Here is a 57671-nt window from a genome sequence, read left to right as displayed (position 1 = left end):
ACAAATTCTCTTGTGACTTCGCTAGTTAATAACTGGAGCAATGCGAACGGCATTTTCCTGAAAAGAATTGCTGCGGATCGTTTTATAGCTATATTGAATGAGTCCATTTTGCAAGAACTAGAGAAAAAACGTTTTTCAATCCTTGATGATATACGAGAAATTACAGCTCAGCAAAATTTATCGTTAACGTTAAGTATTGGAGTAGGGGCAAGCTCGACATCACTTATAGAATTAGGAGAGTTAGCGCAGTCCAGTTTAGACCTAGTTTTAGGTCGTGGTGGCGACCAGGTAGCAATTAAAGAAGCGAATGGTAAAGTAAGATTCTATGGCGGTAAGACGAATCCCGTTGAAAAACGCACGAGAGTCCGTGCAAGGGTTATTTCACATGCTTTGCGTGATTTAATCCAAGGCAGTGACCAAATTTTCGTTATGGGTCACAAGATGCCTGATATGGATGCGATTGGCGCGGCTATCGGTGTGAGAAAGATGGCTGATATGAACGGGGTTAAAGGATATGTTGTCGTTGATTTTGACAATATAGACAATAGCATTAATCGTCTTATGCAGTTGGTAAAAGAGAAATCAGACTTATATAACCGTTTTATTACACCAGAGCTTGCGATTGATAAAATGACAGAGAAGTCTCTGCTTATTATAGTGGATACACATAAGCCAAGCATGACGATAGAGGCAAAGCTATTAAATAAAACAGATAAAGTCGTTGTGATTGACCATCACCGTCGGGGCGAAGAATTTGTTAAAAGCCCGATGCTAGTCTACATGGAGCCATATGCATCTTCTACTGCAGAGCTAGTGACCGAATTACTAGAATATCAGCCGAAAGATGATAAAATATCTATGTTGGAGGCGACAGCCTTATTAGCTGGCATTATAGTCGATACCAAGAGCTTTACATTGCGTACAGGTGCTAGAACTTTTGAGGCAGCTTCGTACTTGCGTACAAATGGGGCAGATACGGTACTCGTCCAACGATTATTAAAAGAAGATATTACAACCTATATTGAACGCTCCAAAATCGTGCAGACAGCAGAGTTTTACCATGAAGGATTGGCGATAGCTCGTGGTGATGATGATCAAATCTATAACTCTGTATTAATTGCGCAGACAGCGGATATTTTGTTGACGATGAAAGATATTTCAGCCTCATTCGTTATTGCACATCGTAGTGATGGCAGAATTGGCATTAGCGCCCGCTCGTTAGGTGAAATGAATGTTCAGCTAGTAATGGAAGAACTCGGTGGAGGCGGACATCTGACAAACGCAGCATGCCAATTAGAAGCAGATACGATTGATGAAGCAATTGAACGACTAAAAGTAGCTATAGATAAAGTAATAGAAGGGGGAAAAGAATCATGAAAGTGATCTTTTTAAAAGATGTAAAAGGGCAAGGAAAAAAAGGTGAAACAAAAGAAGTGTCAGATGGTTATGCACGTAACGTACTTTTGAAGCAAAAAAGTGCTGTTGAAGCAACTCCAGCTGCACTAGCTCAATTGAATGCACAAAATAAACGTGCTGCCCTTGATGCAGCCCAAGAATTAGAAGACGCAAAAGCATTAAAGGAAAAATTAGAGGGCTTAACAGTTGAATTAACAGCTAAACCAGGAAAAGATGGCCGATTATTTGGTTCTATTACGTCTAAACAAATTGTAGAACAGCTACAAAAAGACTTTGGCATCAAAATTGATAAAAGAAAAATGGAAATGAAAGATGCGATTCGTACATTAGGCGTAACGAAAGTTCCTGTTAAGCTTCATCATGAAGTATCTGCTGCATTGAAAGTACATGTTGCAGAACAAGAATAAGGGAGAGACAGTATGAACGATCCACAATTGGACCGTATTCCACCGCACAATCAAGAAGCTGAACAATCCGTAATTGGCGCTATTTTTCTTGAGCCGCAAGCTTTGATTACCGCTTCAGAAGTACTGTTACCAGAAGATTTTTATCGTACGGCACACCAAATGATTTTCCAAACAATGTTGCGCTTAAGCGACCAAGGAAAAGCGATTGATGTTATTACGGTAACGGAAGAGTTATCTTCGCATAATGAGCTTGAGGATATTGGCGGTATTTCTTATATTACGGAAATTGCGAATGCTGTCCCAACAGCAGCTAATGTCAGCTACTACGCTCATATCGTTTCAGAAAAGGCGTTGCTTCGCCGTTTAATACGTGTGGCAACAAAAATAGTCGAAGATGGCTATACGCGTGAAGATGAAGTAGACGCACTTCTTGCTGAAGCAGAGAGCAAAGTAATGGAAGTAGCCAATCGAAAGAATGCCGGTGACTTCAAACATGTCAAAGACGTGCTTGTTGAGACATATGCCAATGTGGAGAAACTTCAAAATCGCCAAGGTGATATCACGGGAATCCCAACAGGTTTCCGTGATTTAGACCGTCTAACAGCAGGATTCCAGCGAGGAGATTTAATCATCGTTGCTGCGCGTCCTTCAGTAGGGAAAACCGCCTTTGCGCTGAATGTGGCACAAGCTGTTGGTACCTTAACAGAGGAGAATGTTGCTATTTTCTCTTTGGAAATGGGTGCTGAACAGCTTGTCATGCGTATGCTGTGTGCTGAGGGTAATATCGACGCACAAGTCTTACGGACAGGCGCTCTCAATTCAGAAGACTGGCGAAAGCTTACGATGGCGACAGGTACATTATCCAGAGCAGGCATCTATATCGATGATGCAGCTGGTGTACGTGTAAGTGAAATACGTGCCAAATGTCGTCGTCTTAAACAAGAACAAGGACTTGGCATGATTTTGATCGACTACTTACAATTGATTCAAGGCAGCGGTGGAGCAGGTCAAAATAGACAGCAAGAAGTATCAGAAATATCTCGTTCACTAAAAGCATTGGCACGTGAGTTAGAAGTGCCTGTTATTGCGCTATCCCAATTATCTCGTGGTGTTGAACAGCGACAAGATAAACGTCCGATGATGAGTGATTTGCGGGAGTCTGGAAGTATTGAGCAGGATGCTGATATCGTAGCATTCCTATACCGTGAAGATTATTATGATAAAGAGACAGAAGACGCCAATACAATTGAAATTATTGTTGCCAAACAGCGTAATGGCCCGACAGATACGGTGAAGTTGGCATTTAAAAAAGAATACAATAAATTTGTTAGCGTAGATTGGACAGCAGACGTACCTGCTGGCTTTTAGTTGTGAGAGCATTACATTTAATGCTCTTTTTTTTATTGCCAGAATGGGTAGTTAATCTTGGAGCAAGAAAAGGAAGGAATTCTATGCAAAACGGAACTAACACTCTATTGAGGTAATATTACCCAAAGTCTATAACTTTACTATTAAAAAAACGAACATTGTAGTCTGACTTCTATTACATGTTCGTATATTTTAGCCATCTTGTATTGACTTGGCCTATTTTCGTTGTTACAATAAGTCTGTTTGAATCAGGGTGCAATGAATGTGCCTGACGGAGGTGCTGATTATGACATCAGTTGTAGTAGTAGGAACACAATGGGGAGACGAAGGAAAAGGGAAAATTACCGACTTCTTATCGAAAGAAGCTGAAGCCATCGCCCGCTATTCTGGTGGTGATAATGCAGGCCATACAATCCAATTTGAAGGGGAAACGTATAAATTGCATTTAATCCCTTCAGGCATTTTTTATAAAGAAAAAATGTCCATTATGGGGAATGGTATGGTAATCAACCCCAAATCACTTGTTGAAGAATTAAAAGGACTACAAGAAAGAGGCGTAAGCACAGAGAATTTACGCATCTCAAATCGAGCTCACGTTATTCTGCCGTATCATATTTACCAAGATAAAGTAGATGAGGAAGCCCGCGGTGACCAAAAAATTGGAACAACCTGCAAAGGAATTGGCCCATGTTATATTGATAAGGTACAGCGAATTGGTATCCGTATCGCAGATCTACTAGATAAAAAAGTATTCGAAGAAAAGCTACGTACAAACTTAGAAATGAAAAACCGTCTTTTTGAAAAATACTATGGTGTAGAACCTTTGAAATTTGAAGATATTTTTGAAGCATTTTACCAATATGGTCAAGAAATTGCTCAGTATGTAACAGATACATCTAAGATTCTTAGCGATGTGCTAGAAGAGGGCAATAAGGTACTATTTGAGGGTGCACAAGGCGTTATGCTGGATGTAGACCATGGCACATATCCATATGTCACTTCATCCAATCCAGTTGCTGGTGGCGTTGCAACAGGTGCTGGCGTAGGCCCATCACAAGTAAACCGTGTGATCGGTGTAAGTAAAGCTTATACTTCACGCGTAGGAGATGGACCGTTCCCAACTGAATTATTTGATGAAATTGGCCAACAAATTCGTGAAGTTGGACGAGAATATGGTACAACAACAGGCCGTCCACGCCGAGTAGGCTGGTTTGACTCCGTAGTTGTCCGCCATTCTCGCCGCGTATCAGGTATTACAGATTTAGCATTAAACTCAATCGATGTGTTAACTGGTCTTGAAACTGTAAAGATCTGTACAGCGTATGAATATAATGGTGAAATTATTACAGAATACCCTGCAACTCTTCACGCAATTGAAGGCTGCAAACCAATCTACGAAGAGCTTCCTGGATGGACAGAGGATGTCACAGGATGCAAAACGCTAGATGAGTTGCCTGAGAACGCAAGAAACTATGTAAAACGTGTAAGTGAGCTAACTGGTATCCGCATTGCAACATTCTCAGTGGGACCAGATCGTGATCAAACTAATGTACTGCTTAATGTGTGGGACGCGTAATTCTAACCCCATCATATAAAAGTCAAAAGGCAATCCCCTCTTTTCGAGGGATTGCCTTTTATTAATGGATATCCTTCTTCTTAAAACGTCCTCCACGCACTTCAGCAATATTGCCAATGGCAAGAAAGGCATGTTCGTCAAGTTCGCTAACAATCGTTGTGAGCTTTGATTCTTCTAAACGCGTGATCACTGTGAAGATCACTTTCTTCGTGTCTCCCGTATAAGCACCCTCACCATTTAGATAGGTAACGCCACGGCCCAAACGGTCAATAATTGCTTGCCCGATTTCATCGTATTCATCACTGATAATATAAACCGCCTTCGATTCGTCGAGACCCTGAATGGTAATATCAATCATTTTGTAAGCAATAAAGTAAGCTAGCCCTGAATACATTGCTTGTTCCCATGTGAATACAAATCCAGCTACTGTGAAGATAATGAGGTTAAAAAACATGATGATTTCGCCTACGGAGAATGGGAGTTTTTTATTAAAAAGTATAGCTAATACCTCTGTACCATCAAGTGAACCGCCTGATCGAATGACAAGGCCAACTCCGATACCAAGGATGATTCCTCCGAAAACAGTGGATAACAGCAAATCTTGGGTAACGGGTTTTACATGTTCCAAGAGAAGTGTTGCGACAGATAAAGTAGTAATACCGAGTGCAGTTGATAATGCGAATGTTTTCCCAATTTGCTTATAACCGAGGAAAATAAAAGGGATATTAAGGAGGAAAATAAATACGCCTAGTGGCAGATGAGTTAAATGGGAAATAATTATAGAAACGCCGACAATGCCTCCGTCTAAAATGTTGTTGGGAACGAGGAACAGGCTAAGGGCAATAGCAGTTATGCATGCACCAACGATGACCATAATAGTTCTTTGTGCCAGCCTCTTTTTAGACTGTGTTTTCTTCAGTTTATTTACTTCTATGCCCTTTGGCAAAACCGGCTGCTGTTTCTGTCGGTTTGCATCACTCATAAAATCTCTCCAATCTTTTTGTAGAATAATAGTTTAACCAGACTTACAAATAGAAAGATCCTTGGCGAAGAATTAGCTAATCACAATTTTAAGCCATAGACCTATTCATCCGTAAAGCCCAATTAGTTCCACTAATAACCAAATTAGATGAATTATCATCCTTTTAGCAAAGTGTCACCCTATATCTCTATAATATCGGAAAATTCGGTTTTTAAGAAGTAAAAAGCATGGCTTTGTTAAAACTTTTAAAAAGAAATGCATATTATAGGAGAAATGTAGGGGATAAAATAAGCCCTTATGACCGTTCTAAATCTCAATGAAAATAGCTGAAGTATGGTAAAATTAAATAGGACATATAGTCGATGTGTCGATTCATAGCGAAATTATTCCCCAGGAAATGTCGAAGGGGGTTTTTAAAGATGCAACGCAAACTTAAGAATGGTAGAGTATTGATAGAATAGAAAAAGACCGGAGTAAGGAAGGGGAATATATATTGGATAAGACGATTTTAGTAGTGGACGATGAAAAGCCAATCGCAGATATACTGCAATTTAATTTAATTAAGGAAGGCTATAAAGTTGTCTGTGCATATGATGGAGATGAAGCATTAAAAAAGGTAGAGGAAATTAAACCTGATTTAATGCTTTTAGATATTATGTTGCCCAAAAGAGATGGTATGGAAGTATGCCGTGAAGTACGAAAAAAATATGACTTGCCTATCATTATGCTGACAGCGAAAGATTCAGAGATTGATAAGGTGCTAGGTTTAGAGCTTGGCGCTGATGATTATGTGACTAAACCTTTTAGCACACGAGAATTGATTGCAAGGGTGAAAGCAAATATGCGTAGACACCAAACTGTGGCAGTAGCTGAAGAAGCAGTTGAAGAGAACAATGATATCGTAGTAGGATCGCTTGTCATTCAGCCAGATGCATACCTTGTATTAAAAAGAGATGAAGCAATTGAATTAACACACCGTGAGTTTGAATTACTTCATTACTTGGCTAAGCATATCGGACAAGTTATGACGCGCGAGCACTTACTACAAACTGTTTGGGGCTATGATTACTTTGGAGACGTCCGCACAGTAGATGTGACCATTCGTCGACTTCGTGAAAAAATTGAAGATAACCCGAGTCATCCAGCATGGATTGTCACTCGCCGAGGCGTTGGCTATTATTTAAGAAATCCTGAACAGGAGTAAAAGAACATGCAAAAGGTCCGTTTTTTTAAATCAGTCCAAGTGAAACTAGTACTGATTTATGTATTACTCATCCTTATTGCAATGCAAATTATAGGGCTTTATTTTGCAAAGGAATTGGAACAAAACCTAAAGAAGAGCTTTGAAACTTCAGTTACTGATCGTTTGACGCTTGTTAACTTTAGCGTTAAAGAAGAATTGTTAAAAGAACGAACGGATAGTGATCCAACGCTTGAACAAAGCTTAAAAAGTATTGTAGATTTATCCTCCGATGATATTAAAGAAATTAGAGTCATAGATCCGCGTTACCGAATCCTTGCTTCTTCTGATAAGAGCAATCAGTCTATTGTCGGGCAACGAGAAATGGATTCACTTGTAAGGCAATCTATTACAACACAAACGCGCTATGCCAAAATTGCATTAGATGAAAAGACACGCAAAAGAATTTGGGTAGTGGCCACTCCCATCATGTCAAATGGAAAGGCTAATGGCAAAGAAATTGGAACCGTTTATGTAAAGGCAAACATTGAACGGATTTTTGAGCAAATGAATGATATTAATCAAATCCTTGCAGCCGGTACAGCATTAGCATTAGCCATAACAATTGTGCTTGGCATTTTTATTGCCAGAACTATTACAAAACCAATTTCCGATATGCGAAGACAAGCGCAAGCAATGGCCAGAGGGAATTTCTCAAGGAAGGTTAAAGTTTATGGCAACGATGAAATAGGTCAATTAGCTATTGCCTTCAACCATCTGACCAATCGTCTTCAAGAAGCGCAGTCAACTACTGAAGGTGAGAGAAGAAAGCTTGCCTCCATCCTTACAAATATGACGGATGGCGTTATTGCGACTGATCGGAAGGGGAAAATTATATTAATCAATTCACCAGCTGAAAAACTGTTAAATAGCGGCCATAATGAGCTAATGGGAAGACCATTGGTTTCTGTATTAGGTTTGGAGAAACAACATACATTTGAGGATTTAATCCACATGAAGGATGCAATCAACCTTGATTTTAGTTCCTCAGAGCGTCCTTATATTTGGCGTGCTAATTTCTCTGTAATACAGAAGGAAACTGGCTTTGTGAACGGTTTGATTACAGTTCTGCATGATATTACAGAACAAGAAAAGATTGATATGGAACGGCGCGAGTTTGTGTCTAATGTATCTCATGAATTGCGTACGCCACTTACAACGATGCGCAGTTACTTAGAAGCATTGACAGAAGGGGCTTGGCAAAACAAAGAGATTGCCCCGCACTTTTTACATGTCACACAAACTGAGACGGAGCGAATGATTCGTCTGGTAACAGACTTATTACAGCTTTCCCATATGGATAGCAGAGAATATGAAATCAATGCTGATATTGTGGACTTTAATCGATTCTTCAACAGCATTATTGACCGTTTTGAAATGGCAAAATCGAAGAACGTTGAATTTATACGATTATTGCCTTCTGTTTCATACTATGTAGAAATCGATACAGATAAGATTACTCAAGTTATTGATAATATTATCTCCAATGCATTGAAATATTCGCCGGATGGCGGCAATATCCGCTTTGGCATGAAAGCAAATGACGGTATTTTAACCGTCATGATTTCAGATGATGGAATGGGTATTCCGAAAGATAATGTTGACCGTATTTTTGACCGTTTTTATCGTGTAGATCGGGCACGGGCACGATCTATGGGTGGAACAGGGCTTGGTCTTGCTATTTCTCGGGAAATGATTGTAGCGCATGGCGGGAAAATATGGGCAGAGAGTGAAGAGGGAGTAGGTACAACCATTTTCTTCACATTGCCATATGAAGAGGATGAGGCAGGTGAGTGGGATTGAAATATATCGAGCAGATTAAATCACTTTTACTCTTCGTCTTAGTCTTTTTAAGCATTACATTGACGTTTTCCATTTGGACATACAAACCAGACTATGACCCACTTGAAAAACAAAAACCGCCGCTGAATGTTTCTTTTGAAAAGAAACAACAGCTGGCTGATGTCGTTAAACCATATCGTATGGTCTTCCACGAGAAGGATACGTGGCGCGGCACAGATCGGTATGAAGAAATGAAAAACATGCTGAATCGAATGCATCGTTGGCGTATCTCTAATATGACTTTAGTAAGCAAAAATGCGAATGCCTATAAGGTGAATCAATTAATGAGAGATGCAGATAACTTCACGCTATTTTTCCCTGCTGAGGTGCCCTATGCCATCTTCCAAAATATTTTGCCGTCCGTCGATGAGCAGCCTAAAAATCTTTCATTTAATAAAATGATTTTAGATTGGGAGCGCATAGACGACTCAGATGAACTTATTGTTTTCTTCGCCAATACTGCTAATGGTCAGCTTTACAAAGCAAAGGTACATGTAGATAGCCAAGATGACTTTTATAAACATATTATAGACAAATCTCATTCTCTTGAACGTTATATTGCGTACGCAAGGGAAAGAGGAAATACACTGTATTTACCTGCACAAGAGGAGAAGGTTATGCAGTATACGTATTTAAGCTCTTCTTCATCTATTGATAAGTTTAAAAATGCATTATTTACAATGCCTAAAAGAGTTAAAAGCAGTATTGATGATACAAACTTTAAAGAGAATTATACGGATGGCGTTTCCATGATGACGGTTAATACAAGTAAAAAAACATTGGATTATGTTGATGCCAATGCTGTAGACAACTTAGAAAAGACAAATAAATCTAGCCTTATCTTGAATACATTCAATTTTATTAATGAACATGGTGGATGGACAGGCGATTTTCGCTATGAAGATGTTGATACTTCAAACAACAAAATTATGTATCAGCTATATGTGAAAGACTATATGGTATATACTGACGCATCTGTCACCTCTACAGCGATCGAGACTGTATGGGGAGAAACCCGGATTGCTCGTTATATACGTCCTTATTACAAGCTTGTCTCTGTCCCTGAAAACGAAACCGTTATGATAGAGAGTGGCGAAAGAGCCATTGAGGAAATAAGCAAACAAGATGGTGTCGATATAAATGATGTGGAAGAAATAAGGCCGGGTTATTATTTATCTACGAATGAACGTCCGAATGTCTTTATACTGAAGCCTACTTGGTTTTACTTTATCAATGGCAAGTGGAAGTCTCTACCTCTAGTACCGAGTGCAGGAGGTGAGCAAGTTGGATTGGAATAAAGCCAAAACCATCTTTATCATTGTATTTTCTATTTTAAATATATTTTTGTATTATATGTACGTAAATCGTTATAATGAAGCGCAAAGTGTTCCTGTTATTGGCGATACAGATTTTTCTACACGTTTAAAAGATGAAAACATAACGATTAAAAATAAGCCTGCTGCAACGATTAACGTCTCCTATATTTCAGGCAAAATTAAAAAATTTAATATGTTGGAGCTTGCCCAATTGAAAAATCAAAAGCTCCATATCGGTAATAATGACACAGAAATTGTATCAAAGATTACCAAGCCGATGCCTTTGACAAGTTTATCAGCTAATAATATAACGCAATTTGTTGAGAAGAATGTTTATAAAGGAAGATCGTATAGGCTTTGGAAGATAGACAAGTTAAACAAAGTAGCAACATTCTTCCAAGTTTCAGATAATCGAACGATTTATTACAATCAGAATGCAGCTGTAAAAGTACATTGGAATGACGCAAATGAAATCACAAACTATGAACAGAGGATGTTTGATTCACTGAAAAGTTTTGGCGAAAAAGGAACGTTGATTGAACCAGAAAAAGCTATTAAGGCTATTCTAAACAAAGGCTATTTAATGCCGAACTCTACTATTACAAAAATAGAGCTTGGCTATTCAACACTTGTACCTTTAACGCAAATCCAAGTACTGGCACCAACATGGTATATACATGTAGAGTTGCCAAAGGATAAAAAAGGGATTAAGAATGAAGTGGATTACTTTGTAAACGCAGATGGGACAATCGTAGATATTGAACATAACGCCAAAGAAAGGGAATTACAGCAACAGTAAGGAGTTTTAGCCATGCAGTTTAGTGTGTTAGCTAGTGGCAGTACTGGCAACTCCATCTTTGTAGAGAGCGGCGAACATTCATTAATCGTCGATGCTGGGTTGACTGGCAAAAAGATGGAACAGCTTTTTGAAAAAGTAGGCCGTGATATAAAAAGTTTAAACGGGATATTGGTTACACATGAGCATTCTGACCATATTAAAGGTGTGGGAGTGCTGGCGAGAAAATATCAAATACCTGTATTTGCAAATGAAAAAACATGGAAGGCAATGGATGGGCTAGTCGGAACAATTCCAACAGACCTTCGTTTTCAATTTGATATGGAAACGGTCAAAACCTTTGGCTCATTAAATGTTGAGTCCTTCGCTGTTTCACATGATGCAAGTGATCCTATGTTTTATTGCTTCCATGATGGTCAAAGAAAGCTAGTGGTCATCACAGATACAGGCTATGTTAGCGATCGGATGAAAGGCATTATAAGAAGTGCTGATTCATTTGTTTTTGAAAGCAACCATGATGTTGGCATGCTGCAGATGGGACGTTATCCTTGGTCAGTCAAACGCCGAATTTTGAGCGACTTAGGGCACGTTAGCAATGAGGATGCAGCTGTTGCAATGAGTGAAGTGATAGATCAGAAGCCAACGCGCATCTATTTATCACACTTAAGTAAAGACAATAATATGAAAGATTTAGCACGCATGAGCGTTTCTCAAACATTGCAATCATGTGGCATTATGCCTGGTGAATTCGTCCAATTGTATGATACGGATGCGAATGAACCAACAGAACTGGTCACAGTCTAAATATATAGAAATCCCCCTTTAAGAAATGGCTCTGACCGTTATATTGATAACGAACGAGATTAGAGTCAGTTTAATAAAAGGGGATTTTTTTATGCCGAAATGGGGAAGTTAAGATAAGGAAAACTTTGAGGTGATTTTAAACTTGTTTTCATCTTATTTTAATGTTGGTCAGATATTGTATTACTAACGAAGCAGATAATTGAAGAAAGGATGAAACATATGGGATATTACGATCAAGATGAAACAAAAACACGAAGGAAAGATGGAAGCAAGGCAGGCTATTTTTTGAGCGGAATTATCGGTGTCATTGTAGGAGCACTTCTTGTATGGCTCTTATTGCCGTCCATGGTGGATTACCTGCCGAATAATAATAGTGCAAGAGTATCGAGCAGCGGCAGTTCCACAGCCAATAAAACATCAACTCCACAGGTATCTACAGAGGTCTCAACGAATGTAACAGATGCTGTTGCAAAGACAAAGGATGCAGTGGTGGGCATTACAAATATTCAACAAACGCAAACTGACTTATGGGGCGACTTACCATTCCAAGATGGTGGCGGCATCACTGGAGGTAATGGTAAAAACGATCAGGATTCCAGTGAGCCAGTTGGCAGTGGTTCTGGTGTCATTTATAAAAAAGTAGGGAACAAAGCATATATCGTCACCAATAACCATGTTGTTGAAGGAGCTAAAACGTTAGAAGTTACATTTTCAGACGGCTCTAAAGAACAAGCTAAGCTAGTCGGCACAGATATATGGACAGATTTAGCGGTTATTTCTATCTCAAGTAAAAAGGTAAAAACGGTGGCTACTTTTGGCGACTCTGATAAATTAAAACAAGGTGAAACTGCGATTGCTATTGGTAACCCTCTAGGATTAGACTTCTATGGTTCTGTTACAACTGGCGTTATCTCAGGAACTGATCGTACTGTGCCGGTGGATTTAAATGAAGACGGTACGGAGGATTGGCAAGAAGAAGTATTGCAAACAGATGCAGCAATCAACCCAGGGAATAGTGGAGGTGCATTAATCAATTTGGCAGGCCAAGTCATTGGCATTAACTCAATGAAGATTTCTGAATCTGCTGTAGAAGGATTAGGTTTTGCCATACCAATTAATTCAGCTATTCCTGTAATAGACGAATTGCAACAAACGGGGAAAGTAGTAAGACCTTCAATGGGCGTATCACTAATCGATTTAACAGATGTACCAGCTTACCACCAAAGCCAAACTTTAAAATTGCCTCCTGAAGTAACAGCTGGTATTGTTGTAAGCCAAGTTGTGAAAAATTCTTCAGCTGAAAAAGCAGGTATTCAGAAATATGATGTCATTGTTGAAATGGATGGAGAAAAAGTAGATAATTCAATCGACCTCCGTAAGATTCTTTACAACAAGAAACATGTTGGAGATCACATCAAATTAAAAGTGTATCGTGATGGCAAGTTGGTTCAAAAAACATTAACATTAGAAGACAGCTCAAAACTAAAACAATAATTTAGTTTGTGGATAACTAATGGAAAAGCATTAAATTATAAACAAGCGAGCAAGGAAAGAAAATCCCCTTCTTTCCAGCTCGCTTTTTGTTTGATACAATGAGTTGTGGATAAAAAAAGGTAAATTGTGCATAACTCTGTGGAAATCTAAAAGCAAGAAAGGAATAAATATTTTGACAATATATAGCTGCGAAACCCATATAGGACATGCTTTAGACATGTTTGTTGCAACTGAAAAAAAGATACCGTTAATGGAAAATATAAGTGAGGAAGAAAAGTTATCCACAAAGTGCGAGTACTGTGAAGAGCATGCAACATATATTGTGGCGAACAAATGAACGCACACAATATATTGAAATGAATTGTGGATATGTGTATAACTTTTGGGGATAAGTTGTTTGTAAATAAAAAAGGTAGGTGGATAACTTGTGGGTATAACAATTATTAGTGTCGGTAAATTGAAGGAAAAGTATTTAAAAATGGGCATTGAGGAGTATGTCAAACGCTTAAATGGTTATACAAAAATGGAAATTATCGAAGTTCCTGATGAAAAAGCGCCTGAACAATTGAGTGATGCTGAAATGGAAATCGTTAAAAAGAAGGAAGGAGAAAGGATTCTCGCTAAACTAACCCCTGATCATTATGTCATCGCCCTTGCTATCAATGGTAAGATGCGCAGCTCCGAGGAACTCTCAAAAGATATTGAAAGTCTCATGACATATGGCCAAAGCAAAATTGCTTTCGTCATTGGTGGTTCGCTCGGCCTTCATAATGATGTGTTAAGTAGAGCTAACGATAAACTCTCCTTTGGAAAAATGACCTTGCCACATCAGCTAATGAAGCTAGTATTAGTGGAGCAAGTGTATCGAAGTTTTCGGATTATGAAGGGTGAACCCTATCACAAGTAAGTGCGGTTTTTGAATTACATAGAACAGGCTACGAATTAAAGTAGGCTGTTCTTTATTTATTGACATGGAGTTAACTCCATCTTTTAAAGTGTATATATTAAAAGAATGGAGTGATGTAAATGGCTAGCGTGACGTATATATTGAGTGGATTATATGCTTTTTTAATGGCAGTAGCAGGCTTCCAACAATGGAAAGAAGAAGGATATCATGTAAGAGCCTTATTATTCATTATTGTATCAACAGGAATTATTTTAATCTTATTTATACCAAGTAAAGACTTGCTGTTTCTATTACTAATTCTCTCATTTGTTTTTCTACACATATTGACGATTATACAAGGGATAGTAACAAATGGCCGCATTAAGTACAGCCATCATATCAGTCGTTTTATTTTCCATAGTATAATTATTCTAATGGTTTATAAATTTATAAAATAGTAGGTGGTAGTGGTGAAAATTGGAGAATTTGCAGAGCGTACCGGTATTAGTAAAGATACTATTCGATACTATGAAAAAATAGGTTTATTACAGCCAGAAATTATAAACAAATATCGTGAATATAACAATAATGACGTCATTCTAATTGAAACCATTATTAAACTAAAACAAACGGGATTTTCACTATTGGAAGTTAAGATGCTTTTTGATTGGTCGAAAAATACGGATCATAATAAAAAATTAACACAAGAAGAAATTCAAAATGTCCTTCAAATAAAAGAGATATTTCAAAATAAATATACACAAATGGTACAAAAGGAAAATAACATTAAACAAATAAAACGTGTATTACTAAACGCAGATTATAAAATTGAACAACTATTAGAAAGAAATAAGTGTTAGAGTTTTTAACTTTTATATAGATGTCCTTTAAGCATATCATCCATAGTGCTTCTTTCTTTGAAAGAGGCACTATGGATTTAATTCTAATGAGATTGTCCCTTTAGTGTGGCTTAATTCAATGATAACTCTACTTTAATTTAATATTCCGTACCTTTTACCATTCTTTTGGTTCATAGTTTAATTCTCTAAATAATTGAGTTCGCTCTTTCTTAGATAAATCTCTCCATTGTCCAGGTGGGAGGTTACCTAAATGAATATTCATGATTCGGGTTCTTTGTAATCGGTAGACGTCGTATCCTAATTCAGCACACATGCGGCGAATTTGACGATTTAGTCCCTGTGTCAAAATGATTTGAAAATCAAATTTTGATAATTGTACTACTTCACAAGGAAGTGTTTTGGTGCCTAATATTTTGACTCCCTCTGACATCTTCTTTAAGAATTCAGCAGTAATTGGCTTGTCTACAGAAACGATATACTCTTTTTCATGCTTATTTTCAGAACGCAGAATTTCGTTAACAATGTCGCCGTCGTTCGTAAGAAGAATTAAGCCCTCCGAATCTTTATCCAGGCGTCCAATATTAAATATTCTTAATGGGTGGTTGACCAAATCAACAATATTCCCTTTTACACCTTTTTCGGTTGTACTCGTAATGCCTACAGGTTTATTTAAGGCAATATAGACATTATTCCTTGCTACAAAGATTGGATTTCCATCTACTTGGACGTCATCCCCAGCTTCAACTTGGCTACCTATAGTTGCACGTTTACCATTGATTGTAACTCTTCCATCAGTAATTAATTTATCTGCACCTCGTCTAGATGCTTTTCCAGCTTCACTTATATATTTATTAATACGCATGTTGGCACATCCTTAATCAGGGATTGTTTTATTAAATACTAACTATACTTTATTTTAAGGCTGAATCACATACTATTATTCAGATATAAGGGATAAAAGTTCATGGCAATTGAAATATATATCGCCATCATAGGAGTATTTTCTTTTGTATTTATAAGGAAAGTAGAGAAAGGTACTCTTTGTAGGGCTTAGAGGGTCCATCTATAAAAAAAGTGGGGGTCAGGCCCCCACTTTTAGCATAACTAGCATATAAACAGAAGATAGGATAGTTATGAGTGCAATCATTATTTTTAAACGGTTGATAGGGACCTTATTAGCAAGACGAGTACCTGTAATAATCCCTATAATGGTTCCAATTAAACTAGCGATAATTAACATTGGGATGGTTTTCATATTGGCATGGGCAAAGTAGCCGAATATGGAGGGAATAGCGATAAACACAGAATTTAAAAGACTTACCCCTACTGCCACCCGAATATTGATTCCGAGGCTAACTAGTAACGGTACTAATAAAATGGGACCACCTGCCCCTGTTAATGCGCAAATGGTTGCTGTTAGAAAACCAAGAAGGATAATGATTGATGAATGATTCAATAGTATTGATCGATTTACTTTAGTATCATCCTTGTTTTTCTTAAGCATAGATAGCCCAGCTAGCAGGATAAAGATATAGAGAAGAAGCTTTGCTAGGAAATCAGAAATGAGTACATTGATTTGAACTCCCAAAAACGCACCTGGAAGACTGCCGAGGCTTAAAAACAGCGCTAGTTTTAAATCCATGTTTTTTGATTTCCAATAAGAATAGGCACCAATTATACCCGAAACAGCAAAGGATAAGAAACTTAGTGCAAGAGAATCATGCACAGGTATATCTAAAAAGCCTACGTATATTAGAGGAAGAAGAAATCCTGCAATTCCGGACATCCCTAATAAAATGCCAATAATTAAATTGGAACATGCGACAATACTAAAAAGAAATAAATTTGTAAACATTTATCAGACCTCAATTATTCCTAACCCATGAATTAGAGTAGGGTTATATGTTTGCTCGAATAGAAAGTTCCTTCATTGCAAGCTTACTTTCATATTTTATTTTTTCCTCATCCAATGTAAGTACTTCCTTGTTTTTCATTAATATTTTGCCATCGACAATACAATCGGTTATATCATTACTGTTAACAGATTCGATTAGGGTATTTAGCAAGTTATGTGTCGGAGAAATATGCGGCTGGTCAATGTTAATTAAAATCATGTCCGCTTTTTTACCAACCTCTAATGTCCCTAGCTGATGCTCTCGTAACATGGCTTTAGCGCCACCTAATGTCGCCATTTCTAAGATGTTCTTTGAAGGCATGACAACTGGATCAAAAATAGGAACTCCCAAAAAGGCTCGCATTAATGATTTAAACACTTTCATCTGGTCAAATAAACTCAATCCAGAGTGACCAGCTCCATCTGTTCCAAAACCAACACTTATACCCTTTTGCAGTAGGCTAGGCGTCTTAGGAATTCCCTTGCCTGAATTACTAATGGGACAATGAACGACCTTACTATTATAAGTTTTAATAATATCCATTTCATTTTCAGAAAGTAGAATACTATGTGCACCTAGGAAATTTTGATCCAAGACACCTATAGACTCAAGATATTCAAACGGACGCATTTTAAAGTTTTCCAAGCAATAACTAATTTCATTTGGATATTCATTCATATGAGATTGTACACCTGTGGAACATTCCTTTGCGGCTGCAAAAACTTCCTGAATTAAATCAGGTGTACAAGTAATAATAGATCTCAGTGAAAACCATACATCTAATCTTCCGTCACCTGTTCCATGAAATTGGTTATATAATTGCCGGTTTTCACTAATATTTTTCTCTATACTAGATTTCATTATATCAGGAATATCCTTGCCGGTATCCATAGTGGAACATGTAATAGCCCCTCGTAGACCAGATTCCAAAATAGATTCTGCTACCTTATGCATATGTCTTCCACCTGCATCAATAAAGGCTGTTGTTCCCGACTTGATCATTTCAAGGCAGCTTAACTGAGAGCTTATGTATACATCTTTTTCTTGCAGGTTACTTTCAAATGGAACCATTATGCGTGTCCAGATCATAGGGTATTCATCTGCAATTCTTCCACGTAGAAGCTGCTGACATGAATGGGTGTGTGCATCAATTAAGCCGGGCATCAGTAATTTTCCATTTCCACATAGCACTTCTTTTGATTTGTAGGATTTTGATAAGAGGATATTATCACCAATATCTATGATGGTATTGTTTTTTATAACAAGACATTGGTTATTTAGTACGTTTAAATCTGGGGTTAATATAGAACAGTTTGTAATCATTAAATCAGCATTATACTCTCTATTTTCCATAACAATTCTCCTTAGATGGCTTTAGGAAACAGGATGGCAGTCGCCTTCCTACCTCATTTGTATTTAGAATGAATCTAACGTATCAGTTAAGTTTAAGAACACTTGAGCAAAAATGGCTTGTATAAGAAATGTACCGGTAAAAACTAAGATCGCTACGATGACCATTTTCCAACTTTGGCTGATAAAGGATTTGAAATTAAGACCAATTCCAGCAAGGGTCCCAACAATTGTGATTGGAGCCATAAAGGATATTTTGGCTGTGTAATCAATGATTGGCTGGGAGATGGGGGAAATAGGACTTGCAACAAGTAATCCTGTAAGAATTACATAAACAATGGCTGGTATTCTTAAAGGAATTAATTTTCCTAAAAATATCCCAATGAAAGCTATAGCTGATAAAATCATTACACCTGGAATGGATTCTGCAATGGACATATGATTTCCAATTAGGTTAGCCACAAGGGTTGTAATAACAGAAGTGAATAAAAGAGAAATAGTCCAATCGCGCATATTCATTGTCATATTAACTACCAACCTTCATATTTTTTGTTTCTCGTGTATGTTTTGGGCTGATTCTTGGTTCAAGCCAGTAATACATTTTCCTTGTAAGAGGAAGTGAAATGAATAAAGTGAAGTAAATTCCAACAATTGCAGCCAACATATCACTTGCGCCTGCTAGCATTACAATCTGATCAGCATATTCCGGATAGATGGTTGCCAGTGTGCTAGATGCAGCCGCCATCATTACACCACTCCCGACACCACTGGCCATAGCTAGTGCTAAGGGATGGAAAATGTTCATGGATGCTACCAAACTTGCCAAAAAACCGATATAAATTGTGCCGATTAAAAAACCGATGATGTAAATAGACAGGGCGCCCCTTGCTTCTGGTGAATTAGCCCCGTATAGATGACAAATCAGTCCATAATCCTTATCACGGCATGTAGAGCTTGTAGCACCGATGGCTTCTTTCTTAATCCCTAATAATAATGCGACTGGTAAGGCTAGAAAAATCGTTCCAACATGTCCAAGCTCTTGGAAAGCTAATCCGGGACCTACATCAACTAGTTTTGGAAGATTCGCACCGGCTAGTACACCTACTTTTGCCATAAAAGGAGTAATGGCCACGAGAACAAGTGATGAGGCATTCTTTGATTCCTTTTCTTTAAAAAATCGAAAAATATCAGGTCCAAGTAAGACACTTATCACAATCGCAAAAAGCATTGGATATATGATAATTAAAGCAGACCCTATTTGAAGCTTTTTTAACCCAATTAATTCAGCAACGAGAACGATGACTAGAGCAGCCAGGTATAAACGATAATTCTCCTTGATTATTTTTCCTATTGATTGATATTGTTCTTTGTTTTTCATTCTCTTTTTCCTCTCCAGTTGATTTTCTCTTTTTAGAATAGTTTCGTATAAATATGAGTGGAAAAAGAAAAACTCTAGTTAAAATAACTAGAGTTTGACATACAGAAAAAACAAAAAACGAGAAATAGCCTGAATAATGAATGGTTTGGTCAGTGCTGATAACGTGCCGTTTTCTGTCATTCCTCATAGTCAAACTATTTACGGTAGTTTGGTAGAGACTTTTGGACCTTATTTCCAAGTTTATACGAAGAATCAAAAAGACGAATATTGAATTGTATATAGTTAATATTTGTTCGTGTATTTAACAATTTATATCATTTTTTTTAGAATGTCAAATTTTTTTAGGGAGTTTTTCGACATAAGAAGACATTTTTTTTGATTGAAATGTACATAGTCATAACAACAATAAGTATATGTATATCTGTTATTATGCTAAATTAAAATAAAAACATTTTTAAAGAGGTACATAACCGTGAATTCGGATTTGACAGCTAATATAACTCTAGTTTGTACATCAAGCGTGCTAAATTTGTATTTATGCATATACGTTTTCGTTAAGCGATTTAATTATACGAAAATCGCCAATCTATTTATTCTTTATACTGCGTTTACATCTGTTTATTGTATTGCTTCCGCATTTGGGTTATTGTCTACAAATCTTGAACAAGTACAATTTTGGACTATCGTTCAATATATAGGAATGCCATTTTCACCGCCTTTAGGGTTACTATTTATCATGCAGTATTTAGGGATGAAGATAACTAAAAAAGGTTGTGTAGCGCTTCTTCTTATACCTTTTATTAGCTTGATCCTGGTTGCTACGAATAACTTCCATCACCTGTATTATAGAGTGTTTGAAATTGATCCAGCTTTGGGCGCTCCTTATGTACATTTGGAATTAGGTATATGGTATATGATCCAAGGCGTTTTCACATTTGCCAGCATGTTTGTGGCCTTTCTTCTAGTACTCTCTCGTTGGAAAGAAACAGCTAGGGCTTACCGTTTGCAATTAATCGCATTAATGTGCGGTCAATTAGTGCCTATAATCACAGCTTTTATATATTTAATAGGGGTGACTCCTCCAGGAATTGACCCTGTACCAATGGTTTTATGGCTTTCCTCACTCTTATATTTATGGTCTATTAGCTCATCACGTATGTTTACGATTATGCCTGTTGCTAAAGATGTGATATTTAATAGTATTAATGATGGTGTTATCGTATTAGATGAATCTAACCGATTAATCGAGTTTAACCAAGCATGTCAGAGCATGTTTCCAAAATTGCATAAGTCAATGTTTGGAATGGACTTTGCTAAAGTTTGGGTTGAATTGTCAGGAAGTGCATTCCCTTTTGATTTGAAGAAGACTGCATTTAACCAAGAACTACAGCTTAGAGCAGCAAATCATTCAGAGAATACTTATCAAGTTCGTATGTCACCACTACAGTATGCTAATACTAATAAAGGTCTGTTAATTATATTTACTGATATTACAGATCTAAAAAGATTGCAGGTCCAACTGGAATATCAAGCTTTTTATGATGAACTTACACAAATTTATAACCGACGTGCATTTTTTCAGAAGTGTAATCAAGAGTTTTCAGAGTTAAAGAATACTTCATTGGCCTTCTCGGTGATTTTGATGGATATTGATTATTTTAAAAGAGTTAATGATACGTACGGGCATTTTGTTGGTGATCAGTTGCTTCAGCATGTAGTAAATATTTGTCGAGCTCAGTTGAACAAAGGGGAACTCTTTGCCCGATATGGCGGCGAGGAGTTTGTTCTTGCATTGAAGGGATATACGGTGTTAGAAGCCGAAGTATTAGCTAATCAGATACGCAGCCATGTAGAAACAAACCCACTCATCACAAATGATGGAATTATTTCTGTTACTCTAAGTCTTGGAGTAGCTGAAGCGACGAAAGAGAAAGAGGAGACACTATATCAGCTTCTGAATAAAGCGGATAAAGCATTATATTCGGCCAAACAAGAAGGACGTAACCAAGTGTACGTTTATACAGAGGAAAGAAATGTATAATATACTTTGTATAAAAGACTAGAACAATACTAGCTACAAGAGGATCATCGCTACACATGCTTACCATGAATTTCGTTATTTCAAAATAATAATAATATGAGTTATAAAAAAGGACGGATGTAATGAAGTATAATAAAACAACTATGTTAAAGCTTATCAATGAACATCGAGTGTTACATGATGAATTAAAAAGGCTAAAATCAGAAATGGGATTAGAGAAAAATTTTGCAGTAAAGGCATTGTACCATTCATATGTAGCAGAGGATGGTCCTTATATCAAAGAGTATCAGGATTTAGAGCGTTTATAAAAAATATATGGGTGTTCCTAATTAAAACACTAAAAGATGAACCGTATATAATTATATACGGTTCTAGTTTTATAATCTTTTGCTTCTGACAGGGCTTAGAGAAATCATTCATATTATAATATACGACTTCTCTGTCAGTTCATTAAGCATTCATAAAGCTGAAAGTAGAACATCAGGACCGAGGTACCTATTTTATTAGTAAGTAGCTTATTATAGAGATAGAGAGGTGTTTGGGATGATTGTTTTGAAAGATATTGGGAGGTTTAAAGAACTGCCGGAAATCGCCATGTTCATTTATCAAGGAGATATTCCTGCTTTACAAGCATTAATAACAGAAGGCTGGGATATTGAGCAGGGCATCGTACTTAATAAGCGTATTACATTAAGCCCATTGGATCTGGCGCTTGTATCACAGAAATTTGAGGTGGTAAAGCTGCTGGTAGAGCATGGGGCCAATCTAAATGCAAAGCATAATCCTGCATTTTTAAAAGCCGTCCGCTATTGTAAGGAAGACATCGTTAGGTATATTGCTGGACAAGGAGCCAAGTTAGATATGCTTAATCAAATAGGATCTGACGCTTATTCACAGGCCTACTATGGCAATAAAAGTAATATTCCGCTTATACATGAACTGGGATTAAATATAAAGCTTTATGGCGGTGCTGTATTGAGAGAAGCCGTTTCAGACCATGACATGAAGACACTCAATTATTTGCTCAATCAAGGGGTGGACATCAATTATAATAAACCGGATAAAGTCTATCCTTATCAAGCGACTCCGTTAACGGTTGCTGTACGTATGGGGAATACGACTATGGTTAAATTTTTGATTGAACACGGGGCGGACGTGACTTTAGCAGAAAAGAACGGTGAGAGGCCTTACACGATTGCCGTTAGTAATAAGCATAGTGACTTAGCTGGTTATTTAAAGTCACTAGAGCCGACTGAAATGCATAATTTAGAAAATAAAAAGCATGAACTGAAAAAATATAAATTACCAGATGAACTGGTAATCTTTCTTACAGGAGACAAGCCCCGTCTTGAATTGGCGCAAAATGAATTTGACATTGGCTATATCGATTTTTTCGCATTGACCGATACGTTTGAAATGAAACTTGGCAAACAAGAGATGTTGCGCCTATCAGCTGAAATAGATAATTATTCTGATTTGCAGCTAGTTTGGAATCCAAATAACAGAGGTCAGATAGGCTGTTATGACGAAGAGCATCAGAACTATGCGGACCTATGCAGTTTTACAGATTTCCTTGCACAGCCTGAAATATACCTCATTAAGTTTCTTGAGGGAGAGGTGTAATGAAGAACTATACGAATATTTTAGTGGAGAGAACAGACTGTATTCTTTATTATGCAGTACCATGTTCTTCGAATGAACATGGTACTGGTTGGATAGGCGGGAATGCACCTGATTTCTTTGATGAGCAAGCAAACCTTATCCATCAAACTAATCAAAGCTATTATTTTTATTTAAGCATTATTCATCCATTCCAATCTGAGAGCATGATTTCAATCTTCATTCCAGAGGACTATGAGGTATATTTGGACAACAACATTTATCCGAGTTGTTCAATAAAGGTGCTTGAGCATCCAATTTCAAAGGAAAGCGTCAAAGATCTCTTTACTAATCCAGGTCTTATAAAACATGTAATTTCAGATGGAGAAATCACCGATGACAAAAAGTCTAAGGAGTCACCCTTTTTAATTAAACTAGGTGGGAACCCAAGACTTATTCAAGAGGAAGACTATTACTTTACCAAACTAAAGGAAGAATCACTTTCTTTTTTCTTTCAAGTAGATGAAGAAGGTTACCCTGAAACGTTGCTTCATCCAGAGGACAATTACCCATTTGGTTTTGGTTCCCTATATATTTTCGCCAACATAGGGCTCACTGAGATTCAACATCCAGTAGCAGGCTTTTGGCAATTCTCTTAATACAACGAAGGGTTGATGATGAAAGTAAGTTTAATATTCTGTAGCTAATCACAAGAAAATGAGTTGTGGTATACTCAGGAATATAATGGATGTAGTTTATTTTATATCGAAGGAGAAGTCTAGATGCTATCGGAAAAAGTAATCAATTATTGCAAAAGCAAGAACTGGTGGTTTGAAGATATTACAGACGAGTATGAATGTGCATTAGTTAAGCTAGGCATCGATTTAGAGTCAGATTTTGCATCGTTTTATCTGCATGCAGAGGATGGACCAACTTTCTTCAATAGACGCCGTGAAATCTATCAGATTTGTTGGTTTATGATTAATTCTTCTGATTATATGTTAGGTATGGGGAGAACTCATAGCGTTTTAAACCTGCCTGAAGAATACATTCCTTTGGATAACTTTGAAGGGGAGTTCGGCTTTTTTTATAATAAGAGCACAGATGAAGTATTAGGCTTGGGATTGGGACAGCAGATGGAGGATTTTTTTGCTGGTAATTTGAAACCGCAATGGAAAAGCTTTAACTGCTTCCTAGAATGGTATTTTGAACTAACAGATTCCTCTGTGACTATATAGAAAAAGCCCCGTCAATTATTGTGAAGTTATAAATAAAACTAATGTTAAATGCTTAGATGAAATATTAATATTTGTTATATTCAGTTTTTTCGCTATTATTAAATTAGAGTGATATAAAAGGGGGAAAGCACATGTCGAAATCTGAAATGATGGATAAGTATCTTGATGCCTACGAGGGTAAAATTAGTGGTACTGTGATTTGTGAGGCTGTTGATTCAGCATTTGGAATAAATTTAGATAAGGCACCAATACTAAAAGATAATGCTATAGAAGGATCTACATCTGCTCCTGGCAAATTGTCTTCTAGAGAAGTGATCGATTTGTATCTACAGCAGTCTGATGAGAAACAAACAGGACCGGTTATTCGCCAGCTAATCAATAAAATTTTTGGAGTTAATTTAGAAGGAATCTCAGCCTTAGAAGGCGCAAAGATATCCTTATACTCTAAAGATCAATGGATTGTTCACCATGAAAAAGACTTATTTGTCGTCCATACTGGGATAGGTGATATTGATGTGAAAATTTATCCTACCACTTACTTTATAGAACAGACAGGATCAGCGGCACTTCCTGAAGACCTACAGCAATTATTATTACAACTAGGTTATACATATAATGAGGAAATCAGTAGTTATTATTATAGTAATCCTACAGGTGAAGCGGTTCCTGATAGTTTTAAAGGGAAAACCATGCAAGCCATTGGTAAGGTAGTAACAGAGTCCTTCGCAACTTTATAAGATATTTTAGTTTAATAATTCAAAAAGCCATATAAAAGGGAAACTTCCCATATTATATGGCTTTTTGATTTTTCTTGAAAACTATTCTAGAATATTATTTTCCGAAAGAAGATAAAAACTTCACTCGATCGCCCACTGGAGGAGTATTATTATCGACTAAAGCTATTTCTAAAACAGCAGGTCCCTTTAAATTCTTGAAGTTATTCAGTAAGTCTTCGTTAAGATCCTGCATGTCATCTACTCTATAAGCTGGGATATTCATGGCTGTAGCAAGAGCGCTAATATTGATTGCTTCTTGCTCAAATGATGGGTGTGTACGTTTAAATTGCATTGAATGTCCATGATATACCATGCCTAGACGAGCATTATTCATTACAACAAATAGGATTGGTAAATTGTATTCTTTGGCAGTCAAAATTTCCATACCATGCATGAAGAAGCAACCATCTCCTGTAATGCATACAGTAGGGCGATCTGGATTTGCTAATTGTGAACCAATCGCAGTACCAATACCGCTTCCCATAGCACCAAAATGTACATTAATATCAAATGTTGAATAATCCAGAACCTTCATATGGTGGATGACATAAGACATAAACTCACCAATATCAATTGTATATCTAGTGGAAGCTGGTAAATATTTTTGTAGGCTTAGAAGTACATTGATTGTATTATATTCCTCTGTCATTTCCTCAAAGCCTACTTTATTTGGAACAACCAAATCAGCAGTGTTTCTTGTAAGACCAGCAGCTCTTAATTCCTCAATTAAATATGATAGGCTTAAGTTGATATCACCTAGAACAGGTAAGTTAATCGGATATTTTCGATTAAATACAGATTGGTCAAAGTCCATTTGGATAGTAAAACGGTTCTTCGTAAGATTCACATTATAATTATTTGTAGCTGTTTCACCTAAGCTTGATCCAACAATTAATAATACCTCTCCATTTCCTTCATTGATTAAAGAGGAAGGCTCTTCATGACCAGCAAAGCCGAAAATACCTTTTAGAAGAGGGTGGTTTTCTGGGATGAATCCTTTTGCCACCGGAGTTGTTAGAATTGGCCAATTAAGCATTTCTGCTAACTCAATGATTTGATCTGTAGAGTAACGGGAGCCTTGTCCGATGAAAATATAGCCCGTTTTTCTAGTTAATAATTCCTGAGCTACATTTTTGATTACGCTGAGATCTGGAACCATAGCTTTTCTCTTGGCAGGAGTCGGTATATGAGTGTTAACCGCCTCTTCATGCTGTAGATCAAGTGGAATCGCTACATGAACGGGTCCCGGAACATCACTTAACGCAATTTCGCATGCTTTCACAATTTCTTTTAAAATATCTTTTGAGTCTTTAACTAATACACTGTATTTTGTAACTGGTGCAAAGATAGGCGCAGCATCCAGCTCTTGAGAAGAATTTAATCCCATTGTATTTAATGGAACAGATCCAGTAATAAATAAAACCGGTAAGTGTTCACGCATTGCATTTGCAGCACCTGTCACGAGATTTGTTGCACCAGGGCCACTGCAACCGATACTTACAGCTAACTCATTCGTATATTTTGCATATGCTGCAGCCATATATGAAGCTGCACCCTCATGTTTTGTTACAATTGGCGTAATCTCTGGTACATCATTAAGTTCGTCAAAAAAAGCATTAACTGAACCTGCTGGAATGCCAAAAATATACTTTACTCCGGTCTCTTTTAAATATTCAAGTACAAGTCGAGCTGTTTTCATATTCATTCTCCTTATAGACTAAATAGATTTATATGGAAAGTATTTTTTCAATAGATGATCAGCTGTTAATGGCTTACTGAAAAAATAACCTTGCATCAAATAACAATTTTGAGAAGATAAAAATTCTACTTGTTCTAATGTCTCGACACCTTCAGCAATGACTTCAAGATTTAAATTGTGAGCTAGTGTGATGATTGTATTGGTAATCGCAGCCTCGTCTTCTGTCATTTCTTGCACGAAGGTTTTATCGATTTTTAATGTAGAAATCGGCAATTTTTTTAAGTAACCTAAAGAAGAGTAACCAGTGCCAAAGTCATCAATGGCTAAGTTAATACCTAATCCATTTAATTGTTTCATTGTTTTTAAAGTTAACTCTGTATTTTTAACAATAAGATTCTCTGTGAGCTCTAGATGCAAATACTCAGGTGATAGCTTAACTTTTTCTAATACATTTTTGACAATAGAGAATAAATTATTTTGCTCGAACTGAAGAACAGATAGATTGACAGACACACTTTTTAATTGGAAACCTTGATTATGCCATGCCTTGATCTGCTTACAAGCTTCAGTAAGAACCCATTCACCGATGGGCACAATCAGACCTGTTTCTTCAGCAATAGGAATAAATTTTTCTGGCGGAATCATACCGTGTTCTGGATGATTCCATCTTACTAAGGCTTCTACTCCCTCTAACTGATTCGTTTTATAGTTGATTTGAGGTTGATAGAGGAGAACAAGCTCATCTTTTTCTAAAGCTTTGTATAAAGCATTTTCTAACTTAATGTTTTCAAAGGTTCTTACATCCATGCTTTCACTAAAGAAATGATAACCACTGCCTGTTGTCTCTTTTGATTTGTACATGGCCGTATCTGCATTTTTAATTAATGTTTCTGTTGTATCCCCGTTATCAGGAAATAAACTAATACCGATGCTCGCTTTAATAAATATTTCATTGTCTAGCAAATTAAAAGGCTTTGTAAAAGTCGAGATAATATCATCAACCACTTTTAAGACATCATCTTTACTGTGGATATGGGGTAAACAAATGGCAAATTCGTCTCCACCTTGACGAGATAATGTTGCTGTGTGCGGAACACAATGGCGTAAACGATTGGCAACATCTCGAAGTAAACGATCTCCAAAGCTATGGCCAAGTGAGTCATTCACATATTTAAAACGATCCAAATCTAAGTACAATACGGCTAATTTTTCTCCATTCTCTTTTGAATGGATGATGCCTTGCGTTAATCTATCATTTAAGAGAACTCTGTTGGGCAAATCTGTTAAGCTATCATAATATGCATGGTAGGTAATCTCTTCTTCTAATTGTTTTCGTTCTGTAATATCTTTAAACGTGACAACTTCCCCAACAATTTTACCCCGCTCTTCTATTTGAGAGATGACATACTCAACGGGAAGACTCGAATGATCTTTTCTATAAAATTCGCCTTCTTTTAATCCGTATTTCGGGTTTTCTTCTAAATTAGATGCCACACTATTTAATCGGCTTATTTCTGTATTGTTAAAGATAACATTTACTGTTTTTCCAATTAATTCGTCCTCTGTTTTATAACCTAACATGTGTGCACCTGCTGGATTACAAAAGGTAATATTTCGGTCAAGGTCTAATCCAAAGATCCCCTCGCCTGCAGAGTTGAGAATCAACTCCTTTTCCCGACTAAGTTGCTGTAATTCTGCTATAACTCTTTCAAGTTCTTGATTTTTATCTGTTACTTCAGATGTTCTTTCTTCAATAATGACCTCTTGCTTTTCCATATATAAAAGATTTGATAATGTGGCGGCTGTCGCATCTATAATAGATTGGGCTAATTGTATTTTATTTTCTGAATAAGAGACTTTCTCTTCGCCAAGATTTACAATTGAGATTTGTCCTAAAATCTCGCCCATTGAAATTAAAGGAAACATGAGTAGACCTTTAATGCCAAAATTACGACAAACTTCGTGATTTGGTCGATTATCTTTAAAGACATCGGGAATGAATATAGCTTTTCTTGTTTCAAAAACTTCTTGCATTACCAGGTCATTACTTTGATCCATTTGAAATTTATTATGTGTTTTGAGCCATTCTGATTCAGTCCAGTCACTCCTATTGCTTAACTTGGCGGGTTTAATCTTTTTCTCAGCTATCGGATCTAATAAGTGAACCCCTGTATTATACGTATCTAAAACTTGGGCTAAATAGAAAAAGCATTTATCAAGACTTTCTTGCATAGAAGAACACATCGATAAATCTCGTGTCGCATCAAGCAAAAGCTGCTTTTCTTTAATGAGTCGTTCTTTATACGTTAGATTATTCGCATTTTGTATGGCAACAGCAGCCATATTGACATATGCCTCGACTGTTTGTATTTCTTCATCTGTTAGATTCATCGGTATGCCATAATCGAATAAAAAGACCAGTCCAAATAGCTCATCTTCAAAAGAAATGGGCAGACCTAATAAAGACTTGATTTGAAATCCTGCAACAGCCCGTGGGTCAGGACGATTATCTTTTGATGTATCAGGAATGTATATGGCTTTCTTGGTTTCAATGACTTCTTTTGCGAGTAAATCGTAATCCGTATCAATGACATGCATATCTAAGGTCCATCCATTTAGATATTCCGGCTTTCCTACAAAGCCTCTAAACGATCCATCTTCTTGAGGTAAGTATATGCCGACAGAATTACATCGGACTATTTCCTCTGATATTGCAATGGTTACTTGTTCCAATACTTCGCGTAATTCGAGCTTCATATTGATAACTTTAGTTATATTAGCAAGACGTGAGTATCTTGTTTGTTCTTTACTCATGTATTATCCATTCCTTTTTAGAAAGATATAGTACTTAAGATTATACCTTATAGTAATTTAAGAAAATAAAACTTTGAACCACTTTTAGTAAAAAGAAGCTGTAAATATTTAGATAAACGAATTGCATAAAACTAAATATATAAACTGAAGTCAAAATAACTTAGAATGTTTGAGCTATTGGTTGAGGTCTTTTTTCTTTCGCAACTTATTTACAAATCTATAAAAATAGATATAATGGTGGTATGGAACCTTTACTAATTTATAAAGCATTATCAAATGAGACAAGACAACAAATTTTATTGTGGTTAAAAGACCCAGAAATTTATTTTGATGAAGAGCCTTATTTAAAACAGGGGATTAGTTTTCAAGTTGGCGTATGTGTAGGAGAGATTCAATTAAAAACTGGGATGGCCCAATCAGTTATTTCTAGTTATTTATTCACAATGAAAAAGGCAGGATTATTAGAATCCGAACGAATTGGGAAGTGGACGTATTATCGTCGGAATGAAAAAACAATCAAAGAATTTGCCGATTATGTTCAAACTAAATTATAAAAAGAGGGGAGGGTTTCTTTTTTTAAGCTAATACATCTATTTTTTTAGATATATAGATGAATAAATTTATAATTAAGAATGGAGTTTGATATTCATGAAGAAAATAAGCCCTCTGCTTATCATTACATTGGCATTAGGTGTATTTGGAATCATTACAACAGAAATGAGTATTGTCGGGGTGTTACCACAAATAGCGAAAAAATTTGCAATTTCCACTTCACAGGCGGGCTTATTAGTAAGTATATTTGCGCTAGTTGTTGCAATCTCTGGGCCATTTCTTATAGTAATAGTCTCTGGAATTAACCGTAAGTTACTTTTACTGACAGCCATATTTATGTTCGTTATTTCTAATGTTATTTATGCTTTTACAACCCAGTTTGAAATTATGCTCATTTTTCGTATTCTACCTGCAGCGCTTCACCCCCTCTTCTTTTCGATAGCACTTGTTACTGCTGCTTCTCTTGTCCCACCTGAAAAAAGTGGACAAGCCATCACAAAGGTTTTCATGGGAATTACCGTTGGTTTTGCTTTTGGTGTACCATTAACATCTTATCTTGCAGAACAGTTTTCATTAGAAGTTGCTTTTTTGTTTGGAGCAATTGTAAACGCTCTTGCTTTTATAGGAATAGCTACTTTGCTTCCTTCTATGCCAGTTACAGAAAAAATGTCCTTTGGAAAACAGATAGGTATATTACGTAAGCCTGGATTGTGGTTAAACATAATAGCAGTTGTATTTATTTTTGCAGCCATGTTTTCAGTTTATAGTTACTTTGCTGAATACCTTGCAAGAGTATCAAACATGAATGGTTCTCTAATCAGTATCATGTTACTCATATTTGGGCTAATTATGGTTGTTGGCAATCATTTATTTGGAGTATTTTTACAAAGAAGTATTGTGAATACCATCGTATCATTCCTAGGTGCATATTTAATTATTTATATATTGCTATATTATTTAGGCTCTTATTTAGTTCCCATGATTTTTATGATATTTATTTGGGGGATCATTCATTCTGGTGGATTAATTGTAAGCCAAGCTTGGTTAATGAATGAAGCAAAGGAATCACCGGAATTTGGAAACAGTTTATTCGTCTCGTTTTCAAACCTTGGAATTACTTTAGGAACGACTATTGGAGGCTGGTTTATTTCTAAATTAGGAATTCGCCAGCTGATTTGGAGTGGCTTCCTATTCACGCTTCTTTCTTTATTATTGATAACAATAAAAATAAAGTACTTCAGAATTAATTTGCCAGCAGAATAAGAAGCTAAGAGCCAGGCTATGTACAAATCATTTACTCATAAATTGAACATTTATCTATTACTAAATAGAGTGTAAATCCTTAAAAATGAAAGATAAGAACAACTTGCTTTGCAGGACTTCTAACAAATAATCTTGAAGTCTTACATAAGATAGACTGATCTTGTTTTGCAGGCTAAGGCTAATCTAGGGGAGGGCAAAATGAGGAAGTTCAAACATTGGGGAATTGTAGCGTTAATATTACTGCTTGTTGGGCTAGCACTTTGGTGGTTTGCTTTAGAGATTAAGGAGCGACAGGTATTACTTAATCAATTTGATGCGTTTGTATACGATGATAACGATGTCCTTTCTTGGTTTGAACTGACTAGTCGAAATGGAAAAGTGAAAGGTGAATATCATCAACAGAAAATCAAAGAAAAAGAAACATTCTCAGTCACCGGAAAGGAAACCGAAGAAGGGTTTGAATTGAAGGTGAATAAATATGGGAATGTTCTGGTGTTTGATATAAAGCCTTCTAAACTTAATCTGCTGGTACAAAAAAGAGGCGAAAAGAGTAGCCATTTATACAGGGGTGTTAGCCAAGAGGAGCTTGCTACATCTGTAGAGGCAAATAGGGAATATAATACGGAATATGTGGAAAAGACGCGTTGGAAACAATTTACGGTTGCACTGAAACGAAATTATGGCTATCTTTATGCTGAGGAACATGGAACATATCAGCTCTTTCTAAAAGTTGATGAGGTACTATCTGGAGGAGAATTGTCTGGGTCACTTCTTGTTATGAATGCTAATGGTGACTCTAATAAACCCTATAAGGAAACCCGTTATGTGATGAATGGGATAACAGACGGAAAAATGGTTGAGTTCTTTCCTACCGTAAACGGAAGATCTACAAAACTGGGTGGGCATTTTCTTAAGGATGCAACTGGCTTAGACCTTTTATTTTGGATAACCGGTGAACAACTGCGATTTCATGCTGTAACTGAAAAAGAATTTAAACAAAGTTATGAGAAGTTTAAATTGCTTAAAGAATAAATAACAACCATTAAATAGCATCTAACTAAATCGAGATCTTTAAGCGGATTTGAGAAGGAAAATAAGCATTGGATTATCTCCATTGCTTATTTTTTCTTATGAATTATTTATTTCCAGTTTTCGATATAAAAGCGCGAGTATCATAGCAGGGATAGTACAAACAATCATGCCGAGAAAGGCATATCTTGGCTCAATTTCGTATAAATAACCGCCAAATACAGTAAATACAGCAGTACTCCAACTAAGGGCTAAAGCTGAATAAATGCCTTGAGCTTTCGAAATCATTGTAGGTGAAATGTTTTTTATTTGGTATTTCATAAACGCATAATGCGCCATAGCAAATGAAAAAGCATGCAGAGCCTGTGCAATACTAAAAACGATTACATTTGGAAAGACAAATACGAATACCCAACGAATGGTAGAACCCACCGCTGCTATAGCTAATAACGAACCCACTGAGAATGTATGAAACTTTCGATCAGCTATGGAAAAAAAGATGACTTCTGCTATAACGGAGATATTAATAATAGTACCTATTAAAAACTTGGGTGCATGTATTTCTTGTAAAAAGAGATAACCATAACTGTAATAGGATGCATGTGCTGCTTGCAGTAAGATGACGATAATTAGTACTAAACTAAAGTACTTAATACGGAATAATTTTAGCATTCCACCCTTTTGCATTAGATCTACCGTTGGCTTTACAGATAGAATTGCGGGAGCACGTGTGAAACCAAGACATATCAATACCACAGCACCAAGTAAGAATCCCCATAAAATAACTTTATCTCCAAGTGACCCTGTAAAGACAGATAAAAGCATGCCAGCCAAGATAAAGGCAATAGATCCCCACTGACGGCTCTTTCCATAATCTTTTAACTGATTACTTTGTATAAGCACGCCAGCAGCGCTATCCAAGGTAGGCATCAAAGCTGGATAAAAGAAGTGAAATATTAATGTAACTATAAGTAAGCTTGTAAAGGAGCTGGATGGAATATAAAACAGTATGGCAATCAGTGTTCCAATCCCTGCTCCATTTAATAAGGTTTTAATACTATATTTCTCTGACAAATAAGGAAATGCAAATAGTGTAGAAAGGCCTCTGGCAACTAGACCCACACTCATAATCAAACTAGCTTGAGGGATGGTCATTCCTTTGGCATGAATCAACCATCCCGTCCAATAGGGCAGAAAAATCCCCCATGTCATGAAAAAACTAAAATATTGCATGCTCATCCAGCGATGTGTGTGATGTGTGTTCATTTTATTTCCCTCCATTGTTTGCATGGTATCATGGAGTGAAGAGAGAATAATATGAGATATCTCATATTTTTGAGGTGCAAGATGGAAACTTACAAGGATGAGAAAAAACAACAATATATGAGGAAGTACTCAATTGCGCATTTGTTTTCCTTTCCAGTGGAGGAGTTTATTGAGGTACACCAGTATGAGCGAGATGAATGGATAATACAAGAAGGAACGAGATCCAATTTTCTGTTTTATGTTATTGAAGGAAAGGGCAAAATTTATGTAACACATCAAAATGGGAAAGTATCCTTAATTAATTTTATCAACACTCATGATTATATTGGAGAAATGGAATTATTAAACGAGGTGTACTATACAAAAGGGATTCAGGCCTTAACTAAGACCATTTGTTTTGCTATTCCCATTCATCATTGTGGTACCCAATTGTTAGAAGACGCAAAGTTTCTACGTGAATTAACCAAGTTTTTAAGTATTAAGGCAACTATTATGGCAACGAGGTATTCACAGAGCCTGGCTTTTCCGCTTGAAAATAGACTAGCAGATTTCATTTTACAAACAGCTGATGAAGGGATATATAAAGAGAGGCACATAACAGTTTGTGATTATTTAGGTGTATCCTATCGTCACTTATTGCATGTATTAACACAATTCTGTGATAAAGGCTATTTACAAAAGCGTGGAAGAAACTACCAAATTACCAGGCCTCAATCTTTATATAATCTTGCAGGTATGTTAAAAAATATGTAATAAACATTTCATACAGTCCCAGTAAATTGCTTGGACTGTATTTTTATTAATTGAATTATCCAGTACAATGGTTAAATAGAGGTTAAATGGGAAATTTCACTAGATATTTAAAGTGTACTCGTTAAAATGAAAATAGGAAAAGTAGAAAGGAAGCGCTTGTTATGCATAATGTGATGAATCGAAATAATGTGAAGGTTATAGGGCAGGGAGAGCAAACGATTATTCTTGCACACGGATTTGGTTGTGACCAGAGCATGTGGCAATATGTAACTCCAAACCTGGCTGATCGTTATCGAATTGTTTTATTTGATTATGTAGGATCAGGAAACTCGGATATCACTGCTTATAAATCAGAAAAATATAGCACGCTCCATGGATATAAACGGGATGTTCTAGACATCATTGAAGAAATGAATCTTCAACATGTATTATTTATTGGACATTCAATTAGTTCAATGATTGGCATGCTGGCTGCAATTGAGCGACCAGATTACTTCGATAAACTGATTATGATTGCGCCTTCTCCTTGTTATTTAAATGATTCAGACGGATATATTGGTGGATTTGAACGAAGTGATATTAATGAAATACTTGCGATGATGGAAATGAATTTTGCTGGCTGGGCAAGCTATATGGCTCCTTTAGCTATGGATCAGTCGAATGATTCAGAGCTAACTAAAGAACTGGAAAGTAGCTTTGTTTCAACGAATTCACGTGTAGCGAGGGAGTTTGCAGAGGTTACATTCTATTCAGATTACCGTTCTAGCTTAGACTTATTAGATGTACCTACATTAATTATTCAATGCTCTGAGGATAGCATTGTACCAAAAGAAGTAGGCGAATATTTAAATCAACATTTGCAAAATAGTACGCTTAAAATCATAGATGCAAGAGGTCATTACCCACATATTAGTCAACCGTTAGAAACAACTAAGATGATTATGGAGTATCTAGAGAATTAATTTATCAGAGGGGATTAATTATGAATGAAAGATTAAGAGAAGCACCTTGTGGGTTTATATCGATTGACCGTAATGGTTATATAACAGAGGTTAATAATACCTTTCTTGAATGGATGGGGTTCAAGCAAGAGAATTTAATAGGGGAGCACTTTGAATCGCTCTTATCGACGGGGAATAAGTTAATCTTTCATTCTTATTTTTACCCAAATATTAATTTACATGGATATGTAGAAGAATTATTCGTCAATCTTAGAAATCAAAACGGCGAAGCTATTCCTTATTTAATGAATGCACGACATGTAAAGCAAGACAGTATTGAAATGATCGACTGTATATTTGTTCAAATGAAAAAGCGGATAGATTATGAACTAGAATTACGTAAGACTAAAAAGCAAATGGAAGAGGCTTATATAGAAAAGAATATAGCTTTTGCAAAACTAGAACAAATCTATCTTGAAATAGAAAAGAAACAAATTGAATTGATGGAGATTAATTCAGGATTAGTTGAAATATCAAATACAGATAAGCTTACAGGCATTCCTAACAGAAGATTCTTTCAGCAAAAACTGGAGGAGCAGATTGACTGTTACCACAAAGAACAAAAAGTATTCTCCCTACTTATTATTGATATTGATCATTTTAAAAAGGTGAATGATACGTATGGACACCATATAGGTGACATGGTACTTATAAAACTAGCAAATATCCTAAAAAGCCAGGTGAGAACTGCAGATATTCCTGCTCGTTTTGGCGGTGAAGAATTTACAATCATTCTGCCAAATACGGATGTAGTAGAAGCGATAAGTATTTCTCGGAATATGAATCAAAAGGTTGAACAAGCGGAGTGGAAAGAGGTTGGGAGTTTAACAATCAGTATTGGAGCAGCCACCTTTACTAATAAGGATACAGAAGAATCGATCATAGAAAATGCAGACCAAGCTCTCTATTCTTCTAAGAAGATGGGGCGAAACCGAGCGACTCATTATAGGGATTTATCTTAATGTGGTAAAAACATTAGGTGAGACATAACACCAATTATTAAAGGTATATGGAATTTTTCATATACCTTTTTATTATTCTAAAAAACTTACCTATATAAAGCATTGTGTGTTTTTTACGAATTTATATTTTGTTTATATTTGCGATATATACAGTTTAGAACTAATGTCCATACTGAGTATAAGAAAACGATAAGGGAGAGAATACTTTATGAATAACAAATTCAAATTCACTACACTTGCTATTCTTAGCTCAGTTACATTATTAGCAGCATGCAATGATACAACTAAAAATGAGACCAACAAATCAGCGGTACAAAATGAGCAGGCGGAAGCCAAAAACGCTGAACAGCCACTTTCAAGGGGGCAAGAAATGGCGAGCATATTAAGTAGTACAAATTGGCAAGGTACTCGTGTTTATGATAAAGATAAAAATGACTTAACTAAGGAGAATTCGGGTTTTATTGGTTTAGCAAAATACGATGCAGAGAAAGGACGTTACGAGTTTTTTGATGCGAAAACAGGCAAAACACGAGGCGACGAGGGTACATTCTTTGTCACAAATGATGGCCAGAAACGCATTTTAATTTCAGATACGATGAAATATCAAGCCGTTGTTGAAATAACTGAATTAGATCAGAAGATTTTCACGTACAAACGTATGGGCAAAGATACGAAAGGTAATGATATAGAAGTATTTGTAGAGCATATACCATATGATAAAAATGATTTAGCTTTCTCTAAAGCAGATCAAAAGCTAACTACTTCTACTGGAGATATTAATACTCGTATAGATGGGGATAAAATTCTTGGTGAAACGTTATGGCAAGGAACTAAGGTGCTTGATGAGGATGGAAATGATGTCTCAAAGTATAATACGAACTTTTTAAGTGTGGCAAAGTTTGAAGAGGACACGAACAAATATGAATTCTTTAATAAAGAAACAGGAGAAAGTCGTGGAGACTACGGTTACTTTGATGTCATTAACCATAATAAAATCCGTGCGCATGTATCAATAGGCGATAATAAATACGGTGCTGCCTTAGAACTTACTGAATTAAATGATGGCAAGTTTACTTATAAGCGTGTAGGTAAAGATGCAAATGGCAAAGATATCACCATCTTTGTGGAGCATGAGCCATATAAGGGAGATTTAAACCCATCATTTAGTTTTTAACTATAGCTCCTTCCTTGAAAAAGGGAGGAATCTCCTTTATAAATTGAGGAAAGGAGATGGATAATGACAATAAAAAATAGATTTTTAACTTCATATATTGGCGGTATTGTGATTGCGAGTGTCACAATTCTCTCTATTCTATGCATTGTCTTTTATGTCACAACAGGATCTATTCCCACACCTAAAACATTGTACCAGACTTTTACGAAGCAGCGTTCTTTGAGTCCGGATGAGGGGCTTGCTTATGTAGAACTACGGAATATTGCTAAGATGGATCCAGACAATCTTTTAGAGCAGGATATCCAAAAAAGATTGCAACAGATTGAGCTGAAGTCACTTGGCGTTGTCATCCGGCATGAAAAGGAAATAGTATATTATTCAAGGGGACTAGTAGAAAGGTCTCTTGTTGTACATTTCCCGTCTTTTGATAAGAATAATATTGAGACAAAGGGCACAATAGATAATGCAGGTGGACTCTACCGTTATATTAAGTATGATTTTTTTTATAGCGATAAGTCGAAGGGCAGCGTTTTAGTGTTAAAGAAAGAAAATAGCTTTTTAGATTTCCTGACAAAATGGGGAATTATTATTATTCTCTTCATCTTTCTTGTAGCTATCACGGCAATGCTCTTTTTAAATCAGTTTTTAAATAAGACAATTATTAAGCCACTAGAAAATTTAGGACGGACCATGTCTGAAATTCGAGAAGGAGATTTAATGATTGAGGCACCAGCATTACCTCCAAAGACAGCAAAGGAGGTACATGAACTGACCTCCAACTTTGAGAGTATGCGGTTAGCACTTTTAGATTCTATCCAGGAGCAGCGTAATCTTGAAAAAAATCGTAAAGACCTAATAGCCAGTATTTCTCATGATTTAAAAACACCGATTACCACCATTATTGGTTATGTTGAAGGTTTACAGGAGGGTGTTGCCGAAACACCTGAAAAGCGAGAAAAGTATTTGAGGACCATCCATTCTAAATCAATTGCATTGAATAGATTAATTGAAGAACTTTTCCTTTATTCAAAGTTTGATGCAGAGGCCATTCAGTTCTACTTTGAGCGTATACAGCTTACAAAGTTCCTTACACATATCGTGGAGGAGTTCCAGCTATATAATCAAGAAGTTCATTTAGAGTTGAACGTAGAGGAGGATGTGTATGTTTATATTGATCGAATGCAGATGAATCGGGCCATTATTAATTTAATAGAAAATAGTATGAAATTTAAAAAGCAAAATGAACTATTATATATAATTTTAGAAGTAATAGTCGTGGATGATCTAGTTGAAATTAAAGTAAGGGATAACGGGCAAGGAATTCCGGAATCCAAGCTCCCATATGTATTTGATCATTTTTATCGTGGTGAAGAAGCACGTACCTCAACGACAGGCGGAAGTGGTCTGGGGCTTGCCATTGTAAAGCAGATCGTTGCCAAGCACAATGGCCGTGTAAAAATTCAAAGCAAGCTAGATTATGGTACAACAGTGACAATAATCTTGAAAAAGGCTTAAAGGAAGTGTCAATGACTCGTGCCAACTCGTATATTAATCATCGAGGATGATATCAGTATTGCAGAATTACAGAGAGATTATTTAGAAATTAATCAAATACAAGCAGATATCGTGACAGACGGTTTTGAGGGGATGAATCGAGCATTAAACGAGCCTTTTGATTTAGTTGTCGTTGATTTGATGCTCCCCTCTATGAATGGTTTTGAAATTTGTCGACGTATTCGTGAAAAGAAAGATATACCACTTATAATTGTGTCTGCAAAAAAGGAAGATATTGATAAGATCAGGGGGCTTGGTTTAGGCGCTGATGATTATATAACGAAACCATTCAGCCCGAGCGAGTTTGTCGCGCGTGTACAAGCTCATAGTAAACGTTATAAGCAGTTGACAGGTACTGGACAAACACAGGATTATTTAGAGATGAAAAATATTATAGTTGATAAAGCTGCACGGAAAGTATTTGTGTTAGATCAGGAAGTTATTTTTACAACGAAGGAATTTGATTTGCTCGCGTTCTTTATGGACCATCCAAATCGCGTTTGGACAAAGGAACAGCTTTTCCGTCAATTATGGTATATGGACGATTTAGATGGAGATGTTTTTACAGTTGTTGTCCATGTGGGACGAATACGAGATAAATTGAAAAAAGCGAAATTATCCGAGCTGCCGATCGAGACAATTTGGGGCAGCGGATATCGCTTTAATAGTTGAAAATATTGTTGTATTCAAGAAAATAAAAAACTGCCCACTAAGTATGAGAGGCAGTTTTTTATTATCAGATAATAATGTGAAATATTTTTCATTTTCACAAGTTAAATTTTCGTTGTTCCGGCATTTTTTCGCGTAAATAGGATACCGATTATTATAGCTAAAATTAATAGAATAATGGTTAACAGCAAGGTTTTTATATAATATTCATTATGCGCATCAGATAGTAACTGTACGCTGTAATTTGCTAATTTCCATGGTGAGAAATGCCAGTATTGGCCAATCAATGAATCGATCATAACACCAAATGGGATGACAATAATGGTGAAGGTTGTTGCGAACGCTGTCTTAAATATAGCGCTAAACATTAGCGCAACAGCTGTGGCAAATACAATCCATACACAATAGGACAGAACCATTTGAATAAAGGACATAGTATCAACTGATCCATATAAAATAGCTGTATAGTACATACTGCCAGCATAGCCTAAGCTAACACTTAGAATGCCTAGTAAGCTTCCTACAACCCATTTACTCATAAATAAAGCAAAAAAAGAAATAGGTCTCACGTATATAAGGGTTGCTGTACCGTTTTGTCTTTCACGGTTAATCATCCCTGCTATTGTAATGACAAACACGATAAGGCCTATCGATTGGAATTGACCAGTAGAAGCCATCAGAATATCAATTGGTACAAAGTCTGGTAGTGAAAGAGAGAATCCATCGGGCATATTGCCGACAGCATTTAAAATGTCTTCCATATAATAATTTGTTAATGGATCTGTAATTCCTAGCAAAATAAATAGTAGCGGCATCCACAAGAACTTGAAGCTTCTCCAGCTTTCACGAAATTCTTTTTGAAGTAGTATAATGAAAGTCTTCATTGTCCAACCACCTTCATAAAAATTTCCTCTAATGTCATCGTCACTCGTTCCACTTTTAATATAGAAAATGGCAGAACAATAAGTTGGGACATGAGCTCTTGCATCGTTGGAAAGCCATCTTTTATTTCTATAAAAGCATAAGATTCCTCTACTGTGGTTGGTAGCTGTGATTGTGTGGCAAAGAGTGATGCCTCTTCTTTACTTGTAAATTGAATCTTATAACGGAATGAATCAAATTTCGTACGTATATCCTTCAAGGAACCTTGCTCTACTAATTCCCCCTTTTTTAAGAAGAGCAGCTGGTCTGTCATTTCCTCTGCATCATTTAAGATGTGAGTAGAATACAAAATCGTTGAATGTTGCTGCAATTGTTTTAATAGATTTATAACTTCTCGTCTCCCAACCGGATCAAGAGCGGATACAGGTTCGTCTAATATGAGGAGCTTTGGTTTGTGGACGATGGCTTGAGCAATACCAAGCCGTTGTTTCATACCACCTGAAAATGTGGACGTTTTCTTTGATCTATCGTTCGTTAATCCAACGAAATCCAACACTCTTTCTGCCTGTTTTTTTGCATCCCTGGATGGTACACCGTTTAGCTTTCCAGTCATCTCGGTAAACTCTAATGCCGTTAACCAAGGATAAAAGTTAGGGTATTGAGGCAAAAAGCCAATTTCTTTTCGGATATCTTGGGTATCATTCATTCTAATAGATCCATTGGTTGGTTTTAGTAAGCCCGTGAGCATGGATAAAGTAGTCGTTTTTCCAGCTCCATTTGGACCAATTAATGCAGTGGAAGTCCCTGCTTCAAGAACAAAAGACAAATCATCTACTACTTTTTCTCCACCAAAAACCTTCGTAAGATGTTCAATTCTAATCATGAAGTTTTTCTCCCAAAAATAAAGTAACAGATTGGTCCAATCGTATTGAGGAATAAGATGACAATAGCCCAAACCCATTTTGGACCGTTCGTTGCATGAATGCGTATCAAATCAATTAATGCAACAATAAATAATATAAACTGAATAACAAGGAGTGGGGCGACTAACGCCCAATTAATATCTATCACTATAAATTCACCTCTACTTTTTAAATTAGGAATTAATTATAGATCCCCTAAATCAAAGTATCATTGGAATCCATTAAAAATTCCTTTTTTGGGGCTTTTGCTGACTTTACATATTGTTCTTCTAGTTTGAATAATAATAGAAAATTTGAAGCGGTGTATTTCTTAAATCAGTTTGATAAGTAGGAGAATGTAACATGTAGAATTCCTTTTATTAAATTATAAAACAAAAGAGAAAGTAAAGCTTATTTGAGCCGTTTACGAGCGGAGTGAATGCTTTCAGTAATAGAAATATGTTTTAAAGCTTTCCCCAATCCATAAAGAGGCATATTCCCATAAATCGATTCATAGTTTCCGCTACTTACTTTATATGTTTCATGGTAAATACCTACTGCATCATTGTTACCTATTTTTTTATTGAAATTTTTCCATGCCTTTAAGTGTAGGTCGTTTTTTGAATAAGAAAGTAAATCTTCAATAGAACGCCAATACTGAATCATAATTGTCGTACTAAGACCAAAATAAGTTTCCATTGAAAGAAAGCCTAATTCTTCTTTGTTCACATACAGCTCTTTAACCATACCAAGCATAGCATTAAATACAGGAAGCCATTTATGAAATGCTAATCGCTTGTTGATTCTCATGCCAATAATAAAAACAACAATATCCTCGTCATTTTCCGTTGTATAACGCCCTGTATAAATTTTCTTAGCCATTTTATTCCCCCTAAACTGATATTTGATTGAGAGTGGAGGTGCACCACTCAATGGCGGCCATTGTTATCCTTTTTCCGTAATCTAATGTAAACAGCCAATATTGAGAAGCATCATTGTTGTAGGTAGAAATGGTATGTTCAATATTTTTATATGTTTCATAACGAGCCTCTAATTTTTGCTTATACTCTTCGATTAGGGAAATAGTAGATTCTTTTGATTGATAACTTCCAAAAAACAGTTTAAGTAAAATCTCATTTCGTTCAACCGGAATTTGTTCAACCGGCTCTTCCAACCAAGTTTTTAAAGCATCCCTTCCTTTTGGCGTAAGGAAATATTCATTACGATCAGGCTTGCCTTTTTGAGTCGACGTATGGACTTCTGCTAATCCATCTTGGACAATCATCTTTAATGTCGGATAGATTTGGCCATAACTAATTTTCCAAAAGTGGTTTAAACTCTCGTCAATTAGCTGCTTAATAGCATAGCCAGTACGGCATTCTGTAGTTAAAATTCCAAGAATGGAATAGGTTGTATGATTGTAATTTTTCAATGTAACCATCCTAACTAAAAGATATATATCATTTTGATATATGATACTTTACTTTATGAAAAGAATCCACCCCATATGAAGTGTCTTTGTAGAAGACATGTATGTGTTTTGGGGGATTTTAAAGATCTTACTAGCTTTGGGGTTCAAAAATCTGCAAAACATTCCGTAACAGCGAGAGAGTGCCTCCGGTATATTTTTACAGACTTCCCATAGTGTAAAAGAATGGAATATTTTCTATTCTTAGGATGATGCAATGACAGTTTAGACTCTAACTGTAAAAGAATTATATAAAGCTATCAGTCATTTAATTCAAAGACTACTGAATAATAACAGCTGGGGAAAGGAATCTCTTAATTTAATTACTCAGCAGCCAAGTGATTTATTTTATGGAATAATTATGAAACATCCCCCAATTTTCTTGTCTGGCAAATGGAGGATAGGCTGACACAAAGTTAATCACTACGGTTGCTTGATCAAGTATGGGGTAGTTTTGGAAAAGAAGATTGTCGCCATAACGAATAGCGGTTAATGCAAGGGGCAGCTCACGTCTAAATACTTCATAGCGTTTTGCTGATGTATGTGGATTAAATGGTTCTTGATCAATATAAACATACACACAATAGTATAAGGAACTACTATTTTCTTTCCATTCACCCAATACTTCATCTCGCATAGAGGTGACCTTATCCCACGCATATTGATTACCAATGGTTAAAAATAGATCTCCAGTTAAATCCGAGTGAGTTAGCGTATAACGTCTTGAAATTAGGGGCTCCACAGATGTTATCGCATCTCTGTATTCTAAGGATAATTTTTCAGGAGAAAATTTGGTCAAAGTAGTCAACTCCCATTGTTTTTTATCATTTTATGCAGTTTTTATAGTGTTGTTATTCCAAATACAAATGATTAAGTCGTTGTGGAGCAGAATGACGATATTCAGAAACAGGTATATGTTTTAACGCATTCCCCAAACCAAAAGAGGCAAATTCCCATAAATTGATTTATAATTTCCACTACTTACTTAAGAAGAATTAGGGTTTATTTCCATGGAAACCTATTTTGGTTTTAGAACGACCATCATGGGTCAGTATTGGCGTTCTATGGAAGGTTTACTTTCTTAAACAGCCAATGTTGAGAAACATCCAAAAGTGGTTTAAACTTTCGTCAATGCGTTGCTTAATCGTTTAGCCAGTTCGACATTTCGTCGTAAACCCATTATGGAAGTATTGGTAGCAGATTGGAAAGGGTGGCAGGCGTACGCTACCTTTTTCTTTGGAGGTCCTTATATGATGAAGACTTATAAAATGTATTACAAATCACCAATTGGATTAATTGAAATAATTGGCACGAATGAAGCGATCTATTCCATTTTATTTTCTGAAGAGGATATCACAGAAAAATTTTTATTAGAGGAAACACCATCTGTTGTAAAAGCTTGCTACACCCAGTTAGATGAGTATTTTAAAGGATATCGTCGGAATTTTTCTTTTCCCTATGCATTAGAAGGAACTGACTTTCAAAGGACAGTATGGGAGGCGCTAAAAGAAATTCCCTATGCAGAAAAAAGATCCTACAAGGATATTGCCATATCCATAGGGAATGAAAAAGCTACTCGCGCTGTAGGAAATGCAAATGGAAAAAATAGGTTAAGTATTGTCCTTCCTTGTCACAGAGTGATCGGTTCTAATGGGAAATTAACTGGTTATGCAGGAGGGCAATGGAGAAAAGAATGGCTGCTTCAGCATGAGCACACGTATTTTGAAGAACAGGGAAATAACGAAAGAAAGATATATTGATTAATAGAAAGAAGGGTTCCTTCTGAAAAAGAAACCCTTCCAAAACCAATACCATTAAACTACTTTAAGAGTTACCTCAATATTACCTCTTGTTGCATTGGAGTAAGGACAAACTTGATGAGCTGCCTCTACAAGTTTTTGAGCTGTTTCTTTATCGACGCCCTCAACTTCAGCCTCTAATTCCACTGATAGTTTAAAACCATTATTTTCCCCTTTGAAGATGGATACATTTGCTGTGACTGCCGTTGATGTTACCTCTTTTACTCTTTGTGTTTTGATGACAAGGTTTAATGCTGAATCAAAGCAAGCTGAGTAACCAGCCGCAAATAATTGTTCAGGGTTTGTACCATAACCGCCTGGTCCACCTAGCTCTTTTGGTGTCTTTAAATCTAGGTCTAATACATTGTCTGATGAAACTACTCTACCTAATCTACCGCCTACTGCTGTTGCGCTTGCTGTGTATAAAACTGTCATTTACATTCCCACCTTTTGTTTAAATTTAAATCGTGTACGATTAAATCTTATAAGATTTAAATGAAAGAGTCAACAATTACATCTTTTTTGATTAAAATTTGTATTTTACCTTGATACCCTCAAATAAAGCGCCTAAACTTAATCGCAGACGTTTAAATTTTTAGTATCTCTTGATAAGGTACATAATAGTAAAGTATAAGTTTTTGTTATATAGGAATGGGAAGAGAAAAAATAATATTATTGTATATAAAGGAATGAGCATGTTGGATGATTTTTTTACTTTAGAAAACCAACTTTGTTTTTCAATCTACGAAGCGAGCAGCCAATTTAACAAATTATATGCAAAGGTGCTTCAGCCATTTGGCCTTACCTATCCTCAATACCTAGCCTTATTAGTGCTATGGGAAAAAGATGGTCTTACGGCAAAGGAATTGGGCAATCGGTTAAATTTAGGTACAGGTACCTTAACGCCAATGATTAAAAGGATGGAAGCGAATGATTGGGTAAGAAGAGAGCGTTCATCAGTAGACGAACGAAAAGTCTCTATATACCTGCAACCAAAAGCTCTCAAAGAAAAACAAGCCATTATCACGAAAATCTCGGCTGATGTTAAACCATGTAATATTGAATTTGAAGAGTATGAAGAATTGATGAATCAATTAAACCTTCTTCAAAAGAAATTAAAGCAACAAAATGAATCGCTTAGGAAATAATAAAAAGCAAAGATGAATTCAACCACGCTATAGGAAGAAAAATGCCAGCACCTCTAATCATGTAGAGGTGCTATTTGTTTGAATTGTCTATTTAGGCTTATGTTAATATATAAAAGAAATTTATGAGATAAAGTAGTACATAGGCGATAATTGATAAAAGTGGGAAGCTGGGGGACTATTTTGTGACTAGGACAACATTAACCAATATGTGTATGATTTATGATAAAGAGAATAATAAAGTTTTAGTTCTTGATCGGATTAAGTCTTGGAAGGGAATTTCTTTTCCTGGTGGAAAGGTTGAGGACGGCGAAAGTCTAATTGATTCAACGATTAGAGAAATAAAAGAGGAGACAGGGTTAACCATCTCTAATTTAGAAGCCTGTGGAATTATATATTTGTATAACGGTGAAACAGGCGAAAAGTATTTTGTTTTTAATTATAGAACAGAGGATTTTAGCGGAACTTTGCTAGATAGAACAGATGAAGGCCGTATTTTTTGGGTAGATACGGAGGAGTTACCAAAACTGAATTTTGCTGAAGGAATGAAAGAAAGGTTACCGATGTTTTTAGAGAAAAAGTATTCAGAAGGATTTGGGGTTTGGAATGAACAGGAATCAAGACAAGTAAAGTGGCAGTGAATATAACACTTATTGAAAGATAGGTATATTCAAACAAAGGAGAAACCCTTATTGAACTTCAAAAGAATATCTTTACAGACGAAAATATTTGGCCTCGTTTTTGCCTTAGGGCTGTTGTTAATTTTGCTGTTAACTGTGTTTTATAGCTATATGGAAAGTAAACAGATAGAGGATAATAAAGGAAGAATGGCCTTAGAGTTATCTAAAACAGTCTCTTTTATACCGAATATTATTACTGCTTTACAAACAAAAAATTCATCCAATGAAATACAACCCATTGCAGAAAAAATCCGTAAAGAAACAGGTGCTGAATTTATTGTTGTGGGAGATAAGAATGGGGTCAGATACTCTCACCCTCTACAAGCAATGGTTGGTAAAAAAATGAAGGGCGGAGATAACGAAAAAGCTCTTCAGGGTGGGAAATACTATGTATCAAAATCAAAAGGATCGCTCGGCCCTTCTATTAGAGGGAAATCGCCCATTTACAATAAAAAAGGAGAAATTATTGGAATTGTATCAGTAGGTTTTTTACTTGAAGATGTTCATGAGCAGGCAAAGAAAAACATTATTAAAGTTCTATATGTCTCTCTCATTGCGTTAATTATATCCTTGGTTGGCAGTTCATTACTCGGTCGTAACATTCGCAAGGATACCATGGGTTTAGAACCATATGAAATCGCTCGGCTTTATAGAGAGCAGGAGGCCATATTACATGCTGTGAAAGAAGGGATTCTGGCCATTGACCAGGAGGGGTTCATTACCACGATGAATCAAACTGCTAAAAACCTCTTGAACATTCAAGGATCTGTCATCGACTTTAAGGTAGATGACCTTTTTCCTTCTGAATATCTATATGAAGTGATCAGAACAGGAACACCTCAAATAGATAAAGAAATAGTGTGGAAGGAAAAAACAATCATTGTGAATTGTACACCTCTTTATAATAAAAAGGGGAATATTGGAGTAGTGGCCTCTTTCCGAGATAAAACGGAAATTGAACAAATGGTCAACACAATATCTGAAGTAAAGAGTTATTCAGAGGACCTTCGTGCACAAACCCACGAATTTACTAATAAATTATACGTATTGATGGGATTGCTAGAGCTAGGAGAGTACAAAGAAGCGATTGATATGCTCCATCAAGAAACACAGATGCTTCAGACTCAAAATTCCATTGTCTTTAAACAAATAAAAGATACAAAAGTTCAGGCTATCCTCCTAGGCAAACTAGGAAAGGCATCGGAAAAGAAGATTGCGTTTGATATAGCCCAAGATAGCTATTTAGACTCTCTTCCTTCTCATATAAAACTGTCAAATTTAATTATTATCCTAGGTAATTTAATTGAAAATGCTTTTGAAGCTGTGTTAGATTCTGACATTCCAACTGTAAAATTCTTCACTACTGACATTGGAAGTGATATTATCTTTGAAATTGCTGACAATGGAAAGGGAATTAAAGAAGAAAATTTAACATATCTTTTCCAAAAAGGATTCACTACGAAAGATTCAGATAGGATGGAAGCAAGAGGATATGGACTTTCAAATGCAGAAAAGGCTGTTACAGAGATGAATGGCATGATTGAGGTTCAAAGTACGCTAGAAACCGGAACGATATTTACCGTCTATCTTCCTAAATATTTATAAAGGGGAGAAAACATGAACAGAATAAAAGCAGTTATTGCAGAAGATGATTTCCGAATTGCAGATATACATGAAAAATACTTATCAACATTTGATGAAATAGATGTAGTTGGAAAGGCGTTAAACGGTGAACAAACCCTTGAATTAATTAAGTTAAAGCAGCCGGATTTATTAATTTTAGATGTATTTTTTCCCGATATGATGGGCACGGATTTACTGCCCCTTATCCGAAAGGACTTCCCTAAGGTAGATATTATTATGATTACGGCTGCTACTGATAAAGTATTTATTGAAACGGCACTAAATTACGGAGTAATCCATTATTTAATTAAACCAGTGAATAGGGAACGCTTTGATGAAGTTATCTCAGAATATATAAAAAGACATTCCATACTTCTGTCGAATCAGGAGATAAACCAAACGTATGTAGATCTTCTTTTTGGCAAAAGTTTCGATCAAAAGATGAAGAAAAATTCAGGACTTCCAAAGGGAATAGATGAAATAACCTTAGAGAAGGTCCAGGCTGTTCTTCTTACAAAGCGAATGGGACTTTCAGCAGAGGAAGTAGCAAAAGAAATTGGAGCTTCACGAATTACAGCGCGCCGATATTTGGAGTATCTTTCATCGATAAATGAAGCCAAAGCTGAGGTTGTATATGGTATCGTTGGAAGACCGGAAAGAAAATATTATCCTGTTTAAAGAGGGCTATTAAATATAGCCTTCTTTTTTTGTGCTTCATGAACAATATGAACAAAATGTAGCATTATGTACAATAATAACTTTAATTTGAAAACGTTTTCAGTAAACAGAAAATTATATATTATTAATTTACTTATAAAAGGGGTGAAGAATAATGCTTGCAACATTAGGATTTTTAATGATTATAACATTCATGGTGCTCATTATGACCAGACGCTTATCTGCAATGATTGCTCTGATAGTGGTTCCAATTGTTTTTGCCTTATTTGGGGGATTCGGCAAAGATATGGGTCCTATGGCATTAGAGGGAATCAAGAGTGTGGCACCTACTGGGATTATGATTTTATTTGCTATTCTCTTTTTTGGCATTATGATTGATGCAGGGGTATTCGATCCTATTATTAATACAATTTTAAAGGTTGTTAAAGGTGATCCTGTAAAAATCGCAATTGGTACAGCTGTACTTGCCTTGTTAATCTCACTTGATGGAGATGGAACTACCACATATATGATTACTATTTCAGCAATGCTACCACTTTACAAACGTATTGGAATGAAACCATTAGTACTTGCGGGGATTGCAGTTTCAGCTTCTGGTGTAATGAATCTTCTTCCGTGGGGAGGCCCTACAGCCAGAGCGATGACGGCATTGAATTTGGAGATGGGGGATATCTTCACACCAGTCATCCCAAGTATGATTGGCGGAGTATTGTTTGTTTTGTTTATGGCTTACACCCTTGGTAAAAAGGAACGTAAAAGAACGGGTGTATTAGAAATTAACTATGGTACAGAAGCGATGGCAGCAGCAACGACGGCTGATGAAAGTCTAAAGAGACCGAAACTTATACTGATCAACTACTTACTGACAATCATCCTGTTAGTAGCATTGATTCGTGAAGTTTTGCCAACTACTGTCTTGTTTATGATTGGTTTTGCTATTGCTATTACAATGAATTATCCTAATTTAAAAGAACAAAAAGAAAGAGTCATGCACTACGCAGATAATGCATTGTCCGTAGTTTCCATGGTATTTGCAGCTGGCGTATTCACAGGAATACTTTCCGGAACAAAGATGGTTGATGCTATGGCTAATGTGGTTATTACGCATATTCCAGATGCCTTGGGGTCACACTTTGCCATAATTACTGCCATCATTAGTGCACCCTTTACATTCTTTATGTCCAATGATGCCTTTTACTACGGGGTATTACCGTTACTCGCCAAAGCAGCAAGCGGTTATGGAATTGATCCAGCTATGATTGGCCGGGCGTCATTATTAGGGTTGCCGGTACACTTATTAAGTCCTCTTGTGCCATCCACGTACTTATTAGTAGGAATGGTTGGCGAAGATTTTGGTAGTCTACAACGTACCTTCTTGAAATGGGCATGTGGGGCTACAGCTGTAATGATTTTAGTAGCCCTTATTTTCTCCATTATCCCTATCTAACGATTGATTCCAAAAACTCTCTATATTGAGTTTTTGGAATTTCATGTTTAAATGGATATTATATTTACCGTTCTTTAACCGACGCCTTATATTTAATTTGAGGAGGTATTTATGGCTATATTTTTTGAGATTTTAGTAAACGTCATACTGCCCATATTTATCTTAATTGGGCTCGGGGGTTATCTCCATCGTAAGTTTTTATTTGATATGAACACTCTATCTAAATTGAATACCTATTTACTAATGCCTGCAGTCAGTTTCACTAATATTTATGAAAATAAAATTGGCGGCGAAACATTATTGCACATTCTGGGGTTTTTAATTATACAAAGTATAATCTTAATCATCTTAAGCGGAGGCATTGCGAAAGTTGCAAAATTCGATAGAGGAGTATCCTCTGTATTTAAAAATAGTGTGGTTTTAGTTAACTCTGGGAATTTCGGTTTGCCAGTCAGCCAGCTTGTGTTTCAACACAATCCATTAGGGGCATCTATTCAAATTGTTGTGATGATTTATCAGAATTTGCTTACCTATACCTATGGCTTGTTTAACTCTGTTTCAATAGATAAAACGAAGGGGAAAGCACTGAACGGCTTTTTAAAAAATCCAGTGATTTATGCCTTCTTGCTAGGCTTGCTTCTTCATACTTTACATATAAAGATTCCTTCTTTTTTGTGGGAACCTATAAAAAATTCTTCTAATGCTTTCCTTGCTGTAGCTCTAATTACATTGGGCGCTCAAAGTGCATTTCTTCAACTTAAGCAGTTTTCGCTGCCTTTACTTATGAGTTTAGTAGGTCGACTAATTCTATCTCCTGCAGTAGCATTGCTGATTATTTTTATTTTGAAATTGGATGGGGTGACGGCGCAGGCTTTGTTCATCGCAAGTTCCTTCCCAACCTCAAGAAATAGCGCACTTTTTGCTTTGGAATATGATAACCATCCAGAGTATGCGGCACAAGTTGTTTTAATGTCGACCATTTTTAGCATGGTCACTGTGACAACTGTTATTTATTTATCTACGATTTTGTTTTAATAATAATCAGTGTTAAATGGAAGGGAAACCGAAATAACGGTTTCCCTTTTTGTATCTTGAAAAGATTGACAGTTATATCGACTGCTGATATAGTTTATATCAACAGACGATATAACGATTGGCGGTGTAATGATGGAAGAGAATGCGCCTTTAACAGAAGGGGTTTATTATATCCTTTTAGCTCTGTATGAACCAAGGCACGGATATGGGATTATGCAATTTGTTTCGGAACTTAGCAATGGACGTGTAGAGCTTGGTCCAGGCACGATTTATGGAGCAATAAAGACATTGGTGAAGCGAAAATGGATTGTTCCTTTAGATGATGATGGACGGAAAAAAGAATATGTAATTACGGAAGCTGGAAAGTTGTTGATTGAAGCTGAAATAAAACGACTTGATGAGTTGCATCACAATGGGTTACTCATTACAAAGGAGGAGAGACAGCAATGAAGAAGGTAAAGTTTCGCTTTTATTTAGATTTTGAGAAAGAAGAAAAGTGGATTAATGAAATGGCGCAAAATGGTTGGCATCTGGAAAAGTTTTTCTTGGGTCGATTTACTTTTACAAAGGGAGAGCCAGGTGACAGTATTTATCGTAATGAATTTATTACTGGGATGTCTGTCCTGGAAAAGAAGGAGTACTTTGAATTTCTGAAGGACAGCGGAATTACCATCGTTCACGAGTCTGGCGGCTGGGTCTACATGAAAAAGGCGGCAGCAGAGGGACCCTTTGAAATATATACAGATACAAAATCAAAAATTGATTATTATAAGCGTATTTTAAACATTTTTCTAGTACTCTTTTTTGTGAATTTATCCCTGGGTATAATGAATGTGAACATTTATACTGATAATTCAAGTATAGAGATAGCTAATGTCTCTATTGGCGTAATAAACATAGCTGTTGCATTACTTATAGCCGTCCCAATTGTAAAAATAATAAAAAGAAAAAAAGGATTAGAGGAAGAACAGCAATTTTTTGAGTAAGGCTATCTAAATTTATTCTGAGATTGTAATAACCTTTCTATATGTGTTGAGAAAATTTCTTAACAATCGTTTGTAGTTGTTGCTTGTTTTGCATAAATTGTTTTTTTCGGTGGCCGTTAGCTCCAGAAGGATGAGGGAATCCAAAAAGACATCTTTCCATAGGGATCTCTCCTTGTTTCGCTAAGTCGGAGATGACTTCTGTTACAGATTTACCTAAGGGAATGAGAAGATAGTCTTGTTTGATTTCTTTTAGCTCTTGAAGAAATATATGATATGCATATTCGGTTAATAGGCGAGAACGGCCAATTTTTGGCGTATGCCCTGTATAATTCTTTTCCTTCACAAAGACAGGGTACTTAATCACAGAAGTGGTATGTAGAAGGTTAAAATGTTTCTCGAATAATTGCCGAGTTGACGAAAGCCCAAATGCTTTATTCATTTCACATGCATCAAGCATCTCAATTAAGTTTTCCCTCATTGTACCCGCAAAACCGGCTGCTCTTTTTGATTGTTCTAAAATTTGGTCGGTTGAAGCACCTTCACGTAAACAAATTTTGGCTTGTAGTAGGGCTGCCTTCATCTGTGTCCACCCAGGAGTAATGCCTACTAAAATTACTTTGGCATCTCGATTAATGTACTCATTGTGAGGGGCATAGTACATTTCAATATTGTTGTCTTTTTCAATGAGAAAGTTGCTATTCAATACGTCATCTTGAGTGATTATATTAGATTCAGGCAAGCTATTGATATATGGCAGGTAATGCTCCAATTTAATTTCGTTTAGCATCGCTTTATACATCCTTTCGAGAGAAATGGAGTAGGAATAATTTCATCATAGTCATTTTGTATAATACATTCCAGTAGCAGGAACTAGCAAAAGCAATGTTTCACGTGAAACAGAATGAAAACCCAACCCCACTAAGAATTCAGAAGGATTGGGCTTTAAGCTTTAATTTTCAGATTGCGAGTGTAACCAACCCATGGCAACATTCGCGTGTAAAGCTGCTCCATATTTAAAAATATCTTCATTTTGGAACATACGTGGATTATGAACAGGTGGGGCTCCTTCTTCTCCTGTACCTAACACAACAAAAGCAGAAGGGACTTCCTGAGAAATGTAAGAAAAATCTTCCGAACCACTCATAACGCCATTGTCCACAATATTTTCATCGCCCATTACTTCTTGAAGTAGGGGAGTTATTTCGTCAACAAATTTAGGGTTATTATAAGTTGTTGGCGTATGGAAATCTGTTATTGAATATTCTCCGCGCCATGCTTTTACAACATAATCAATCATTTCAGGAATTCGTTCACATAGATAATCACGTGTTTTTTGATCATAGCTACGCATATTGCCGCTAAGTACGGCCTTATCAGGGATAACATTGGTTACTGTACCACCATTCATTGCTCCGATTGAAAACGTTACGTTTTGGTCGGGCGCCGCCTCACGTGTGAAGAGAAGATTTAAACTTGTATAAAGCTGATTCATAATCATATTCGCGTCGACTGTTTTATGTGGCTGTGAGCTATGACCACCATTCCCTTTGATGTCTACAATGTATGTATCCATTGCTTGTGTTAAAGTCCCTTTACTAACAGACAGAGTTCCCGCTTGTTGATCTGGCATGATATGAATGCCAAATGCTACATCGACTTTTGGATTTTCAAGTGCTCCGTCATCAATCATTAGTTTAGACCCAAAACCCCATTCTTCTCCAGGCTGGAAGAAAAGTTTCACAGTCCCTTTTAAGTCTTCTTCATGATTCTTCAAAAGCTGTGCAGCTCCTAGTAGCATCGCTACATGAGAATCGTGGCCGCACGCATGCATTTTGTTTTCAAGCTGTGATTTAAAATCAACTTCAACTTCTTCTTGGATGGGTAAAGCATCCATATCGGCACGAAGTAGAATACAGGGAGTTCCATGACCAATCGTTGCTATGACGCCCGTACAATTCTCTTGTGAACTAAATCCTGCTTTGATATATTTTTCTCTGACCTCATCTGGCACAGTCCCGCACGATGTATAGGGTATTTCCATTTCATCTAACCGATCTTGAATATATTTTTGCGTTTGTGGTAAATCAAAACCAATTTCAGGGTGTTTATGTAAATGTCGACGATCCTTAATAATTTGTTCTTCATAATTCTTTGCTTCCTCAAAAAAATTAATCATTCTAGCATCCTCCTTTAATTAGTACAAGCGTAATAGAAAATCATTAATTAGGACCCAACCCGATGGAATTAGCGATAATGATTAAGATGAATGCCGCAAAATGTAGCAATAGGAATAATTTTAATGAGAATTTTACCCAATCAGAGTAACTTACATTAGACATGCCAAGAGCTGCCATTAAGCCCCCAGAGGTTGGCCATAAATAATTTGTAAAACCATCTCCAAATTGGTAAACGACAACCATTACTTGTTGATTGATACCTAATATTTTTCCAAGAGGGCCCATGATCGGCATTAAAATCATCGCTTTTCCGCTTCCTGAAACCACAAAGAAATTAAAGAAAATCACTACAATAAATAAGACAAGCAGGGTAATGATTGATCCCGTGTGACTAAGCATGCCAGACAATGCGTGGACAGCTGTATCAATTATTTTTGCTTGATCCATCAGTATCATCACAGAACGTGCGAACCCTATAGCTAGTCCCGTAGGTAGTAGACGAGCAGCGCCTATACCAAATGTTTCAGCAGCATCACTTGGATTTAATCGCAATACGATAATTAAGAAGATTGCATAAATAGCATAGATGGAGGATAGCTCAGGCATTCCCCATCCAAGGCGTATAGCTCCAAAGGCACTGCCTATTAAAACAGCGACAAGCCCGATTAATGCCACTTTCCTTGGCCATGTAAATGCTTCTTCTTCATATTCAGCTTTTTTAATATGATCCAGCTGCTCTAAATATTCATTAAATACAATACTTTTTGTAGCATCTGCTTTTGTTTTATTGGCATATCGCAGTATATATATTGCAGAAATAATCAAAAAGACAATCAATGAAACAATTCGAAAAATGAGCCCTGAATAGATTGGCAAGCCAACAATTGTTTGGCTAACGCCAGTAGTATAAAAATTAACTACGCCTGATGTAAAACCAATGGCTAAACCAATTGTCGACGTAGCGAAAGCCGTAATTCGGTCATAACCCATTCCCATGATGACAGCCATTGCGAGAGGGATAAAAGGTATGCCACCCTCACCAAAGCCAATTGTTCCTAGGATAGAAAATAAAGCAAGCAATGCAATAATGATTAGCTTTTCCTTGCCCTCTGCAATCTGCAACAGCTTATGAATACCCGCAGCGATAGCTCCGGATTTTTCAAGGATATAAAGTGCTCCGCTAGCAAAGAGCAACATCACTATAATATCCGCCGACTGTACAACTCCATTATGTAATGCTGTAAAGAAGTCCATAAACGAAATAGGATTTTTGTTTTGGATATAATGAAATACATCCGTATTGAGTTTGGTAATACCGGTTTTTGGATCTACAGTACGTTCATACTCGCTGCTTGGTACAATCCATGAAAGGATGACTACTAGCAACATGACGAGCAAAAACATAATATAAACATGTGGAAAGCTAAACCCCTTTTTTTCCCCTTTTTTAAACATACATTGTCCTCCCAATTCCCTAGGTAGCTTTTCAGAAAAAGCATACTAGCTTGTAGATCAAATGCTATCAGCCCTAATCCCCATTAGGCGTCGAGGTTTGACTTTAACCATGCGCTATACCCATAAATAGTTCTACTCCTGTTTCTATTAGTTCATCTCGGAAATCATATTCATGTGTATGAACTTGAGGATAATCCTCACCATTACCGATAAAGCAATACGAGCCTTTTGTAAGCTTTGTAAAATGGCCGAAATCTTCGGATCCACGGAATGCTTCTTCTAATTCAATTAATTTCATCCCTTTTGCTTTGGCTGCAGTTCGTATTTTTTCTGCGCTCTCATTATGATTAGCGGTTTCTGGAAACTCATCATTATACTCGATAGCTACTTCCAATCCATATTCTTTGGCCTGTTCTTCAGCGAAGTTCACGAGATTTTGTTGAAGCTGGTCTAATTCTTTTTCATATAAAGCGCGTATTGTTAACCGAATGACCCCTTTGGAGGCAGCAATCCCAAATGCTTTTTCACCGATATCAACTTGAACAACTGTACATAAAATTAAGCCATCGTTCTTTTGTGGTGAAATGAATGTCGGAATTTCTCTTACGATATTGGCGATTGCAATAGAAGGATTGGTTCCTTCTTCCGGTTGACTAGCATGCGCTGGCAACCCTTTAAAATATATGGACATACCTTTGGAAGCACAAAGCATAGTACCGTCTATGATATTGACCGAATGATAGGGAAGGCCACTCATATTATGGTAGGCAAAAATCTCATCAATATTATTTTCTACAATAAAATCAACGCATTGAATGGCACCATCGCCCGTTTCTTCAGCAGGTTGGAAGAGAAAATATATATTATTCTCAGCTCCTTTCTGATCAATTTCAAGGGCAAATCCCGCCAACGTAGCAGAATGTCCATCATGTCCGCATTTATGCGCCTTTCCTGGAAACTTCGAAGCCCATGGAACATCAATGACTTCGTCCATAGGTAAAGCGTCAAAGTCAGCTCTAAAGGCAATATTCTGTTTATCTTCTCCAGCATGGAAAGCAGCATAAAACCAACTTCCTTTATCAATAATCTCAAGGTTATTTGTATGCGCTTTCAAGAATTGGATTAAATGTTGCTTTGTCCAATGCTCTTCATTGGATAGTTCAGGATGCTGGTGCAATTCATGCCTTAATTTCTTTGCGGCTTCATAGTTTTGTATATTCATTTGCAACCCCCCATAAAGTATATTGTATATTGTACATTATATTTTATGTTTTTCAATAAAAAATAATTCGAAAAGTCCAACTATTGTTGGTCCCTTCGAATGAGGAAATTAAATATAAGAAATGTATTAACAGAATGGGACATTGCATAATAGGGTGATTTATAAAATTTAG

Annotated in this window: 58 protein-coding genes and 1 riboswitch (1 of these 59 cut by a window edge); of the genes, 38 read left to right on the top strand and 20 right to left on the bottom strand. The window is 36.4% G+C overall.

The genetic code is table 11. The features are described 5' to 3' along the window. The 4 genes from M2M59_RS16330 to M2M59_RS16315 form a co-directional block, all read left to right on the top strand. Nucleotides 1-1377, top strand: partial view of a DHH family phosphoesterase gene (locus M2M59_RS16330; protein WP_147197609.1) — the 3' portion only. It extends 600 nt beyond the left edge of the window; 1377 of the gene's 1977 nt are visible here — the last part of the coding sequence; its start codon lies off the left edge, out of view; the stop codon is at nt 1375-1377. Then, complete coding sequence (rplI, locus tag M2M59_RS16325) at nt 1374-1823, top strand: 50S ribosomal protein L9 (RefSeq protein ID WP_066791164.1); 450 nt, start codon at nt 1374-1376, stop codon at nt 1821-1823. The genes M2M59_RS16330 and rplI overlap by 4 nt, the downstream gene beginning before the upstream one ends. Nucleotides 1824-1835: 12 nt before the next feature. Then, nucleotides 1836-3191, top strand: a complete 1356-nt coding sequence (gene dnaB / locus M2M59_RS16320; RefSeq protein ID WP_066791160.1) for a replicative DNA helicase — start codon at nt 1836-1838, stop codon at nt 3189-3191. A gap of 286 nt (nt 3192-3477) precedes the next feature. Next, complete coding sequence (locus M2M59_RS16315; protein ID WP_147197607.1) at nt 3478-4767, top strand: adenylosuccinate synthase; 1290 nt, start codon at nt 3478-3480, stop codon at nt 4765-4767. A 61-nt stretch (nt 4768-4828) separates the two neighbouring features. Here M2M59_RS16315 and M2M59_RS16310 read toward each other — a convergent pair whose 3' ends face one another. Next, on the bottom strand, nt 4829-5749 hold the full coding sequence (locus M2M59_RS16310) for a YitT family protein (protein ID WP_147197605.1): 921 nt from the start codon (nt 5747-5749) through the stop codon (nt 4829-4831). A 493-nt stretch (nt 5750-6242) separates the two neighbouring features. Here M2M59_RS16310 and yycF point away from each other — a divergent pair, with 493 nt between their 5' ends. From yycF to M2M59_RS16260, 10 genes are all read left to right on the top strand, one after another. After that, a complete protein-coding gene (gene yycF / locus M2M59_RS16305) occupies nt 6243-6953 on the top strand; it encodes a response regulator YycF (protein ID WP_066791156.1) in 711 nt (236 codons plus the stop codon). A 6-nt stretch (nt 6954-6959) separates the two neighbouring features. Next, nucleotides 6960-8792: a cell wall metabolism sensor histidine kinase WalK gene (walK, locus tag M2M59_RS16300; protein ID WP_066791154.1), complete on the top strand. Its 1833-nt coding sequence runs from the start codon at nt 6960-6962 to the stop codon at nt 8790-8792. After that, nucleotides 8783-10129 carry a YycH family regulatory protein gene (locus M2M59_RS16295; protein ID WP_249775117.1) on the top strand — a complete coding sequence of 449 codons (1347 nt, stop codon included), beginning with the start codon at nt 8783-8785 and terminating at the stop codon, nt 10127-10129. The genes walK and M2M59_RS16295 overlap by 10 nt, the downstream gene beginning before the upstream one ends. Beyond that, nucleotides 10116-10946 carry a two-component system regulatory protein YycI gene (locus tag M2M59_RS16290; protein ID WP_147197594.1) on the top strand — a complete coding sequence of 277 codons (831 nt, stop codon included), beginning with the start codon at nt 10116-10118 and terminating at the stop codon, nt 10944-10946. Before M2M59_RS16295 ends, M2M59_RS16290 begins: the two co-directional genes overlap by 14 nt. Nucleotides 10947-10958: 12 nt before the next feature. After that, entirely contained in the window at nt 10959-11747 is a 789-nt protein-coding gene (locus M2M59_RS16285) for an MBL fold metallo-hydrolase (protein ID WP_147197592.1), read from the top strand. Between the two features lie 219 nt (nt 11748-11966). Beyond that, a complete protein-coding gene (locus tag M2M59_RS16280; protein WP_066791147.1) occupies nt 11967-13241 on the top strand; it encodes a S1C family serine protease in 1275 nt (424 codons plus the stop codon). Between the two features lie 103 nt (nt 13242-13344). Next, nucleotides 13345-13578, top strand: a complete 234-nt coding sequence (locus M2M59_RS16275) for a CxxH/CxxC protein (RefSeq protein WP_371923794.1) — start codon at nt 13345-13347, stop codon at nt 13576-13578. Nucleotides 13579-13668: 90 nt separating this feature from the next. Further along, entirely contained in the window at nt 13669-14148 is a 480-nt protein-coding gene (gene rlmH, locus M2M59_RS16270) for a 23S rRNA (pseudouridine(1915)-N(3))-methyltransferase RlmH (RefSeq protein WP_249775116.1), read from the top strand. Between the two features lie 119 nt (nt 14149-14267). Further along, nucleotides 14268-14585 (top strand): hypothetical protein, encoded by a 318-nt coding sequence (locus M2M59_RS16265; RefSeq protein WP_249775115.1) that lies wholly within the window; start codon nt 14268-14270, stop codon nt 14583-14585. 12 nt (nt 14586-14597) lie between these two features. Next, complete coding sequence (locus M2M59_RS16260) at nt 14598-14987, top strand: MerR family transcriptional regulator (RefSeq protein ID WP_184117588.1); 390 nt, start codon at nt 14598-14600, stop codon at nt 14985-14987. A 154-nt stretch (nt 14988-15141) separates the two neighbouring features. On the opposite strand, the gene rluF is transcribed toward M2M59_RS16260, so the two are convergent. From rluF to M2M59_RS16235, 5 genes are all read right to left on the bottom strand, one after another. Next, on the bottom strand, nt 15142-15849 hold the full coding sequence (gene rluF, locus M2M59_RS16255; protein WP_249775114.1) for a 23S rRNA pseudouridine(2604) synthase RluF: 708 nt from the start codon (nt 15847-15849) through the stop codon (nt 15142-15144). 219 nt (nt 15850-16068) lie between these two features. After that, the gene (locus M2M59_RS16250; protein WP_147197577.1) at nt 16069-16842 is read right to left on the bottom strand and encodes a sulfite exporter TauE/SafE family protein; all 774 of its coding nucleotides are present in this window, start codon (nt 16840-16842) and stop codon (nt 16069-16071) included. 43 nt (nt 16843-16885) lie between these two features. Further along, nucleotides 16886-18235, bottom strand: a complete 1350-nt coding sequence (locus M2M59_RS16245; RefSeq protein ID WP_249775113.1) for an amidohydrolase family protein — start codon at nt 18233-18235, stop codon at nt 16886-16888. 63 nt (nt 18236-18298) lie between these two features. Next, nucleotides 18299-18757, bottom strand: a complete 459-nt coding sequence (locus M2M59_RS16240) for a hypothetical protein (protein ID WP_066791133.1) — start codon at nt 18755-18757, stop codon at nt 18299-18301. A gap of 1 nt (nt 18758) precedes the next feature. Then, entirely contained in the window at nt 18759-19610 is an 852-nt protein-coding gene (locus M2M59_RS16235; RefSeq protein ID WP_249775112.1) for a DUF3100 domain-containing protein, read from the bottom strand. A 166-nt stretch (nt 19611-19776) separates the two neighbouring features. Continuing rightward, nucleotides 19777-19878, bottom strand: a riboswitch (purine riboswitch). A gap of 204 nt (nt 19879-20082) precedes the next feature. Between M2M59_RS16235 and M2M59_RS16230 the strand changes: the two genes are divergently transcribed. From M2M59_RS16230 to M2M59_RS16205, 6 genes are all read left to right on the top strand, one after another. Continuing rightward, nucleotides 20083-21651: a histidine kinase N-terminal 7TM domain-containing diguanylate cyclase gene (locus tag M2M59_RS16230; protein ID WP_249775111.1), complete on the top strand. Its 1569-nt coding sequence runs from the start codon at nt 20083-20085 to the stop codon at nt 21649-21651. A 122-nt stretch (nt 21652-21773) separates the two neighbouring features. Then, nucleotides 21774-21959 (top strand): hypothetical protein, encoded by a 186-nt coding sequence (locus M2M59_RS16225; protein WP_147197569.1) that lies wholly within the window; start codon nt 21774-21776, stop codon nt 21957-21959. Nucleotides 21960-22194: 235 nt separating this feature from the next. Beyond that, a complete protein-coding gene (locus M2M59_RS16220; RefSeq protein ID WP_147197567.1) occupies nt 22195-23274 on the top strand; it encodes an ankyrin repeat domain-containing protein in 1080 nt (359 codons plus the stop codon). Next, a complete protein-coding gene (locus M2M59_RS16215) occupies nt 23274-23909 on the top strand; it encodes a hypothetical protein (RefSeq protein ID WP_249775110.1) in 636 nt (211 codons plus the stop codon). The genes M2M59_RS16220 and M2M59_RS16215 overlap by 1 nt, the downstream gene beginning before the upstream one ends. Nucleotides 23910-24032: 123 nt before the next feature. Further along, nucleotides 24033-24488 carry a hypothetical protein gene (locus tag M2M59_RS16210; RefSeq protein ID WP_147197564.1) on the top strand — a complete coding sequence of 152 codons (456 nt, stop codon included), beginning with the start codon at nt 24033-24035 and terminating at the stop codon, nt 24486-24488. 131 nt (nt 24489-24619) lie between these two features. Beyond that, nucleotides 24620-25225 (top strand): hypothetical protein, encoded by a 606-nt coding sequence (locus M2M59_RS16205; protein ID WP_249775109.1) that lies wholly within the window; start codon nt 24620-24622, stop codon nt 25223-25225. Between the two features lie 94 nt (nt 25226-25319). On the opposite strand, the gene M2M59_RS16200 is transcribed toward M2M59_RS16205, so the two are convergent. Beyond that, nucleotides 25320-26963: a thiamine pyrophosphate-binding protein gene (locus M2M59_RS16200; protein ID WP_249775108.1), complete on the bottom strand. Its 1644-nt coding sequence runs from the start codon at nt 26961-26963 to the stop codon at nt 25320-25322. Nucleotides 26964-26981: 18 nt separating this feature from the next. Next, nucleotides 26982-29777 (bottom strand): bifunctional diguanylate cyclase/phosphodiesterase, encoded by a 2796-nt coding sequence (locus M2M59_RS16195; RefSeq protein WP_147197558.1) that lies wholly within the window; start codon nt 29775-29777, stop codon nt 26982-26984. Nucleotides 29778-30019: 242 nt separating this feature from the next. Between M2M59_RS16195 and M2M59_RS16190 the strand changes: the two genes are divergently transcribed. The 3 genes from M2M59_RS16190 (at nt 30020) to M2M59_RS16180 (ending at nt 32624) form a co-directional block, all read left to right on the top strand. Next, a complete protein-coding gene (locus tag M2M59_RS16190) occupies nt 30020-30331 on the top strand; it encodes an ArsR/SmtB family transcription factor (protein WP_249775107.1) in 312 nt (103 codons plus the stop codon). Nucleotides 30332-30425: 94 nt separating this feature from the next. Next, on the top strand, nt 30426-31592 hold the full coding sequence (locus M2M59_RS16185) for an MFS transporter (RefSeq protein WP_249775106.1): 1167 nt from the start codon (nt 30426-30428) through the stop codon (nt 31590-31592). 198 nt (nt 31593-31790) lie between these two features. Further along, nucleotides 31791-32624, top strand: coding sequence for a hypothetical protein (locus tag M2M59_RS16180; RefSeq protein ID WP_249775105.1), 834 nt, complete (start codon nt 31791-31793; stop codon nt 32622-32624). Between the two features lie 96 nt (nt 32625-32720). Here M2M59_RS16180 and M2M59_RS16175 read toward each other — a convergent pair whose 3' ends face one another. Beyond that, the gene (locus M2M59_RS16175; RefSeq protein WP_249775104.1) at nt 32721-33887 is read right to left on the bottom strand and encodes an MFS transporter; all 1167 of its coding nucleotides are present in this window, start codon (nt 33885-33887) and stop codon (nt 32721-32723) included. Nucleotides 33888-33968: 81 nt separating this feature from the next. Here M2M59_RS16175 and yeiL point away from each other — a divergent pair, with 81 nt between their 5' ends. The 6 genes from yeiL (at nt 33969) to M2M59_RS16145 (ending at nt 40003) form a co-directional block, all read left to right on the top strand. Beyond that, entirely contained in the window at nt 33969-34640 is a 672-nt protein-coding gene (gene yeiL, locus M2M59_RS16170) for a transcriptional regulator YeiL (RefSeq protein WP_249775103.1), read from the top strand. 161 nt (nt 34641-34801) lie between these two features. Next, nucleotides 34802-35602, top strand: a complete 801-nt coding sequence (locus tag M2M59_RS16165) for an alpha/beta fold hydrolase (RefSeq protein WP_249775102.1) — start codon at nt 34802-34804, stop codon at nt 35600-35602. Nucleotides 35603-35622: 20 nt separating this feature from the next. Then, on the top strand, nt 35623-36603 hold the full coding sequence (locus tag M2M59_RS16160; protein ID WP_249775101.1) for a sensor domain-containing diguanylate cyclase: 981 nt from the start codon (nt 35623-35625) through the stop codon (nt 36601-36603). 208 nt (nt 36604-36811) lie between these two features. Then, on the top strand, nt 36812-37777 hold the full coding sequence (locus tag M2M59_RS16155; protein WP_249775100.1) for a DUF4822 domain-containing protein: 966 nt from the start codon (nt 36812-36814) through the stop codon (nt 37775-37777). Between the two features lie 63 nt (nt 37778-37840). After that, entirely contained in the window at nt 37841-39292 is a 1452-nt protein-coding gene (locus tag M2M59_RS16150; RefSeq protein ID WP_249775099.1) for a sensor histidine kinase, read from the top strand. Nucleotides 39293-39310: 18 nt separating this feature from the next. After that, entirely contained in the window at nt 39311-40003 is a 693-nt protein-coding gene (locus M2M59_RS16145; RefSeq protein WP_147197540.1) for a response regulator transcription factor, read from the top strand. A 101-nt stretch (nt 40004-40104) separates the two neighbouring features. On the opposite strand, the gene M2M59_RS16140 is transcribed toward M2M59_RS16145, so the two are convergent. The 6 genes from M2M59_RS16140 to M2M59_RS16115 all read right to left on the bottom strand — a co-directional run bounded on the left by M2M59_RS16140 (nt 40105) and on the right by M2M59_RS16115 (nt 44051). Continuing rightward, entirely contained in the window at nt 40105-40884 is a 780-nt protein-coding gene (locus tag M2M59_RS16140) for an ABC transporter permease (protein ID WP_249775098.1), read from the bottom strand. Then, complete coding sequence (locus M2M59_RS16135) at nt 40881-41765, bottom strand: ABC transporter ATP-binding protein (protein WP_249775097.1); 885 nt, start codon at nt 41763-41765, stop codon at nt 40881-40883. Before M2M59_RS16135 ends, M2M59_RS16140 begins: the two co-directional genes overlap by 4 nt. After that, on the bottom strand, nt 41762-41953 hold the full coding sequence (locus M2M59_RS16130; RefSeq protein ID WP_249775096.1) for a PLD nuclease N-terminal domain-containing protein: 192 nt from the start codon (nt 41951-41953) through the stop codon (nt 41762-41764). Before M2M59_RS16130 ends, M2M59_RS16135 begins: the two co-directional genes overlap by 4 nt. 242 nt (nt 41954-42195) lie before the next feature. Then, a complete protein-coding gene (locus M2M59_RS16125; RefSeq protein ID WP_249775095.1) occupies nt 42196-42666 on the bottom strand; it encodes a DUF4188 domain-containing protein in 471 nt (156 codons plus the stop codon). Between the two features lie 10 nt (nt 42667-42676). Then, complete coding sequence (locus M2M59_RS16120) at nt 42677-43216, bottom strand: PadR family transcriptional regulator (RefSeq protein ID WP_249775094.1); 540 nt, start codon at nt 43214-43216, stop codon at nt 42677-42679. Nucleotides 43217-43595: 379 nt separating this feature from the next. Further along, complete coding sequence (locus tag M2M59_RS16115) at nt 43596-44051, bottom strand: staygreen family protein (protein ID WP_249775093.1); 456 nt, start codon at nt 44049-44051, stop codon at nt 43596-43598. 451 nt (nt 44052-44502) lie between these two features. Between M2M59_RS16115 and M2M59_RS16110 the strand changes: the two genes are divergently transcribed. Further along, a complete protein-coding gene (locus M2M59_RS16110; RefSeq protein ID WP_249775092.1) occupies nt 44503-45012 on the top strand; it encodes a methylated-DNA--[protein]-cysteine S-methyltransferase in 510 nt (169 codons plus the stop codon). A 54-nt stretch (nt 45013-45066) separates the two neighbouring features. Here the strand turns inward: M2M59_RS16110 and M2M59_RS16105 are convergent, their stop codons facing one another. Next, complete coding sequence (locus M2M59_RS16105) at nt 45067-45486, bottom strand: organic hydroperoxide resistance protein (RefSeq protein ID WP_249775091.1); 420 nt, start codon at nt 45484-45486, stop codon at nt 45067-45069. A gap of 260 nt (nt 45487-45746) precedes the next feature. On the opposite strand from M2M59_RS16105, the gene M2M59_RS16100 reads away from it, so the two are divergent. The 8 genes from M2M59_RS16100 (at nt 45747) to M2M59_RS16065 (ending at nt 52645) form a co-directional block, all read left to right on the top strand. Continuing rightward, nucleotides 45747-46199, top strand: coding sequence for a MarR family winged helix-turn-helix transcriptional regulator (locus M2M59_RS16100; protein ID WP_249775090.1), 453 nt, complete (start codon nt 45747-45749; stop codon nt 46197-46199). 182 nt (nt 46200-46381) lie between these two features. Next, on the top strand, nt 46382-46837 hold the full coding sequence (locus tag M2M59_RS16095; RefSeq protein ID WP_249775089.1) for an 8-oxo-dGTP diphosphatase: 456 nt from the start codon (nt 46382-46384) through the stop codon (nt 46835-46837). A 51-nt stretch (nt 46838-46888) separates the two neighbouring features. Continuing rightward, nucleotides 46889-48481, top strand: coding sequence for an ATP-binding protein (locus M2M59_RS16090; protein ID WP_249775088.1), 1593 nt, complete (start codon nt 46889-46891; stop codon nt 48479-48481). 12 nt (nt 48482-48493) lie between these two features. Beyond that, nucleotides 48494-49177, top strand: coding sequence for a response regulator (locus M2M59_RS16085; protein ID WP_147197523.1), 684 nt, complete (start codon nt 48494-48496; stop codon nt 49175-49177). Between the two features lie 154 nt (nt 49178-49331). Next, nucleotides 49332-50624, top strand: a complete 1293-nt coding sequence (locus M2M59_RS16080; RefSeq protein WP_147197521.1) for a CitMHS family transporter — start codon at nt 49332-49334, stop codon at nt 50622-50624. A gap of 111 nt (nt 50625-50735) precedes the next feature. After that, on the top strand, nt 50736-51659 hold the full coding sequence (locus tag M2M59_RS16075; protein ID WP_150285344.1) for an AEC family transporter: 924 nt from the start codon (nt 50736-50738) through the stop codon (nt 51657-51659). A gap of 129 nt (nt 51660-51788) precedes the next feature. Beyond that, the gene (locus tag M2M59_RS16070) at nt 51789-52109 is read left to right on the top strand and encodes a PadR family transcriptional regulator (protein WP_249775087.1); all 321 of its coding nucleotides are present in this window, start codon (nt 51789-51791) and stop codon (nt 52107-52109) included. Continuing rightward, the gene (locus M2M59_RS16065; RefSeq protein WP_249775086.1) at nt 52106-52645 is read left to right on the top strand and encodes a DUF2812 domain-containing protein; all 540 of its coding nucleotides are present in this window, start codon (nt 52106-52108) and stop codon (nt 52643-52645) included. Before M2M59_RS16070 ends, M2M59_RS16065 begins: the two co-directional genes overlap by 4 nt. Before the next feature lie 37 nt (nt 52646-52682). Here the strand turns inward: M2M59_RS16065 and M2M59_RS16060 are convergent, their stop codons facing one another. The 4 genes from M2M59_RS16060 to M2M59_RS16045 form a co-directional block, all read right to left on the bottom strand. Further along, nucleotides 52683-53432 (bottom strand): hypothetical protein, encoded by a 750-nt coding sequence (locus M2M59_RS16060; protein WP_249775085.1) that lies wholly within the window; start codon nt 53430-53432, stop codon nt 52683-52685. 162 nt (nt 53433-53594) lie between these two features. Next, nucleotides 53595-54821, bottom strand: coding sequence for a M20 metallopeptidase family protein (locus M2M59_RS16055; RefSeq protein ID WP_249775084.1), 1227 nt, complete (start codon nt 54819-54821; stop codon nt 53595-53597). Between the two features lie 43 nt (nt 54822-54864). After that, nucleotides 54865-56277, bottom strand: coding sequence for a YfcC family protein (locus tag M2M59_RS16050; RefSeq protein ID WP_249775083.1), 1413 nt, complete (start codon nt 56275-56277; stop codon nt 54865-54867). A gap of 103 nt (nt 56278-56380) precedes the next feature. Continuing rightward, entirely contained in the window at nt 56381-57499 is a 1119-nt protein-coding gene (locus M2M59_RS16045) for a M20 metallopeptidase family protein (RefSeq protein WP_249775082.1), read from the bottom strand. Between the last annotated feature and the right edge of the window lie 172 nt (nt 57500-57671).

The organism is Rummeliibacillus sp. G93, assembly GCF_023515935.1.
GTDB lineage: Bacteria > Bacillota > Bacilli > Bacillales_A > Planococcaceae > Rummeliibacillus > Rummeliibacillus stabekisii.
The sequence above is the reverse complement of the archived record's forward strand: the minus strand, read 5'-3'. Positions and strand labels throughout refer to the sequence as shown.

Bases quoted from the DNA above. Each gene is read 5' to 3' on its own strand.
- M2M59_RS16065 (WP_249775086.1), top strand. From the start codon at position 52,106: ATGAAGAAGGTAAAGTTTCGCTTTTATTTAGATTTTGAGAAAGAAGAA.
- M2M59_RS16135 (WP_249775097.1), bottom strand. From the start codon at position 41,765: ATGATTAGAATTGAACATCTTACGAAGGTTTTTGGTGGAGAAAAAGTA.
- M2M59_RS16225 (WP_147197569.1), top strand. From the start codon at position 21,774: ATGAAGTATAATAAAACAACTATGTTAAAGCTTATCAATGAACATCGA.
- M2M59_RS16125 (WP_249775095.1), bottom strand. From the start codon at position 42,666: ATGGCTAAGAAAATTTATACAGGGCGTTATACAACGGAAAATGACGAG.
- M2M59_RS16105 (WP_249775091.1), bottom strand. From the start codon at position 45,486: ATGACAGTTTTATACACAGCAAGCGCAACAGCAGTAGGCGGTAGATTA.
- M2M59_RS16205 (WP_249775109.1), top strand. From the start codon at position 24,620: ATGTCGAAATCTGAAATGATGGATAAGTATCTTGATGCCTACGAGGGT.
- M2M59_RS16160 (WP_249775101.1), top strand. From the start codon at position 35,623: ATGAATGAAAGATTAAGAGAAGCACCTTGTGGGTTTATATCGATTGAC.
- M2M59_RS16210 (WP_147197564.1), top strand. From the start codon at position 24,033: ATGCTATCGGAAAAAGTAATCAATTATTGCAAAAGCAAGAACTGGTGG.
- M2M59_RS16155 (WP_249775100.1), top strand. From the start codon at position 36,812: ATGAATAACAAATTCAAATTCACTACACTTGCTATTCTTAGCTCAGTT.
- M2M59_RS16215 (WP_249775110.1), top strand. From the start codon at position 23,274: ATGAAGAACTATACGAATATTTTAGTGGAGAGAACAGACTGTATTCTT.
- M2M59_RS16045 (WP_249775082.1), bottom strand. From the start codon at position 57,499: ATGAATATACAAAACTATGAAGCCGCAAAGAAATTAAGGCATGAATTG.
- M2M59_RS16180 (WP_249775105.1), top strand. From the start codon at position 31,791: ATGAGGAAGTTCAAACATTGGGGAATTGTAGCGTTAATATTACTGCTT.
- M2M59_RS16140 (WP_249775098.1), bottom strand. From the start codon at position 40,884: ATGAAGACTTTCATTATACTACTTCAAAAAGAATTTCGTGAAAGCTGG.
- M2M59_RS16085 (WP_147197523.1), top strand. From the start codon at position 48,494: ATGAACAGAATAAAAGCAGTTATTGCAGAAGATGATTTCCGAATTGCA.
- M2M59_RS16070 (WP_249775087.1), top strand. From the start codon at position 51,789: ATGATGGAAGAGAATGCGCCTTTAACAGAAGGGGTTTATTATATCCTT.
- rplI (WP_066791164.1), top strand. From the start codon at position 1,374: ATGAAAGTGATCTTTTTAAAAGATGTAAAAGGGCAAGGAAAAAAAGGT.
- walK (WP_066791154.1), top strand. From the start codon at position 6,960: ATGCAAAAGGTCCGTTTTTTTAAATCAGTCCAAGTGAAACTAGTACTG.
- M2M59_RS16195 (WP_147197558.1), bottom strand. From the start codon at position 29,777: ATGAGTAAAGAACAAACAAGATACTCACGTCTTGCTAATATAACTAAA.
- yeiL (WP_249775103.1), top strand. From the start codon at position 33,969: ATGGAAACTTACAAGGATGAGAAAAAACAACAATATATGAGGAAGTAC.
- M2M59_RS16150 (WP_249775099.1), top strand. From the start codon at position 37,841: ATGACAATAAAAAATAGATTTTTAACTTCATATATTGGCGGTATTGTG.
- M2M59_RS16185 (WP_249775106.1), top strand. From the start codon at position 30,426: ATGAAGAAAATAAGCCCTCTGCTTATCATTACATTGGCATTAGGTGTA.
- rluF (WP_249775114.1), bottom strand. From the start codon at position 15,849: ATGCGTATTAATAAATATATAAGTGAAGCTGGAAAAGCATCTAGACGA.
- M2M59_RS16175 (WP_249775104.1), bottom strand. From the start codon at position 33,887: ATGAACACACATCACACACATCGCTGGATGAGCATGCAATATTTTAGT.
- M2M59_RS16315 (WP_147197607.1), top strand. From the start codon at position 3,478: ATGACATCAGTTGTAGTAGTAGGAACACAATGGGGAGACGAAGGAAAA.
- M2M59_RS16220 (WP_147197567.1), top strand. From the start codon at position 22,195: ATGATTGTTTTGAAAGATATTGGGAGGTTTAAAGAACTGCCGGAAATC.
- M2M59_RS16245 (WP_249775113.1), bottom strand. From the start codon at position 18,235: ATGGAAAATAGAGAGTATAATGCTGATTTAATGATTACAAACTGTTCT.
- dnaB (WP_066791160.1), top strand. From the start codon at position 1,836: ATGAACGATCCACAATTGGACCGTATTCCACCGCACAATCAAGAAGCT.
- M2M59_RS16310 (WP_147197605.1), bottom strand. From the start codon at position 5,749: ATGAGTGATGCAAACCGACAGAAACAGCAGCCGGTTTTGCCAAAGGGC.
- M2M59_RS16100 (WP_249775090.1), top strand. From the start codon at position 45,747: ATGTTGGATGATTTTTTTACTTTAGAAAACCAACTTTGTTTTTCAATC.
- M2M59_RS16165 (WP_249775102.1), top strand. From the start codon at position 34,802: ATGCATAATGTGATGAATCGAAATAATGTGAAGGTTATAGGGCAGGGA.
- M2M59_RS16050 (WP_249775083.1), bottom strand. From the start codon at position 56,277: ATGTTTAAAAAAGGGGAAAAAAAGGGGTTTAGCTTTCCACATGTTTAT.
- M2M59_RS16250 (WP_147197577.1), bottom strand. From the start codon at position 16,842: ATGTTTACAAATTTATTTCTTTTTAGTATTGTCGCATGTTCCAATTTA.
- M2M59_RS16110 (WP_249775092.1), top strand. From the start codon at position 44,503: ATGATGAAGACTTATAAAATGTATTACAAATCACCAATTGGATTAATT.
- M2M59_RS16285 (WP_147197592.1), top strand. From the start codon at position 10,959: ATGCAGTTTAGTGTGTTAGCTAGTGGCAGTACTGGCAACTCCATCTTT.
- M2M59_RS16200 (WP_249775108.1), bottom strand. From the start codon at position 26,963: ATGAAAACAGCTCGACTTGTACTTGAATATTTAAAAGAGACCGGAGTA.
- M2M59_RS16240 (WP_066791133.1), bottom strand. From the start codon at position 18,757: ATGACAATGAATATGCGCGATTGGACTATTTCTCTTTTATTCACTTCT.
- M2M59_RS16080 (WP_147197521.1), top strand. From the start codon at position 49,332: ATGCTTGCAACATTAGGATTTTTAATGATTATAACATTCATGGTGCTC.
- M2M59_RS16060 (WP_249775085.1), bottom strand. From the start codon at position 53,432: ATGCTAAACGAAATTAAATTGGAGCATTACCTGCCATATATCAATAGC.
- M2M59_RS16235 (WP_249775112.1), bottom strand. From the start codon at position 19,610: ATGAAAAACAAAGAACAATATCAATCAATAGGAAAAATAATCAAGGAG.
- M2M59_RS16265 (WP_249775115.1), top strand. From the start codon at position 14,268: ATGGCTAGCGTGACGTATATATTGAGTGGATTATATGCTTTTTTAATG.
- M2M59_RS16280 (WP_066791147.1), top strand. From the start codon at position 11,967: ATGGGATATTACGATCAAGATGAAACAAAAACACGAAGGAAAGATGGA.
- M2M59_RS16190 (WP_249775107.1), top strand. From the start codon at position 30,020: ATGGAACCTTTACTAATTTATAAAGCATTATCAAATGAGACAAGACAA.
- M2M59_RS16075 (WP_150285344.1), top strand. From the start codon at position 50,736: ATGGCTATATTTTTTGAGATTTTAGTAAACGTCATACTGCCCATATTT.
- M2M59_RS16055 (WP_249775084.1), bottom strand. From the start codon at position 54,821: ATGATTAATTTTTTTGAGGAAGCAAAGAATTATGAAGAACAAATTATT.